General features: G+C 46.1%; 54 protein-coding genes and 1 other annotated feature (2 of these 55 only partly in view). Of the genes, 8 read left to right on the top strand and 46 right to left on the bottom strand.

From position 1 onward, the window contains the following. From ACUYLD_RS05510 to ACUYLD_RS05455, 12 genes are all read right to left on the bottom strand, one after another. Positions 1-74: the 5' portion of an aminotransferase class I/II-fold pyridoxal phosphate-dependent enzyme gene (locus tag ACUYLD_RS05510; RefSeq protein ID WP_254349530.1), read on the bottom strand. The gene continues 1,111 nt to the left of window position 1, outside the view; the window shows 74 of its 1,185 coding nt (coding positions 1-74); the start codon lies at positions 72-74; its stop codon lies beyond the left edge, outside the window. Position 75: 1 nt separating this feature from the next. Next, a complete protein-coding gene (locus ACUYLD_RS05505; RefSeq protein ID WP_446674586.1) occupies positions 76-1,005 on the bottom strand; it encodes a D-alanine--D-alanine ligase in 930 nt (309 codons plus the stop codon). Positions 1,006-1,113: 108 nt separating this feature from the next. Further along, positions 1,114-2,598 (bottom strand): aminotransferase-like domain-containing protein, encoded by a 1,485-nt coding sequence (locus ACUYLD_RS05500; protein ID WP_446674549.1) that lies wholly within the window; start codon positions 2,596-2,598, stop codon positions 1,114-1,116. Positions 2,599-2,861: 263 nt separating this feature from the next. Continuing rightward, on the bottom strand, positions 2,862-3,671 hold the full coding sequence (locus ACUYLD_RS05495; protein ID WP_061829403.1) for an SDR family oxidoreductase: 810 nt from the start codon (positions 3,669-3,671) through the stop codon (positions 2,862-2,864). 262 nt (positions 3,672-3,933) lie between these two features. Continuing rightward, the gene (locus ACUYLD_RS05490) at positions 3,934-4,770 is read right to left on the bottom strand and encodes a hypothetical protein (RefSeq protein WP_254349528.1); all 837 of its coding nucleotides are present in this window, start codon (positions 4,768-4,770) and stop codon (positions 3,934-3,936) included. Positions 4,771-4,782: 12 nt separating this feature from the next. Then, positions 4,783-5,535 carry a vWA domain-containing protein gene (locus ACUYLD_RS05485; protein WP_013309992.1) on the bottom strand — a complete coding sequence of 251 codons (753 nt, stop codon included), beginning with the start codon at positions 5,533-5,535 and terminating at the stop codon, positions 4,783-4,785. Positions 5,536-5,619: 84 nt separating this feature from the next. After that, positions 5,620-7,665 (bottom strand): hypothetical protein, encoded by a 2,046-nt coding sequence (locus tag ACUYLD_RS05480; RefSeq protein ID WP_446674548.1) that lies wholly within the window; start codon positions 7,663-7,665, stop codon positions 5,620-5,622. 201 nt (positions 7,666-7,866) lie between these two features. Beyond that, positions 7,867-8,142, bottom strand: a complete 276-nt coding sequence (locus tag ACUYLD_RS05475; RefSeq protein ID WP_013309990.1) for a WXG100 family type VII secretion target — start codon at positions 8,140-8,142, stop codon at positions 7,867-7,869. 249 nt (positions 8,143-8,391) lie between these two features. Further along, positions 8,392-8,928 (bottom strand): WXG100 family type VII secretion target, encoded by a 537-nt coding sequence (locus ACUYLD_RS05470; protein ID WP_061829458.1) that lies wholly within the window; start codon positions 8,926-8,928, stop codon positions 8,392-8,394. Between the two features lie 5 nt (positions 8,929-8,933). After that, positions 8,934-9,776, bottom strand: coding sequence for a hypothetical protein (locus tag ACUYLD_RS05465; protein ID WP_061829405.1), 843 nt, complete (start codon positions 9,774-9,776; stop codon positions 8,934-8,936). A 16-nt stretch (positions 9,777-9,792) separates the two neighbouring features. Then, positions 9,793-13,788, bottom strand: a complete 3,996-nt coding sequence (gene essC, locus ACUYLD_RS05460; protein WP_446674547.1) for a type VII secretion protein EssC — start codon at positions 13,786-13,788, stop codon at positions 9,793-9,795. A 67-nt stretch (positions 13,789-13,855) separates the two neighbouring features. After that, complete coding sequence (locus tag ACUYLD_RS05455) at positions 13,856-14,176, bottom strand: hypothetical protein (RefSeq protein ID WP_023988263.1); 321 nt, start codon at positions 14,174-14,176, stop codon at positions 13,856-13,858. Between the two features lie 389 nt (positions 14,177-14,565). Between ACUYLD_RS05455 and ACUYLD_RS05450 the strand changes: the two genes are divergently transcribed. Beyond that, a complete protein-coding gene (locus ACUYLD_RS05450; protein WP_013370782.1) occupies positions 14,566-14,805 on the top strand; it encodes a hypothetical protein in 240 nt (79 codons plus the stop codon). Positions 14,806-14,932: 127 nt separating this feature from the next. Here the strand turns inward: ACUYLD_RS05450 and ACUYLD_RS05445 are convergent, their stop codons facing one another. After that, a complete protein-coding gene (locus ACUYLD_RS05445; protein ID WP_023988262.1) occupies positions 14,933-15,082 on the bottom strand; it encodes a hypothetical protein in 150 nt (49 codons plus the stop codon). A 216-nt stretch (positions 15,083-15,298) separates the two neighbouring features. Here ACUYLD_RS05445 and ACUYLD_RS05440 point away from each other — a divergent pair, with 216 nt between their 5' ends. After that, positions 15,299-16,318, top strand: a complete 1,020-nt coding sequence (locus tag ACUYLD_RS05440; RefSeq protein ID WP_250261575.1) for a flagellar motor protein MotB — start codon at positions 15,299-15,301, stop codon at positions 16,316-16,318. Between the two features lie 118 nt (positions 16,319-16,436). Here ACUYLD_RS05440 and ACUYLD_RS05435 read toward each other — a convergent pair whose 3' ends face one another. The 3 genes from ACUYLD_RS05435 to ACUYLD_RS05425 form a co-directional block, all read right to left on the bottom strand. Then, entirely contained in the window at positions 16,437-16,775 is a 339-nt protein-coding gene (locus tag ACUYLD_RS05435) for a L,D-transpeptidase (RefSeq protein ID WP_023988260.1), read from the bottom strand. An 82-nt stretch (positions 16,776-16,857) separates the two neighbouring features. Continuing rightward, positions 16,858-17,955 (bottom strand): ribosome small subunit-dependent GTPase A, encoded by a 1,098-nt coding sequence (gene rsgA, locus ACUYLD_RS05430; protein WP_250261576.1) that lies wholly within the window; start codon positions 17,953-17,955, stop codon positions 16,858-16,860. A gap of 482 nt (positions 17,956-18,437) precedes the next feature. Continuing rightward, positions 18,438-19,034 carry a DUF2087 domain-containing protein gene (locus tag ACUYLD_RS05425; protein WP_061829408.1) on the bottom strand — a complete coding sequence of 199 codons (597 nt, stop codon included), beginning with the start codon at positions 19,032-19,034 and terminating at the stop codon, positions 18,438-18,440. Positions 19,035-19,328: 294 nt separating this feature from the next. On the opposite strand from ACUYLD_RS05425, the gene ACUYLD_RS05420 reads away from it, so the two are divergent. The 3 genes from ACUYLD_RS05420 (at position 19,329) to ACUYLD_RS05410 (ending at position 21,394) form a co-directional block, all read left to right on the top strand. After that, positions 19,329-20,300, top strand: coding sequence for a YpdA family putative bacillithiol disulfide reductase (locus ACUYLD_RS05420; RefSeq protein ID WP_446674546.1), 972 nt, complete (start codon positions 19,329-19,331; stop codon positions 20,298-20,300). Positions 20,301-20,322: 22 nt separating this feature from the next. Then, complete coding sequence (locus ACUYLD_RS05415; RefSeq protein WP_029517055.1) at positions 20,323-20,766, top strand: DUF441 domain-containing protein; 444 nt, start codon at positions 20,323-20,325, stop codon at positions 20,764-20,766. A 115-nt stretch (positions 20,767-20,881) separates the two neighbouring features. Continuing rightward, positions 20,882-21,394 (top strand): hypothetical protein, encoded by a 513-nt coding sequence (locus ACUYLD_RS05410; protein ID WP_023988256.1) that lies wholly within the window; start codon positions 20,882-20,884, stop codon positions 21,392-21,394. Positions 21,395-21,527: 133 nt separating this feature from the next. Here ACUYLD_RS05410 and ACUYLD_RS05405 read toward each other — a convergent pair whose 3' ends face one another. Next, on the bottom strand, positions 21,528-21,830 hold the full coding sequence (locus ACUYLD_RS05405) for a HesB/YadR/YfhF family protein (protein ID WP_446674545.1): 303 nt from the start codon (positions 21,828-21,830) through the stop codon (positions 21,528-21,530). A gap of 584 nt (positions 21,831-22,414) precedes the next feature. Between ACUYLD_RS05405 and ACUYLD_RS05400 the strand changes: the two genes are divergently transcribed. Together ACUYLD_RS05400 and ACUYLD_RS05395 are read left to right on the top strand one after the other, a co-directional pair. Continuing rightward, on the top strand, positions 22,415-24,172 hold the full coding sequence (locus tag ACUYLD_RS05400; protein WP_446674544.1) for an ABC transporter ATP-binding protein: 1,758 nt from the start codon (positions 22,415-22,417) through the stop codon (positions 24,170-24,172). Continuing rightward, a complete protein-coding gene (locus tag ACUYLD_RS05395; RefSeq protein ID WP_446674543.1) occupies positions 24,172-26,256 on the top strand; it encodes an ABC transporter ATP-binding protein in 2,085 nt (694 codons plus the stop codon). The genes ACUYLD_RS05400 and ACUYLD_RS05395 overlap by 1 nt, the downstream gene beginning before the upstream one ends. A gap of 123 nt (positions 26,257-26,379) precedes the next feature. On the opposite strand, the gene ACUYLD_RS05390 is transcribed toward ACUYLD_RS05395, so the two are convergent. The 3 genes from ACUYLD_RS05390 to ACUYLD_RS05380 form a co-directional block, all read right to left on the bottom strand. Next, positions 26,380-27,348 (bottom strand): S-layer homology domain-containing protein, encoded by a 969-nt coding sequence (locus ACUYLD_RS05390; protein ID WP_061829413.1) that lies wholly within the window; start codon positions 27,346-27,348, stop codon positions 26,380-26,382. 261 nt (positions 27,349-27,609) lie between these two features. Further along, the gene (argS, locus tag ACUYLD_RS05385) at positions 27,610-29,340 is read right to left on the bottom strand and encodes an arginine--tRNA ligase (protein WP_446674542.1); all 1,731 of its coding nucleotides are present in this window, start codon (positions 29,338-29,340) and stop codon (positions 27,610-27,612) included. Positions 29,341-29,399: 59 nt separating this feature from the next. Next, positions 29,400-29,658: a binding site (T-box leader), on the bottom strand. Between the two features lie 77 nt (positions 29,659-29,735). Next, a complete protein-coding gene (locus ACUYLD_RS05380; protein ID WP_023988251.1) occupies positions 29,736-30,065 on the bottom strand; it encodes a four-helix bundle copper-binding protein in 330 nt (109 codons plus the stop codon). A gap of 262 nt (positions 30,066-30,327) precedes the next feature. On the opposite strand from ACUYLD_RS05380, the gene ACUYLD_RS05375 reads away from it, so the two are divergent. Beyond that, positions 30,328-30,843 (top strand): MogA/MoaB family molybdenum cofactor biosynthesis protein, encoded by a 516-nt coding sequence (locus tag ACUYLD_RS05375; protein WP_250261581.1) that lies wholly within the window; start codon positions 30,328-30,330, stop codon positions 30,841-30,843. 66 nt (positions 30,844-30,909) lie between these two features. Here the strand turns inward: ACUYLD_RS05375 and ACUYLD_RS05370 are convergent, their stop codons facing one another. The 26 genes from ACUYLD_RS05370 to ACUYLD_RS05245 all read right to left on the bottom strand — a co-directional run. Continuing rightward, positions 30,910-32,373, bottom strand: coding sequence for a nicotinate phosphoribosyltransferase (locus tag ACUYLD_RS05370; RefSeq protein WP_023988249.1), 1,464 nt, complete (start codon positions 32,371-32,373; stop codon positions 30,910-30,912). A gap of 123 nt (positions 32,374-32,496) precedes the next feature. Further along, positions 32,497-33,063 (bottom strand): cysteine hydrolase family protein, encoded by a 567-nt coding sequence (locus ACUYLD_RS05365; protein ID WP_250261582.1) that lies wholly within the window; start codon positions 33,061-33,063, stop codon positions 32,497-32,499. Between the two features lie 67 nt (positions 33,064-33,130). Continuing rightward, the gene (locus ACUYLD_RS05360; protein WP_023988247.1) at positions 33,131-33,919 is read right to left on the bottom strand and encodes an NUDIX domain-containing protein; all 789 of its coding nucleotides are present in this window, start codon (positions 33,917-33,919) and stop codon (positions 33,131-33,133) included. 65 nt (positions 33,920-33,984) lie between these two features. Continuing rightward, positions 33,985-34,407, bottom strand: coding sequence for a PaaI family thioesterase (locus ACUYLD_RS05355; protein WP_023988246.1), 423 nt, complete (start codon positions 34,405-34,407; stop codon positions 33,985-33,987). Between the two features lie 122 nt (positions 34,408-34,529). Then, positions 34,530-34,982: a RicAFT regulatory complex protein RicA family protein gene (locus ACUYLD_RS05350; protein ID WP_250261583.1), complete on the bottom strand. Its 453-nt coding sequence runs from the start codon at positions 34,980-34,982 to the stop codon at positions 34,530-34,532. 81 nt (positions 34,983-35,063) lie between these two features. Continuing rightward, on the bottom strand, positions 35,064-36,617 hold the full coding sequence (miaB, locus tag ACUYLD_RS05345; protein WP_013309963.1) for a tRNA (N6-isopentenyl adenosine(37)-C2)-methylthiotransferase MiaB: 1,554 nt from the start codon (positions 36,615-36,617) through the stop codon (positions 35,064-35,066). Between the two features lie 299 nt (positions 36,618-36,916). Further along, positions 36,917-37,489, bottom strand: a complete 573-nt coding sequence (gene pduL / locus ACUYLD_RS05340) for a phosphate propanoyltransferase (RefSeq protein ID WP_013309962.1) — start codon at positions 37,487-37,489, stop codon at positions 36,917-36,919. Between the two features lie 143 nt (positions 37,490-37,632). Further along, positions 37,633-38,721 (bottom strand): low temperature requirement protein A, encoded by a 1,089-nt coding sequence (locus ACUYLD_RS05335; RefSeq protein WP_069291744.1) that lies wholly within the window; start codon positions 38,719-38,721, stop codon positions 37,633-37,635. 183 nt (positions 38,722-38,904) lie between these two features. Continuing rightward, positions 38,905-39,972, bottom strand: coding sequence for a dipeptidase (locus ACUYLD_RS05330; RefSeq protein ID WP_446674541.1), 1,068 nt, complete (start codon positions 39,970-39,972; stop codon positions 38,905-38,907). 123 nt (positions 39,973-40,095) lie between these two features. Further along, positions 40,096-40,356, bottom strand: a complete 261-nt coding sequence (locus ACUYLD_RS05325) for a stage V sporulation protein S (protein WP_007430104.1) — start codon at positions 40,354-40,356, stop codon at positions 40,096-40,098. A 129-nt stretch (positions 40,357-40,485) separates the two neighbouring features. After that, on the bottom strand, positions 40,486-41,280 hold the full coding sequence (locus ACUYLD_RS05320) for a TIGR00282 family metallophosphoesterase (protein WP_336076990.1): 795 nt from the start codon (positions 41,278-41,280) through the stop codon (positions 40,486-40,488). 76 nt (positions 41,281-41,356) lie between these two features. Continuing rightward, entirely contained in the window at positions 41,357-42,901 is a 1,545-nt protein-coding gene (gene rny / locus ACUYLD_RS05315; protein WP_013309958.1) for a ribonuclease Y, read from the bottom strand. Positions 42,902-43,275: 374 nt separating this feature from the next. Beyond that, a complete protein-coding gene (locus ACUYLD_RS05310; protein WP_446674540.1) occupies positions 43,276-44,025 on the bottom strand; it encodes a regulatory protein RecX in 750 nt (249 codons plus the stop codon). Positions 44,026-44,220: 195 nt separating this feature from the next. Continuing rightward, positions 44,221-45,282, bottom strand: coding sequence for a recombinase RecA (recA, locus tag ACUYLD_RS05305; protein ID WP_023988239.1), 1,062 nt, complete (start codon positions 45,280-45,282; stop codon positions 44,221-44,223). A gap of 242 nt (positions 45,283-45,524) precedes the next feature. Continuing rightward, on the bottom strand, positions 45,525-46,793 hold the full coding sequence (locus ACUYLD_RS05300) for a competence/damage-inducible protein A (RefSeq protein WP_446674539.1): 1,269 nt from the start codon (positions 46,791-46,793) through the stop codon (positions 45,525-45,527). A 95-nt stretch (positions 46,794-46,888) separates the two neighbouring features. After that, positions 46,889-47,476, bottom strand: coding sequence for a CDP-diacylglycerol--glycerol-3-phosphate 3-phosphatidyltransferase (gene pgsA / locus ACUYLD_RS05295; RefSeq protein ID WP_013309954.1), 588 nt, complete (start codon positions 47,474-47,476; stop codon positions 46,889-46,891). A gap of 210 nt (positions 47,477-47,686) precedes the next feature. Then, positions 47,687-48,178 (bottom strand): YajQ family cyclic di-GMP-binding protein, encoded by a 492-nt coding sequence (locus ACUYLD_RS05290; RefSeq protein ID WP_013309953.1) that lies wholly within the window; start codon positions 48,176-48,178, stop codon positions 47,687-47,689. Positions 48,179-48,322: 144 nt separating this feature from the next. Continuing rightward, the gene (locus ACUYLD_RS05285) at positions 48,323-48,487 is read right to left on the bottom strand and encodes a hypothetical protein (RefSeq protein WP_023988236.1); all 165 of its coding nucleotides are present in this window, start codon (positions 48,485-48,487) and stop codon (positions 48,323-48,325) included. 84 nt (positions 48,488-48,571) lie between these two features. Next, the gene (locus ACUYLD_RS05280) at positions 48,572-49,636 is read right to left on the bottom strand and encodes a helix-turn-helix domain-containing protein (protein WP_250261588.1); all 1,065 of its coding nucleotides are present in this window, start codon (positions 49,634-49,636) and stop codon (positions 48,572-48,574) included. A gap of 30 nt (positions 49,637-49,666) precedes the next feature. Beyond that, positions 49,667-50,440: a DUF3388 domain-containing protein gene (locus ACUYLD_RS05275; RefSeq protein WP_013370747.1), complete on the bottom strand. Its 774-nt coding sequence runs from the start codon at positions 50,438-50,440 to the stop codon at positions 49,667-49,669. A 227-nt stretch (positions 50,441-50,667) separates the two neighbouring features. Further along, a complete protein-coding gene (locus ACUYLD_RS05270) occupies positions 50,668-50,922 on the bottom strand; it encodes a DUF3243 domain-containing protein (RefSeq protein WP_013309950.1) in 255 nt (84 codons plus the stop codon). Between the two features lie 100 nt (positions 50,923-51,022). Then, entirely contained in the window at positions 51,023-51,790 is a 768-nt protein-coding gene (gene ymfI / locus ACUYLD_RS05265; RefSeq protein WP_061829423.1) for an elongation factor P 5-aminopentanone reductase, read from the bottom strand. A 20-nt stretch (positions 51,791-51,810) separates the two neighbouring features. Further along, a complete protein-coding gene (gene yfmH / locus ACUYLD_RS05260) occupies positions 51,811-53,091 on the bottom strand; it encodes an EF-P 5-aminopentanol modification-associated protein YfmH (RefSeq protein WP_250261589.1) in 1,281 nt (426 codons plus the stop codon). 2 nt (positions 53,092-53,093) lie between these two features. Continuing rightward, complete coding sequence (yfmF, locus tag ACUYLD_RS05255) at positions 53,094-54,374, bottom strand: EF-P 5-aminopentanol modification-associated protein YfmF (RefSeq protein ID WP_165175606.1); 1,281 nt, start codon at positions 54,372-54,374, stop codon at positions 53,094-53,096. 165 nt (positions 54,375-54,539) lie between these two features. After that, positions 54,540-55,391 (bottom strand): spore cortex-lytic enzyme, encoded by an 852-nt coding sequence (gene sleB / locus ACUYLD_RS05250; protein ID WP_061829426.1) that lies wholly within the window; start codon positions 55,389-55,391, stop codon positions 54,540-54,542. Positions 55,392-55,616: 225 nt separating this feature from the next. Beyond that, a protein-coding gene (locus tag ACUYLD_RS05245) for a DNA translocase FtsK 4TM domain-containing protein (protein ID WP_446674538.1) crosses the window boundary here: on the bottom strand, positions 55,617-57,671 show its 3' portion. 624 nt of this gene lie beyond the right edge of the window; the window shows 2,055 of its 2,679 coding nt (coding positions 625-2,679); its start codon lies beyond the right edge, outside the window; it ends in the stop codon at positions 55,617-55,619.

Genomic DNA, 57,671 nt, shown 5'->3' with positions numbered 1-57,671 from the left:
GCGCGAATTCCCGATGGGCGAATATCCCGTACGCGCGAGGATACAAACCGCCCTGTCCCCATTTCACTAAACATATTACGCCATCCTCCATTCCTGTTTCCGCTCATGGAGCGAGCTGGCAATAATTTGGTCGAGTAGCTGTGTAAAGGTTATACCCGCAGCTGCCGCACTCTTCGGAAGCAGGCTGTTGGCGGTCATTCCCGGTAATGTGTTCACTTCCAGCACGTAAGGTCTATCCTGACACAAAATCATATCGACCCTTGCATAGACCTTACATTGCAGCAGCCGGTAGCTGGCCAGTGCCGCCTCACGCACACGCTGCTCAATAACGGGGGGAAGCTCGACCACCTTCTCCTCAGCACCGCCGACCTCATATTTCGCTTGGTAGTCGAACCACTTCGAACGAACGGAGCTAATGCTAATAATCGGTAATACCTCGCCATCTACGATGGGGCAGGTAATCTCCGTCCCTTTATAATAGGGCTCAATCAAGATCGCTTGATCCAAGCTGCAAGCCCCCTGAACAGCCGGCAGCAGTTCCTTCTCATTTTGTACAAGCTGGATGCCGATGCTGGATCCCCCCGTATTCGGCTTCACAATAACCGGGTAGCCTAAACGCTCCACCAGCTGCGGATCATAATCGTCCATCCCCTGCCAGTAAAGGCCTGAAGGCGTATGCACACCCGCTGCCTTCAACAGCATCTTGGACAACTGCTTATTCATGCATAAGCTGCTTGCCAGGACACCGCTGCCTGTGTAGGGAATGCCCAGTGTCTCCAGCGCTCCCTGCACCGTGCCGTCCTCGCCATACTGACCATGCAGTGCCAACAGCGCGATATCAATGCCTGCCTGCTGGACCTGCGCGATTAAATCCGCTCGCTGCTCGATCACCATTGGAACCACTTCATAACGGCTGCGATCCAAATGATTGATCATCTCTTGACCTGTCTGCAGAGAAATCTCACGCTCAGAGGAAATACCGCCCATAATAACACCAATTTTCATCATGACACCTCATTTTTCTTCAAAATCTTTATGTGGTTACGGATGTTCATCCGATCGCTGGTGCTTCTCCAGAACAATATTCCGTCTCTATAGCTCTTTTCTTAATCCTTATGCCTTAAGAAAGTTACGCGTCTGTTTACCGATTATTTGAATACCCCGTTCGATATTTTCATCTGTTACTCGTGAAAACCCAAGCCGCAATGTATTCGTCCCTTCGCCTTCTTGAATAAAAAACTTGTCTCCCGGTGTGAAAATGACGCCCTGTTCTGTGCAAGCTTCTAGCAGCTGGCGTGTATTTACGCCTGTCGGGAAGGTAAGGAACAAATGCAAGCCCCCGTCACCAGACACCTGCGCCTCAGGAAGATGTGCTTCACAGCATGTCTTTGTCAGCTCATATTTGCGCTTATACTCTGTACGTGCTTTTTTTACATGTTTATCGAAATTTCCGTTAAGCATATATTGGTATAAAATCGATTGATCGATTGTTGAGGTATGAATGGTGCGCGCACGCTTAATGCTTTCCAGAGTGTCAATCAGTGCTCGGTCTCCAAGCACCCAGCCTACTCGCAAGCCAGGGAACAGCACCTTGGAGAAGCTGCCAATATAGATTACTCCGTTCCCTTGCCCTGCTGTCGCTATTAAGGGCGCAACATGCGCTCCCGAGTAGCGAAGCTCCTCATTGAATCCATCCTCGATCACCGGAATCTGATGGCGCATCATTAATTTCATAACAGCGCTGCGCTTTGCTGGCGACATGACGATGCCTGTCGGATTGTGATAGGAAGGAGTTAAATAAGCCAAATCGAAGTTATTGGTCTGCAGTACCTCCTCTAGCCGCTCCACATCAATACCGTCACACTCCATCGGAATGCCGGTAATCTCAAATCCTTGCAACTTCAAATTTTTGATCGCTGTGTGATGGGTCGGATTTTCACAAATTGCCGCTCCGCGGCGTGCAGAAGGGCGTAAAGCCGACAGCACAATGTCAAAGCCTTCTGTAAACCCACCTGTAATCAGCATATCCTTGCCAATTATATCCACGCCTTTGTTCTCCATATAATGCATCAGATAATCAATCAGCGGCTTGTAGCCCTTGGCATAGCCGTAGTTGAGCAGCACCTGCCCTTCGATTGCCATCCGATCCATAAAGGCTCGCCTTACATCCCCCAGATCAAACAGCTGCTCATCCGGAGCGATGCTTGTGAACGAGATAGTTCCCTTTTGGGCACGAATGCCCTGCTTCATCATATCCAGGTCAACAGCTGATATAGCATACTCGTTCATTCTTGCCTTCCAGTCGATCTCCCAGGTGGCAGAGCCGTCAGATCCTCCGTTATCTTTGGCCGACTGGCCCACCATGGCGGCCACATAACTACCCTTTCCGGGAATCGCATACGTAAATCCGTCATCCTCCAAGCCTTCATAGGCTGCAATGACTGTATTGCGGCTCACCTTAAGCAGAACGCTCATTTCTCGTGTGGAAGGCAGCTTCTGATCCGCCTGAAGCGCCCCTTTTATAATTAAACGATTGACGTATTCTTTTACTTGTATCGAGACCGGGCGGTCACTTACGAGCTTGAAATCCTGGAACATCCTTCATCGCCTCCCCCTATAATGATGGCATACAAGACGAGTGAAAAAAAAGAACCACCGCACTGGATTTTTCATCCTTCGGTGGTTCTTCCGTATTTTATCCCCGGTACGCCCTCGTATTCTTGCCTCATTCCCCCGCATCATTACCTCTCATCGCGTCCATTGCAAGCATTGTACATATCACCAAGCATCGTGAAGCTGATGAAAGTAATAGTCAACATATTTGTCATCCAGGCTGTCGATCAGCGTATGGACAGTATTTTCTAAAACAATAACGACTCTGCCCCATCAATGACAATTTGCGCGCCAGTAATGTGACGCGAGTGGTCTGAGGCCAAAAATGTCACCAAATCAGCTACCTGCTCGGGTTGACCCGGCCCATCAGCCAACGGTTGTCCTCCTTCGGGAAACTTGACGGGGATGGTAATTTGCTTTAACCCTTCCGATTTCTCCGTGGTTTCATCAATATTCGTCGAGATGGCACCCGGATAGATGACATTCACACGAATACGGAACTTAGCCAGCTCCAGCGCAGCCATTTTAGCAAAACCGGTTTGACCCGCCTTCGATGTGCTGTAGGCTGACATCCCAAAGCTGGTAAAGCGCTGATTACCATTAATGGAGCTGGTAATAATAATGCTGCCGCCACCGTTCTTTTTCAAATGTGGTATTGTATACTTCACCGTCAGGAAGGTACCATCCAGATTCGTGGACAATGTTTGCCGCCAATCCTCAATGCTCAGATCCTCAATCGGTCCGACGACCCCGTTTATCCCGGCATTGGCAAAAATGATATGCAGCCCGCCAAATAATTCAACCGCTTCCAGAACTGCTTTTTCCACACGCACCGGATCGGCAATGTCCACGTCAAAAGCCCGCGCTGACCCTTCACGTATAGCATTAATTTCTCTTTCCGTCTCCGAAATGCGCTCATTACTTACGTCAAAAAGAGCGACATTCGCTCCTTCTCTAGCCATCTGAATGGCCGTTGCCTTGCCAATTCCAGAACCAGCTCCCGTGATTAGAGCAGTTTTGCCTTCAAAGCGCGCGCCTCCTGCATATGTGTAGCTCATATGTATCGCTCCCTTTCTGTAATCTGTATAATCACAAGATTACCCAAAAGGATATACTTTATAATCACTATTTTTGCGCATTTTTTGCTATTCCTTTGCGATATTTAAGAAAAGTACGAATATTACGCGTATTAGCGCCTCTTTCCTTCTCTTCCTCGTTACATTCTACAAATATCTTAAAGAATCGTATGTTCTATGTATTCATCAAAAAAGGACGTATACATCCATATCCATGGTTGTATAACGTCCTTTTCTTATTTATTTACCACTGCAACTCAATAAATGCAGCATCATCATCAAGTCCCCCGGTATGGGATGCATCCAGCAATACCTGTATCTGCTCATCAGGGATAGGCTCGCGAATGGGGTCCAAATCGGATAAACCGTCCGTATATACCTGTAATCTCATCGGCATATCCGCGGGTATGCTTCTTTCATACCAATGAGGCTTCCCTCCAATCGGCCCCCGACTTGTAGACCAGCGCTCCGCTGTAGAGAAAGTATGATCGAACAGCTCGCTAATTTCTTCGGCACCGTTCCATAGTCGCAACCGTGAGTCTCCTTGCCAGGCAAGTCGGAGACGGCCACGACTACCACGCTTCGGCAGTTCGATTTTACCGCAAATATACATGGACTGGCTTCCCTGACGACGTTTATCTTCCAATACCGAACGCATTAAGCCTGATTCGTGATCCAAAGGCTGCCGACCCAGTTCCTCTGCCGCTGTACCTGCCAAACGTTCAAGGTACACTCTCAATTGATCAGCAGACAGATCTTGTCCCCGTTCCATCCAATCCAGTAAAGAAGAACCCAGATAGCGGGCTGCAAAATCTCCTCGGTAACTGAGCCCGACACCATCACACAAGACAAAACAACAGACGGATTTATGAATACGTACTGCGGCGAAATCCTGTCCGCTTTCCCCCATACTGGCAGATTCGGCAGATCTTCCATAGCCATAACGACACATAAAACGACTGTGATGAGATGATAAAGGCTGATCGCCTGTCTGAGAGCTTATGTAAGCAAATTGCTGAGTCAGCCTTGCATTCATTCCCTTTTTTTTGCTCGCCGGGAGCAGGGACAGCAGTGGATTCATGCTTTTACCTCCTTACCGTACAGGCGTTGCGGCCGACATTTGGAACCCAATGGACACCAGTTCCGCACAGGTTCCGGGCAGCATCATAATGGCTCCTTCACCTAACTGATAGTCTGCCTCAAACAGCATTTCTCGATAGCTTTCAGGCAGTACAGAAGACATATCACGCAATTTCACAGCATGTTCATCCTGCAACGGCGTATTATGCGTCAGACCTTTCCAGCGACGGGGGTCCTGAATAGGCGTTTCCAGCAACCTGTCAGATAAAAATATATTTTCCACCAGTACATTACCGTCCGGTACACTCATGCTCATAATACGCTTCGCAATCGGTTCCGGATCATCGCCTGTAGAAACCCCATCTGTCATATGACAGACCAATGGTGCAGGGCAATCCTGCATCCCTGGTAATTCCGCCTGCAAAATACGTTCAGCCTGCAAAAAGGCTTTTGCAGAATCTGAGAATCGTTTGGGTGTCAAATCGGGCAACGAGCCAATGGCCGCAATTTCATCTATCCCCTTAACACCATTCAGCAGGTCATACACGTCGTCACTATAAGCCAAAATCGCAATCCGATAGCGCGCTGTCAGCCGATTTCCTTTGGTTGACCGAAAAACCATCTGCCGGATCGCCAACGATATAGCTTCATATACAACGTCAATACGCCGCCGCCCCTCCATCAGCATGTTCATCGACGCGCTGATGTCAATCAGGTAAATGATTAGGGCGGGAGTACGTTGTGAAGCCTGTATTGTATAATTCATAGTTTGTACATGCTCCCCTCAGTTACCTTCTATCTCCATCTGTTTTGTATCTATCATTCCGCCCATATATAAACATATGAAATATTAAATTTTAGGCAGTCTAAAATTCGTATCACCTAAAAAGTTATAAATCGAGGAAGCCCGATATCCCACTTCACCTACCGAACGATAATAAGAAGGATTACTATCATATAGTGTTCTAAAACGCTTGGCAAAGCTCTTAGCCTTCGCAGCGCTTCCACCTTCCTGAGAGGCATACGCCTTGTTGTACAGGGAAATAAGCTGAAGAACGTTCTCCTTGTTTCGTGCATGCATGGACTCTTTTTGCTTTTGTTCCGCCTCGGCTGCTGCCTTACGAGCTGCCTCTTCTTGGGCGGCACGAGCTTCCTGCTCTTTTTTCAAAGCCAAGTATTTTTCATACTTTGCCTGTTGATCATACGCTTTTTGCTTCGCCAACTTGGCAGCCGCCTGCTTGTTTTGTTCCTTTTGGGCGAGATAAGCTTCATATTTAACCTGTTGAGCGATAAGGGCTTGCTGTTTCTTCTGCTCCTCCTGTTGCTTTTGAGCAGCAAGTGCCTGTTGTTTGGTCTGCTGTTCCGCTTCCTGTCGTTGTTTCTCCGTCAGCAATTTTTGAGACGCTTCCTGCTCGGCTGCCAGCTTTTCCTCGGCCGCCTTTGCAGCCTTCGCTGCCTCTTCCTGCTTGGCTGCCTCGATTTGCCGCTGATTGGACTGATCTGCAAGAATATTCACGGCTGGGATTCCAGCTGCCAATAGAACGACTGCGGCCGCAGTTGTCACGATAAATGCTTTGGAGCGATACCAGGCTTTTGATTTTTCAGGTTGCTCTGGCGTCTTGGGATTCAACTGCTCCTCTAGCCCTGTGATCGCAGCCGACACCTCCACATGCAGAGGACTACCGTCTTCTACAAAATGATACAACGACCGGTATACTTCTAGCGCTGCAGCAGGTTTGTTTTGCCGCTCCAAATCACGTGCCTGTCGGAACAGCTTGTCCGTTACCCCACGCTCTCCCTGCTCCAGAGCAGCCTGATTTAGCAATGCAGCCTGTTCAGCTTTGAGCGGTGCAGGCGCTGACAAAGAGGGTGCAGCTTCACTGGCAAGGCCGCCCACCGCTGCCGATTCTATTGTTTCTGTCGCAGTAGGCTCCGGTTCTATAGCCTCAACTGGAATTTCCTGCTCAGTAACCGCATTAAGTACAACCAGCCATTCGCCAAAAGTAGGGCAACTGCTTAAATCCTGACTATCCCAGGCACGGCTGAACAATTCTACCACCTTGCTGCCCCACCGGGATTCAAGTGATTTTCGTAAAATAAAATAACGTTCACAAGGCGTCTGCATTTCATGCTGATCAAAATAACTTTCGCCCCACGCTTTGTCCACTACTACACGGTCAGACCAGCCTAGCATTTCTCCTATAATAATTGCCCCTGCAAAACGGTCTGCATACGCACTCCATAACCCGCTGTGGACGGTACGATGGGCGGCATACCCTGGCGAACCTGCCAATAGAGCATCTGGACGATCCATTTTAGTGCTATACATTTGTTCCACGTCCACCAATTCCACAGCTGACGTGCCTTGAGGCAGTTCCACTTCAGAAAAAAACGGAAGCATTACATTCGGCGCCGATAAATCACAATGCGCCAATCCTTTTTGCTCCATAGCTGAACCGATCCCTGCCAATGCTCTGGCTAAAGCCAGACTATCGGAAGCCTCAAGCTGACGCTGATCTGTGAGACAATCGAACCATGTCATACCGTGAACCCATGGCATCAGCACCGCATACAGCAAATCAGGCTGCTCGGCGATCAGACTTCCGTTTCTTTCTGGAGTGAGCACATCACGCTTGCATACCTGCAAACCGGGAATATCCCCGTATGCTTCCATATGCTCCGATTGATAAACCATAGCCGGGATGCGGAACTTCGGAAAAAACACCTTAAGGGCTTTGGCCTCATGCGGCGCTCCGTTTTTGGCATTTAGCTGGTATACAATTCCCTGTCGCCCTGCTTGAGCATAGGCTAAACCGGGTGCAGCGGGATGTCGCCCAACCACATAAGCTGTGCCGTTTATGATCAATTCGTCTCCCGGATTCGGTTGAAAAGACATGAAACATCCCTCTCCTTACATCATTCAGTATGCTAGTATTCCTCACCTTATTATATACATCTATGGATGGCAAGAAAACCGGGTATCCGAAGATCGCCCGGTTTTTCCTGAACATCCTGTGCCAAACCATGAGGAATGGCTCACATATTGCTTCTTTTTAGAGTGGTGTATGATAAGTTGATCCCTATCAGGCAAGGCAACTTATTTCGTTTGGTCAACCGTACGGAATTTGTTAGCGATAGCTGTCAATTCTTGGCTGATGCTATTCAAAGTCGTTACGAAAGCTTGCATTTGTTTGCTAGCTTCCTGAAACTCTTGGAAGAAGCGTTGCTTAGTCATACCTTCCCATTGACCTTCCATACCTGAGATGGACTGTGTCAAACTGGAAACGATCTGCTGGCTTTGTTCACCACTTTGTTTAAATTGGTTAGCCACCTGATCAACCTGTTCTGGGGTAATTAAAATGCGTCCTGCCATTTTTTGCGTCCTCCTTGATGATAAATAATGTTTTTGTTTATCTGGTTCAAATTGTACTATGGCTATTTAATTCCCTACAAAAGGCAAAGGACCTAATTGTTATAATCCCACTTTTTAACTATAAAACAGCACCTAACAGTATAATATTAACAAAACAACCACCTAATAAGTCCCATAAAGCCGGGAATTGCGAAACGAATTCAAGTAAATTTTGCAGTCGATCCAGATTGTCCCGGAACGCGTTCCCAACTAAGCGACAGGCTGATCTCTTGCTGTAGAGGGATCAGTAAAATACCAATCCTGCGGACTGCTAGAAGACGCCTGCATCAGAATATCCTGATGCAACGTTTCTATATCCGAAGACTGTACACCAGCAATGGCATGTACGACAGACTGCGGGTTTGAAATCAGACTGCCTCCTTCCGAAGCTTGCCCAGGCAGAATAGACGGTGATTGCTGATTCGACCAATCGAGCATCGTGACGGGTCGTCCCAATGGTTGGCTGGCAAATGACAGAATCGTTTGATAGTTGTGATCAACAGACTGAAACTGCTCTGCCTTTCGGTTCAGTTGTGTACCTGATGTATGGAGGTAAGCATGGATCTGTTCTGACATCCGCTTGGCCTGCATCCAATGATTCAAGATCGCCTCGCGTGCAGATACATCCCAATCCAGCGATTGTAACGCCTGCTCCAAACCTGCTGTTAACTGTTGAATTTGCTCCGCCGCATGCTGTAGCTGCCCGCTAAGCCCCCGAAGCACATCCGGTTCAACTCGAATGCGCATATCCATCACCCTTCTTCTGTCACTTCTTCATTCACTGCCGACTGTTTCAACCAATTTAATAATAAATCCACAAACTGATCTCTTGAAGCCATAGCTGCAATCAGCCAGTCTCCGTTACCACTGGAGCTCATCCGAAATATCCAGTTCATTGCGGGACACAGGACAAAGGCTGCCCGTTGTGACTCCCACTCCCTACCGTTCCAGACCAGCAATTGCAATTCTCCCTCGGCTACACGGGAACTCAAAGACTGAGCCAGGCTTGCAGACCCCTCTGCATCTCCGCTAGCCTCGGTCAGTTTACTGCTGATCAGAGATACACTTTCTCCTGCCGACTGCTCGTAAATTTTATTAAATGCCTGCTTGGAGAACATAAGTGCGGGGGATTCAGGCATAAGTCGATCTACCCAACCCATTTTATCAACCAATGTTTCGCAAGCCTTTTCCACATTACCCAGATCGTACAGTCGATACTCATCGGGTTCATCAGCGGATTTCACGAGTTCCACTACACGTTCGTTCGTGCAATGGAGATAGCCTTCAAACTGCTTGCCTCCCCGCACATAGCGTATACGGCAAGCCCTGTTGGATAATCCCGCGATAGCGACTCTTGAAAAAACGGTAGGAGGCATTGCTAGCTCTTTGCCCTTATCTGCCCGCTTTAGATAACCCTTTTCCAAAAGAGTAGCTTTTACCTGCTCCCACTCTTCCGCCAACTCCTCTGCTAGATAGCCCTTAAACGGATCTTCCACCCCAAGCAGTCTGTCAGAACCCAATACGCCTGCTAGAAAAAACAGTTCCTTCGCCTTGAGGGTTATTAACTTCTGCTTGGAAGCTTGAAACGTTAACATTATGAGCCACCTCCCTTCAAACTACAACATGCCATCGGTCACGAATTTTCGTTATCCAATCCTCACAGCTCACTTGCTCTGAGAAGGGAATTGCCGCTTTTATCCTGGTAAATTTGCGCCGTACGTAGTATCCCTGCCCAGGTGGCAGGACTTTTAGGCCACCAGCAGCGGCGTTCGCCTCCGAATAAGGGATACGAAAGAACGATAGATCATTCGAATCTAGTGTTCCAAATAGCATACCGCTTTGGCTTGCCTTGACATCATTAAACCAGTCCACACCAAAGGTAGGAAAATCAGATGGCACACCCGATAGCACGACATGCACATTGCGATCACGTCCCAACCGTACAATGGCGGAGAGCTGATCCTTTATCATAAAATCGTTCAGTTGCTTACTTAACATATCCGCATCATCAATGACCAGGAGCAATTCGGGATCATTCCCCTCCTTGTTCCGCTGTTGAACGATATCATACACCTTCTGTACCAGAGGCCCCATTTCTTCTTCGCTTTCGGCAGCAGCCTTAACATGAGGAAGATGCCGTAATCTAGATAGTCCTCCGCCTCCATAGCGTGTATCGATTGTATAGACTTCCAATTGATTAGGTGATGTGTAATAAGCGAGCGATATAATCCAACTCATTAGAAAAGAGGTTTTTCCACCCTCCATTGGACTACCCACGATAAAATTGGGCCCTTCTTTTAGATTCAGGAGAAAAGGCTCAAGATCGTCACTCTGTAGACCTACAGGCACCTCATAAGGAAGTGCGCCCGAGGGTCCACTTGTCCGATCCCACTGCTGAAGCAGTTCCGACAGTGGAATCCGCTCAGGTAATGGAAGAATGGCTGGTGCGTGCTTGCCTTTCCATTCCTGCGCAATGCCAGCGATATTGCGACGTAACCGTGCTGATCGTTCCGCCTCATCTTCACCTGGTGAAGGCAAAGCCGTTTGGAACTCCAGCGGAGGAACATGTCCTTTAACCAGGGCGCGGCCTGGAATTAACGGTCCTGGCGTTTTGGCTGGTCGTCCTACCGCATAATAATAGTCACTCGGGTCGGACATTTCAAAAGAAACAGCATTCGGTATGTTACTGCGGAATTTCTCAAACACATCGGTAATCCGGTTCGCCGTAATGATAAACGTGATACCTAGACTACCTCCTTCTCGCAAAAGAGATTCCAGCAGTTCATTTTCATCTGGATAAGCATTACGGAAATTAAGATATCCATCAATGACTACGACAATTTGCGGAATATCCTCGACAGCAGAACGTCGATAAGAACTTATTGTTTTGACACCAGCCTCGGAAAGCATTTCCTTGCGTACGGCCACCATCTTGAACAGATAACGGAACAATCGCTTGATCCGGTCATCTTCCTCAGCCATCATAACAGCCCCGATTTGGGGAAGTTCCCCAAAGTCGCGCATCGTTCGACCCATGTCAATGATATAACCATTCCAATGATTCGCAGCAAAACGCTGAGCCGTGGACATCAGCAATGTATGCAAAAAGGTCGTTTTTCCCATGCCAGGCATGCCATACACAGCCCAATGACCATGATCCAACGATGCATAAATCGGCTCCTGTCGCTGATTCGGCAAATCATCGACCAGACCCATAAGAGCCTTCAGCTCCAAAGATGATGATGTACTATCTATTTCGGTGCATGCAGGCAGATTTGTTAAATCCAGCAATTCAGGCAGCGGTGGAAGCCACGGTCCCTGAAGTCGTTCGATCCCTGCTTTAGCAGCCTCATTCGCAATATAATCAATAAATACTTGAAGCTGTTTAGGAGCTTCTTCACCTTTTAATCCTGAGCTTGCCCGTTCTCCACCCGTCAGTAGCGCTTCACGTTTCCCGTTCAGTCTCACTTCATGGACAGGTAGTGCAGAAGAAATATCGCTGTTGCCTATATACGGCGCACCGCTCCAAGCAAACTGCATCTCTTCAAACACCTCGTCGCTACCCACTTGAAAATATCCTCGTCCCGGCTTCGTAATCCACGCAGCATTCGGTATTTTCAACATGTCACGGCTATCACCTTCGCTTTGCACCCGTAAGCAGATGCGGAACCTGGAGTTACTCCAGATCTTATCATCCACGACACCTGCGGGCTTTTGCGTCGCCAAAATCAAATGGACACCTAGTGTCCGCCCAATCGCAGCAATACTGATTAGCTCGTCCATGAACTCTGGCTGATCCCGCTTTAATTGTGCAAATTCATCAATAATAATAACCAGATGAGGCAGCGGTTGTTCCTGCCGCTGCCGGAGTAGTCTGTAATATTCATCAATATGCTGTAAATTGCCTGCATCGTTCAATATCTTCTGTCGACGAACCAGTTCTGCTTTAAGAGATATTTTGGCACGTTCAATCAAATTATTGTCCAAGTTCGTAATCGTACCCACCACATGCGGCAAGTTAACGAACGTGTTGGACATGCCTCCACCCTTGTAATCGATCAGCATAAAAGCCAGATCATGCGGATGAAACTCGGCAGCAAGCGAGGCTACGATGGATTGGATAACCTCACTCTTCCCTGAACCCGTTGTACCGGCGATCAAGCCATGGGGACCATGTCCTTGACGCTCTATCTTATCATGCAGGTTAATCATAATCTTCTTGCCGCCTGCTCGCACGCCCATCGGTACGGGTAAGGTATCAGGATGGCGGTTACGTCGCCACCGATCTGCCACGTCCAGTTCTTCTACACTCGCTACGCTCATCATATCAAACAGAGGCAGCACAGCGGGAATATCAGAAGCAGAGGAACGCTTCAAGCGAATAGGAGCCATGTACCGCGCCAATGCATCGGCTTCCTCTTTTGATAAACGATCCGGTTTAAAACTTTGCTGTTCAACCTCCGCCGATTCTGATTTGCGGGCATATACGCCCTGCTCTTTGGAAGCCTCCACAATCAGCTGACACTGCATCGGCAAAGCCTCTTTACGAGAAGCCAGCACAATCGTGCACGCATCAATGGCTCGGCCGTCCTCCAGTAACAACGGCAGCAACGGTTCTTCCTCAATCAGCTGAGTGTCAGATAAAACAACGACATAACACGGGACTTCCATCCCTCTGCCCTGACGATCATTGCGATTATTTTTACGGCGGTTCAGTCTGGCAAACAGAAAATCAGCTAGTTGATGTGCACTGCTACTGCGGTCTGACATCATTCTCTGAATTCGGTCATCATCCCACACATGTGGGAGCCAGCGCATCCATGTCCATTCACTTTCCTCTCGCTCGTCATAGAAGGAAGCAATTTTCACTTCATCTGGCGAGTGACGAACCGTCACTTGTGCCAAGATGACTCTTAACGCAGCAAGGGTATGCTCCCGTTCGCCGACCAATCCAACCACTTTGGATTGAAACAGCGGTAATGCAATGGAAGCGGCGTCTACCAGACGAAACTCTTCTTCCAGTTCATCCGCAGCTCCCAACAAAGGATCTCGATCATAACCGTCTGGGCGTGGAATTTGCAATTTAATATGGAAGGGAACTTGTCCAGTCCCAATACGCACCTGCAAAAAGTCCTCATCCTCAGGTGATCGTTCCCAGAGTGAACTGTTGCGGTTTTTGACAATTTGAGTGCATATTTGCGGGTCACCGTGAATTTCATATAGTGTGCGAATTTGCTCCTCGCGTTTCATTTCAAGTTCTTCACGATGCTTTTGGAGCTGTTCCCGGTACATGCGGTCCCGTTCCTCCAGCTTGCGCTTGTATTCCTTCTTATTATTTAGATAGACGAAAAAAGGAATCGTATAAGATGTAAGCATCATGACCACAGTGACCATCTGGAACATCAAATAGTTACTGTTGCCCATCTTACCTGTTTTGCTCATATATACGTAAAAGCCTATAGTCACCAACGTCATCATTAACGGAATAAGTATAGATATAATAGAAAAAGACGGCTTGCTCGGCTCAGCCGGAGGCCGTAAAATCTCCAGCTTCTCCTCTCGGAGCGCCGGCCGTAATCTCGGGGATCGCTGGTATAATGCATTCAAGACAAAAGTCCCCCTTTTCGCTTACTATTTCATTTTACCAAGGTTTCATATAATTTCATGTGTGTATTTACCCATTTTTTTCACTTTGAAACAGAGAACGCCTTCCATACACAGGCGCTTCGTCCTGAGTTGTCGAAAAAGCGCGCTGAATACGCACAGTACAGCCTTCCCGCAAGCCTGATCCTGTGAGTAGCTGGTTATCCCCCACCCTGAACCAAAGCCCTTCCGGGAACTTTGCTTCCATAATATATTGCATACCTTCCGCTGGAGGCTCGCCGAAAATGCGCACACCCAGCATCAACTTTAAATGTTCCACCGAGTATTCATCAGCTACCTCGATGTCAAACCACTCTGTTTCCTGTCGTCCTGAAAGCACGGTCAGGATCATCTGTCATCCCTCCCGATCCTTAATATATAGCAAAGTTCACGCAAAAAGCCTATTTCTACGGAAATATGGCTATCGTAACTGTAGCATCCGACTATTAGACTGTCAATTTGTTACAAAATACCCACTCCAAAAATAAAACAGCGACTTTAGTCATATTTTCTCACATTAGTAGAGTCATTAGCATCAATAATATGTATTTAATTGTTTTTAATATGGGAATATACGTCATTTTGTCGATTAGTTAGAACTAAATTCGATTGTTACCTAGATTGTTGTGAACACTTTGTAAATTTTTCAGACCTTTATGTTTTTATAAGGTGTTTTTAAGGTAATTTTAAGAAACGGGCACTACAATTAAGCCATGAAATAACTCAGGCGAGGTGATTTTTGTGAGAACATTAATTACATTTCAAAACAAACGTATTCCCGTATACTTCAATCAAGAAAATAAGCAACCGGTACAAAAAACATTAAAACTTCTAAGTAACACTTTGGAGAATAAAATCTCCAGCGGCAAGCGTGCCCTTCAAAAATGTCTTAACTCTTTGATCAGTATAGAGATTGTCGGTTGTGAAGCCATCCTGCATAGCGTTAGTGAAAATGATTCATTGGCATTGTCCCTCTATTAAGAGGGACTTTTTTTGTCCACATTAGACACAAAAAAGAGAGGGGCATTTCAGCACCCTCTCCATATCAGTAGCTTTGAAACATGATACATGTGACTTACCGCAGCTTATGCATTTGATTAGACTCTATTTAAAGTATTCTGCGATAACCTTTTTTACCGCCTCGTTCCTTATTCTGCGCCTTCTCAATCCGTATTCTAAACAGTTCTAGTAAATTAGCGCGTGTATGCTCTTCCCGGCAGTTGTCCAGCTTTTTTAAGATAAAACGGTCAATGGACATATGACTCAGGCTCCTTTACAGCAAGCTGCCCCTGCTTTTCAAGGGGATGATCAGGCTATCCATTTTTAACCATTCTGTCTGTTGTTTAAACAGGTACGTTACTTATAGGATAAAGCAGACAGGATTACATACCCTTTAATTAGGGTAAATACATAAAGTTTCGAAAATTTTATCACGTTAAGCCTGGAAGCTATGGACAAGGAGCGAGCAAAAACCATGAGTAAACACATGATTACCAAAATAAGCTGGAACCTTTTATGTGCATTCTTAATCCTAACGATGCTGGCTGCATGCAGCAGGGAAAAAGCTTCAACCCGGAGTATGGCCCAACATGAAGCTGAAGCACGTGCCTACACCGTAACGGGTAATCCCAACCAAGGCGCATCATCCCTTGATGAACGAGCTGCCAATCATACACCTGTCCATAAGCAAGGCAGCAGCTATGTCGAAATATCAGGTGGCGTTAGCATTGATAAAAATACCGTGAAGGTTACAGGACATTCCAACCTCCCGGCCGGAGCACGGATCAAAGGGAATCTTGCGGTCAAAAACTCCCTGTTAACTGGGTACACGGATGAGACAACCGTTCAAAAGGATGGAAGTTTTGTACTCCAGGTACAACGCCCCGGAATACAGGGCAGTATGGATCTGACTGTTCTGTTCCGTCCAGATGACCAAGACAATGAAATACGAAATCTGTATGGCAGCGGTGGCAACAAATTAGAAGGTCCTTATGTATATCAATACGAAGAAAACAAACAGCTTCTACATGAAGTTCGGATTGGGGCTGAATTTGATCCTGAACAAGAACGCAATACCCCTTTAGTTAAGCCCGTCTGGAACAAACCTAAGGACTACGGTAGCCCTCAAGTGTGGATTAAGCCTGATGTGAAGCAAGAAGGTAACTATTATCATGTATATGCGCGCAGCAATTTGCTGGAAGGGTCGGACGTCAAACTCACGATTGATTTTCCGGGACGATGGCAGTTTGGCTACGATGATCAAACCAAAGTTATGCCTGACGGCTCCTTCAGCATGAGGGTCAAAAAGCCGAGCCTTGCCAACCACTACACCATAGTCATAAGTTTCGAACCGAACGAAGATATGTGGACCAACGCCAAACAGGCGTACGGTACACAAGGGGAACGCCTTTCGGGACCGTTAGTCAAGTCCGCAGACGACAAAGAGGGCTCCAAACAGATTGAAGCCCGTATCCCTATCCAACCCAAATCGTAACTAAACGCAGCATCTAACCTAAAGTTACGGCCGTTCGCCATGAAATATGCTTCACAGATACAGCCTAGGACGCGGTTTCCACGTCTGAGTAGATACAGAATCTAGTGTCTTCTAGCCGCTACGGCTGTATCGTGACTGGCGTGCCTATACTTACCTTTTCCTGAAGCTCAAGCACATCCTTATTCTGCATTCGAATGCAGCCATGTGACACCATCTTGCCAATGGACCATGGCTCATTGGTGCCATGAATGCCATAATGCGGCTTGGACAGCCCCATCCAGAACGCTCCGAAAGGGCCGCCGGGATTGGGCTGTTTGTTAATAATCGTAAATTGCCCATGCGGTGTCTGTGTAGCCAGCTTGCCAATACCGACTGGATAACTAAGAACAATCTGATCTCCATCTTTCAAATATAAACGACGATCCGATAAATCCACCACAATGCTGTAGTTCGGCATATATTCACCCCTTTATACCATATGCCGACTACAACTTATATTTTCTTATATTTTTACATTTGATGCTTCACTGCAGCTCGGCTTACCACTCCACATCACGTCGCCAGCCGCTTCGCTGATCCCTACGACCCGGGGCTGTGCTTGAACGGCTATCTTTCCTGCGTCGATCTGCTTCCTTACGCGCCTGATATTCCAGTTCACGCTGCATTTTGCGATAATTGTTCACTCTGGATTCCGACAATTCCCCTCTCTCTATAGCTTCCTCCACTGCACATCCAGCTTCGCCCTTATGCTTGCAATCTGCAAAACGGCATTGCTGCGCCGTTTCCATAATATCTGTAAAGGTATGGGCGACCCCCATGGAATCATCCCACAGATTAAGCTCACGCATGCCGGGTGTATCCAGCAGAACAGCTTGCTTTGCGATGGGAAAAAGCTGTCGGTGAGTGGTTGTGTGCCTGCCCCGGCTGTCTTCCTCCCTCACATCCTGTGTCAGTTGAACTTCAGACCCGGAGAGCCAGTTTACTATCGTGGATTTGCCACTACCGGAAGAGCCTGTCAAAGCAACTGTACAGCCAGGTTGAAGAAACGCCTCCAGTTGCTCTCTGCCTTCGTTCTGCAAAGCAGAAATAACGATAACAGGTACACCAGGGGCAACTCCCTCCGCTTCAGCAACCCGCTGTTCGACATCTTCACAAAGATCACTCTTACTCAAAACGACAACCGGGTTTACCCCGCTGTTCCAAGCCATAATTAAATACCGTTCCAGTCTGCGCATATTAAAATCATGATTCAGCGCATTAACAAGGAACAGCGTATCCACATTGGTAGCGATCAGCTGCTCCTTCGTCTCAAAGCCCGCGGCCTGCCTAGATATTCGACTTTTACGTGGCAAGACGGCATGAATTACTGCATCCGACACTTCATCCGACGTGGTGATTGCCAGCCAGTCCCCTACAGCCGGCATTTCCGCCGGATCTACCATAGCATGTCGTAGCTTACCTGAAGCCGCTCCCCAGCGTTCTCCATCCATTGTGATAAGCTTCACCTTTTGTCCATAATCGGCAATCAAGCGGGCAGGACGTACCTGTGTATTTCCTGCTCTTTCCTCATAGCTTTGCTTCCATTGGTCCCAAAAACCGTTCCAGTAATCAGACCAACCGTATTCATGTATACTCATTGTTTTCCTCCTGAAATCATCGTTTATTTTTGATCGTAGTGTTATTCGATAGGTGTACATTTTCTCTCCCCGCATGCAAACAACGCAAAAAATCCGCAGGGGTTTCCCTGCGGAGGGTATACGATTCAGGCCGATGTGATCCGTTCGTTCACTTAAGCAAGCGGTCTCTCACGGACCACTCCCCAGAACCAACAAGTGGATAACAAGACGCCTAACCATAAAAAATCCGCAGGGAATCACTCCCTGCGGATTTCGTTGGTTCTACTGTCCAACCAACTGCTAAGCCAAGACTATAGATCTATACAGTCTTTAACCGTGCATCGTCCGTGCGGGAGACAAGTCATTCTGCTGCTGAACCCATCCATTCATGTTCGTACGCATATAACATCGCCTCCTCCTAAAATTTCCTTTATCATACAAGTCCATCAATTGTCTGTCAAGGCTGCTACGAAACTTTTTTTGAAATCTTTGTCAAGTTTCGTTTAGCGTACCTGATCCCAGCGTGTCCACATCTCACGCGGGTTCAATTCGTACATTTCCCGTTCCCTGTACATAAACTGATGCATAATCAGCTCACGCCGAATCGTTGCAAAATCCTCATGGTATTGCTTGATCCACTCGTTTAATTCACGTTCAGGATACATACGGCCTGGCTCCAACTTTTCTGCCAGCATCTGAAGTACAATCAATTTTTTCTTATACTGTGCAGGGATTTGGCGCAACTTGCCGTCCTTGGAAAAAAAATTGCGTAAGACCGACGCCTCCAGCGTTTCATTCAACTCTGACATCTCTTCCTCCCCCTCTCCTTTTTCGAAAATAAATTGTACCGTCGCCTCGGCATGCTGCCGGATCAGCTCTGGATTCAGTGTAAAATATACCGTGTTTTTATCACGTCGTTCCTTAATCAACCCAGCCTCACGGAGTTTGGAAGCATGATGTGTAACAGTCGGCTGGGATAAATTCAGCTTTTTCGCCAAAGCTTGGCCATGCATCTCCCCACGTGACAAAAGAAGTAATATGCGCATTCGCGTTGGATCAGCAAGTGCTTTATGATAATTGACCATTTTATCCAGTTGCATCGTTATTGCACCTCATTTCACTAGTACGTACTTGCTAGCAAGCGAATTCAATTACACGAAATAGATATATATCTAATTATATGTTTGCTAAAAGTGGCTGTCAATCTTCACTGTCCGTCATCTCTTTCTGAAAACGGCTGGATATTGTGTTTGCATTGCGGTAGGATTATTATTTGAAACCTTCTCACATACTGAGCTATTTGCTTCAATCCTGAGATCCGTTTTTAATCGTCCAAATAATGTTAACCCTACAAAACTGGCGTAATAAACCAATACAACTGGAGGTTCATCCAAATGCACGACGTAATCATTATCGGTGGCGGACCCTGCGGACTATCCGCTGCAATCGAATGCAGCCGCAGAGGTTTGCAAACTGTCATTATTGAAAAAAGCAACATCGTTCACTCCATTTTTCTGTATCCGACGAACATGCAGTTTTTTAGCACCGCCGAACTACTGGAAATCGGTGATGTTCCATTCAGCACCCCTAATGACAAACCTTATCGTCATGAAGCACTGGCGTACTATCGTAAGGTAGCCACTCATTATAACTTGAACATTCAGCATTATGAGGAGGCCCAGTCCATTCATCGCCAGGATGACGGTACATTTACCATACATACCCTGAGCAAAGGAGAAATAACCAAAACGTATTCGTCACGTTATGTCGTAGTGGCTACAGGATATTTTGATCATCCGAACTATTTGGGCATTCCCGGGGAACAATTGGATAAAGTCACGCACTATTTCAGCGAAGCCCATCCCTATACAGGAACCCGGGTCGCAGTCATCGGTGGCAGTAACTCCGCGGTAGATGCTGCGATGGAATTGGTGCGGGTCGGAGCTACGATTGATATGGTATATCGTCGAAGCGAGTTGTCCCAATACATCAAGCCGTGGGTTCGTCCACTGTTTGACAGTATGGTACAAAAAGGGAAAATCACGCTGCACTTAGGCGCACGCATTACCGAAATCCATCCAGACCATGTCATAGTCAATCCGCTGGACACTGAAGCATTCCGACTCGAGAATGATTTTGTACTGGCACTGACCGGATTTCACCCGGAACGAAAACTGCTGGAGTCTGTCGGCGTTCACATGGCTGAGGATCTGGACAAACCAGAATTTAATCCTGCCACGATGGAAACGAACATCCCAGGTGTATATGTCGCCGGGGTCATCGCTTCAGGCAGCAATGCCAATGAAGTGTTTATTGAAACAGGCCGCTGGCACGGGCGACAAATCGCCGAACATATCCAAAGCTAAATAAACGAAGGAGAACATCTGTATGGATTACAGCTCACTTATCTTACTCGTATTGGCTGGTCTAGGGATTGTTAGTGGCAACTCTACCGTGACTATTGCCATGGTTGTATTACTGCTACTGCGGGTAACCAGCTTTCACACTGCCTTCCCCTGGCTTGAAAAGTATGGCCTGACGATCGGAATTATTATTTTGACGATCGGGGTCATGACCCCGCTAGCCAGCGGTAAAATCAGTATCAATCAGGTGATGGAGTCTTTCCTGCACTGGAAATCACTGCTCGCGATTGGTATCGGAATTCTGGTAGCCTATCTTGGCGGCCGCGGAGTAACTTTAATGTCTGGACAGCCCATTATTGTGACAGGTCTACTGATCGGGACCGTCATTGGCGTTGCCTTCTTTAAAGGAGTTCCTGTTGGACCTCTAATTGCTGCCGGATTGCTTTCCTTGTTAATTGGCCGCAGCTAAATTCGTACAACAAATATAGGAATACATGATAGCAATCTGCATGTCGGGCTGAATTCAGTCCCGCTTTGTGGTATACTCATATCGCATAATTTGGTAAATGCAGGAGGCTTGACCGATGTCTCGACAATTTGTAACGGAAGCTGTAATGGTGGCTATATACGGCCAACTACTTACATCTCCCGCCCCTGTGGAATATATAGTGCCTTACACATCACTGCTAGAGCTATACGAATTTCAGGATAGCACAGAGCCGCTCATGGATAATCCTATGGACGATCAACATGTGAAGCGGAAGGTAAGCGAGTTGATCAGTTATTTTGAGGAACCGTTGAATCAGAAAAAAATTCGGCGTGCGCTTCAGATGCCTTGGGCCAAGAGCTTGCCTATTCTATTCGATGCCAATACATCACTCATCATCATTAATGCTGTTGATACAGCGCATTACGGAGAATATTTTGATCCAATTGAGACTGAACTGGTGTTGACAGCTCAGCGTGAATCTTTACCCATTCTGACGGATCAATTGGACTGGATCCACCGCATTATCGAAGCTTCCGTACCTGTACATGTGTACGACATTGATGATTTTGATTTTGCACTCGATGGCCCGATACTTAACAACCCTTGACATACGACATACCCGCCTTGACCACAAAAAAGCGGCGGAGCATCATGTACAGGCTTATCTCCTGTAACACGATACTCCGCCGCTTTTCATGTTCAAGAACAACTATTTGCACGCTATGATTGACAGTGGAACACTAAGCTTGTTCATCCTCAACATAGGTGTAAATAATGTCATCATATTCCTCCAAATACTTAACTTCCAGATGATGGCCCTTCAGATACCAGTAATCCTGGTCCTCCATATAAAACGTAATGCCAGCCGCTTCATGCTGTAATACGGGGTGCTGCGGCGGCTCTACGGCAATTCCCAGAGAAAAGCCTGGATGCAACCCACCGCCAGAGCTATAGCGAACAAAAAAACGGATCGAATCTCCACGATTCAAACTAAGCTCCTTAATGTACCACTGTGCCGCAGGTTCAGTTACCTGTATGCTCATACGTTATGCTCATCTCCTTGTACAATGACGTCTGCCAACTATATCATAGCATCTTTTAGAATGGCCACCAACCGTCCCAACCCAGCGAGCTTCTTGGACAAGTCATATACATTTTTTTGAAAAAGGTTTGACAATTCGCAAATAAGGGTGTTAAGATTCAACCATACGAGATCCATTTTGAAATTTATTACCAATTTGAACGATTACTCATGTTAGAATGAACCCATTTTGAGGAAGAAAGGAGTGTTACCGGTGCTAAAATTTCCTATTGCATTTTATCCACATCTACAAACACAACAACTTCATACCGGAGCATCTCCCCTGTCGCATCCTTCAAAATTGGGCCATTCGCGTTGTATGGTTTAATACGAGTGGCTACCTGCGTTTGAGCAGTTTTTCAGTGGTGAGTGTGCTGAAAATACCTGCGCGCCATATGATATTGAGATTTAAGGCATATCGTCTGCGGACGGTATGCCTTTTTTGCGCCTGTTGCCGGATCATATTTGTGGTAGCAAGCCGCTGTTGTTTCTTCAAAATGGTACACAACTCTCGAATGAACTTGTCATGAAAGGATGGGATTCCTCTTGTTTTCGGTACTTAAAAATTTAAGCTGGTTTTTTAAAAGAGAACGAAGCCGATACTCCATTGGATTGTTTTTGCTGATAGCCGTTGGTGTGCTAGAGCTCGCTCCACCTCGGCTGCTTGGTAGTGCCATTGATGAAATTGTGCGTGGTTCAATTTCCTGGTCCTCACTTTGGCGTTATATTTTGTACATCATAGGCATTCTAGCCGTCATCTACTACATTACGTACATATGGATGCACAAGCTGTTTGGTGGTGCCAATCTGGTGGAACGCCTACTGCGCACACGCTTTATGAATCATCTGCTGCGAATGACCCCTCCATTTTTTGAACGCAACCGCACTGGGGATCTGATGGCTCGTGCCACGAACGACCTTCGCTCCGTAGCAAGTACAGCGGGCTTCGGCATGCTGACACTGACAGACTCTACGGTCTATCTGAGCGTGGTATTAGTTGCCATGGGCACTCTAATCAGTTGGAAGTTGACACTGGCAGCTATCCTGCCCCTACCTTTTATCGCACTGGCTATGAGCATTTACGGTAAAGCCGTTCACGAGCGTTACACACTGGCACAAGATGCATTTGGTGATATGAACGATCAGGTGTTGGAATCCGTGGCAGGTATCCGAGTCATTCGCGCCTATGTGCAAGAACGAATGGACGAAAAGCGTTTCGCCGATATTACCGACGATGTATTTCGTAAAAATCTGGCTGTCGCTCGGATGGATGCCCTCTTTGAACCAACAATTCGTTTATGTGTAGGACTTAGCTACGTCATCGGACTCGGGTATGGTATTTATCTGGTATTTCATAACGATATCACGCTAGGCGAACTGGTCTCCTTTAATATGTATCTAGGAATGATGATTTGGCCGATGTTTGCCATTGGAGAGCTGATTAACATTATGCAGCGCGGTAGCGCTTCCTTGGACCGGGTTAATGAAACTCTCGATGTCCAGCCAGATGTTCAAGATGCAGCTCAACCTGTTCCAGTGGATCGCCTCGAATCCATCAGGATGAAAGACGTTACCTTCCGTTACCCTACCTCTACTATTGACAATCTGTCACATGTGAGTCTGGAGCTCAAACGCGGAGAAACGCTAGGCGTCGTCGGTAGAACAGGCAGTGGGAAATCCACGCTGCTCAAACTGCTACTACATGAATATCCGACGGGTAGTGGTGATATTTTAATCTCCGGCATACGTCTAGAGGACATTGCAGTAGAACAACTACACAGCTGGATCGGCTACGTGCCGCAAGAGCAAATTTTGTTTTCCAAATCGGTGCGCGAGAACATTCAATTCGGAAAACCTCATGCAGATGACGACGACATTATGGAAGCTATCCGTACTGCTGCCTTCGACCAGGATTTAGGTACCCTGTCTGATGGGCTGGATACACTGGTCGGAGAAAAAGGTATCGCCCTGTCCGGCGGCCAGAAGCAGCGTGTTTCGCTGGCGCGCGCCTTTATCGGTGATCCGGATATTCTATTGCTCGACGATGCACTATCTGCAGTAGATGCCCGGACGGAAGCAAGGATTATTGACAATATCCGACGTAAGCGCTCGGGTAAAACAACCTTGATCTCCACCCACCGCCTTTCCGCTGTAGAACATGCAGACCGGATCGTCGTGCTGGAGCAAGGACGCATTATTGAGGAAGGGACCCACAGCGAGCTACTTCAGGCTGACGGATGGTACCGACAACAGTATGAACGGCAACAAGTGGAATCTGATCTGACCTCAGGGGAGGTATCCTAATGAAACCCAATATCGGCAAAAGGCTATTTCAGTACGCGCTGACGAGCAAAGCAGGCTTTATCGCCGCTCTCATCGCTTTGGCTATCGGAGTAGCCGCCGAGCTGGCTGGTCCCTTCATCGCTAAAACGATGATCGACGACCATATGCTCGCTATTGAAAAACCATTTTATGAAACGACTCGTGTGGACGGAACTGTAAGCTATGCTGGAACCCACTTTAAGCGTGAAGATCGCTTTGAGTCCGGGGAGACTAAAGGTCGCGAAGCGAGGATTTTACAAGTTGGGAAATCTTTCGTATTTGTCGATGGCTCGGTTCAAGTGGCTGACGGTAACCGCTCCTTTACGAACGGAACGCTGACTGTGACACGCGGCTCCGACACCTTTCGCTATGAAGCTAAGGCTCTGACAGCTGATGAACTGTATAGCTTTTACAAACCGGAAATGCCCGGTATCTTTCAGCTGATTGGCTGGTATTGCTTCTTCCTGGTTATTTCCATTTTTGCTGAATTCGGCAAAACATACTGGCTGCAATCCTCGGCGAACAAGGTCATACAAAAGCTTCGGCTTGATCTCTACGCTCACATCCAGCGGCTGCCAGTTTACTTTTTTGATAACTTGCCTGCAGGCAAAGTCGTATCCCGTGTTACGAATGACACTGAGGCAGTCAAAGATTTGTTTGTGGCTGTGCTCTCCAATTTCACTTCAGGGATTGTAACGATGGCAGGAGTATATGTTGCACTCTTTTTGCTGGACTTCAGACTGGGTCTTATCTCTCTGTTTATTGTACCGTTACTGATCTTGTGGATTGTATTGTATCGCAAGGTCGCCACCCGCTATAATACGATCATTCGGTCCAGACTCAGTGAAATTAATGCGATTATCAATGAATCGATTCAAGGGATGTCCATTATTCGCGTGTTCCGCCACCAGAAACAAACGCAGCAAGAGTTTGAAGAACTGAATGATGACTATATGAAGCATCAGAATAAAATGCTGAATTTGAACGCTTTCACTTCGCACAATTTAGTCAACGTGTTGAGAAATCTCGCCTTTGCCGTCGTGTTGTGGTATTTCGGATCTGAGGCGCTCGGAACTACAGGTAGTGCTGTTTCACTAGGCGTATTGTATGCCTTCGTCGATGTGCTGGGTCGACTGTTCCAACCTATGACGGGTATGGTCAACCAACTCGCCGTACTGGATACTTCCATCGTATCCTCAGGACGCGTATTTGAGTTGATGGACGAAACTGGAGAGCCGGTGACGGACGGCACGATGCCGCGCTACAAAGGCCAGGTAGAGTTTAACGACGTTTCCTTTGCCTACAAAAAGGATGATGTACTTAAACATATTTCCTTTACAGCACAGCCCGGGCAAACAGTTGCCCTTGTCGGACATACCGGATCAGGCAAAAGTTCGATTATCAACCTGCTATTCCGGTTCTATGATCCGCAAAAAGGAACGATCACCATTGACGGAACGTCTGTCAAAGACATCCCTAAGCAATGGCTTCGCCATCATATGGGTATTGTTCTTCAAGATCCATATTTGTTTACAGGTACGGTAGCCTCTAATGTCAGTCTCGAAGACAGCCGAATCACGAGAGAACAGGTGAATAAAGCGCTGCATGACGTTGGAGCCGACAAATTGCTGGCCCATTTGCCGCAAGGATTCGATGAGCCTGTTATTGAAAAAGGCAGCACCTTATCAGCCGGGCAACGCCAGCTTATTTCCTTCGCTCGTGCACTAGCCTTTAATCCCGCAATTTTAATTCTGGATGAAGCTACTGCCAATATTGACACCGAAACGGAAGCGCTCATCCAATCCGCTCTTGAGGTGCTCAAGAAGGGACGTACGACCTTTATCATTGCTCACCGTTTGTCCACCATTCGCAGTGCGGACCAAATTTTGGTGCTGCATCGGGGTGAAATTGTTGAACGGGGTAGCCATGATGAACTTATGGCCCAAGGCGGGCGTTACTTCCAAATGTATCAGCTCCAGTCGGGAACAGTTGCAACAGAATCAGATTCAATCTCTGCTACGCCTCCTGCGCAAGATGACTTGCTTACTGGCAAAGTCAGCATTTAAAGCTTGAATAGCCCAATTGCTTAGGGCTAACGATGAACATTTGGCATGAAAAAACCAGCGAGCCTCTCCTACACATTGGAGGCTCGCTGGTTTATTTTTATATAGGACATATGGCTTGTAATTTTATTTAGCTACAGACGTGCCTGTTCCTGTGGGTGGAAACACTGTTCCATCTACTGCTTTGAGCGTAACCTTATACTTGCTGTCTACCAACGTACTTGTGTGGGTATCCGTAATGACCTGAATATTCATTTCCCCTGGCTTTGGACTAGTCAGCTTGTAGTAAATTACTGCATTCGTATCATCTACGTAGTCGATGTGATCCACTTCAATGCCGTAACCTGGATTAGGTGCCTGCAGACGGGTGATTGTCACTTTGTTCTGCTGGTCATTTGTCTTCTCTATGCTCATACTAATATTATTTTGTTGAACCGGATCTACAGGCTCAGCCGGATTTTCAGGAGTAGCTTCAACCGTTTTATGACTTTGTACAAATTCGGATGCGTTATAGACCATTTCTGCTGCCTCCATCCGCGTTACTTTACGATCCGGGTTAAAGTTGCTCTGTTCGTCCAATTTTGCAATTTTGGTCAACAGCAGGAATTGAACTGCTGCGTTTGATTCCTGATCTAATTTTTTGCCATCCGCTACATTAACTAACATACGGACAGTTGGATATTCACCCGTTGCACTCACTGCTTTATACAGAATATTCGCAAATTGTTCTCTTGTCATACGGGTGCTTGGATCAATATCTGGTGACAAAGGAATTTGGTGTTGGGCCGCAATCCGATAGGACTGAGCATACCATGCGGAAGCCGGAATGTTTGCAAAGGAACCCGTTGTGAAATCAGGCATTACCTGAAGATCCATCGCACGAACAACCAAATGTACTCCTTGTGCATAGGTGAGCGTTTGATCCGGTGCAAATTTATCCTTGGTTATTCCTTGGATAATTCCTTTATCCTGAAGTGACTTTACGATCTTCTCCTGTTCAGCTCCCTTTATATCACGAAAAGCAGAAGCCGACGTAGCCACAGCCAATGAGCAGACGACAAGCAGGGCAACTGCCACGCTTTTATTTTTTTTCATGAGATACACCTCCATGTTTACTTTGCTTCTATACTTACCGACGCAATAAAAGCATCAAATGTTTCAAATATGCACAAATTGGTTGCAAAACAGTGGAATACCTGCGATTAGTGTAACCCGTCTAACTCTTTTCTGCTCACAATCTTTATACATACCCAAAAGTGCCTGTAACAGATTACCTTTTACAGTATCCCCTTGGAAGAACCGGATCTGGGTAGCAGTATCCCGCCGGCAAACCTCGCTCCCCTTTGTTCTCTTTGCTTACATCCGATTCGGTGCTTTCAGACCAAGAAGTTGCAGCGCGCATGCCAGAATATCCGCAGTTTGTTCCGCCAATTGAATACGCCAGCGTCCACCATCGACAATCCTTTCCTTGGCGTAAAAACGGTTGAACGCCTGGGCCGTATCCAGTGCAAATCTCGCAATAACCGAAGGCTCCAGTTGGCGAGCCGCACGTATCAGTTGTCCGTGATAACGATCCAACTGCTTAAGCAGCGCCCAACCTGCGTCACCAAACATTTCATCCGATATGTCATTCAAATCACGAGAATGGCTATCTTGGACAAGGGCGTTGTCGGTAGAATTAGTAATAACATCAACATCGGCGCGAGCATGAGCTTTCTCCAGAAGGCTGCGTATGCGCGCATGAGTATACTGCACATAAGGCCCGGTCTCACCTTCAAAGGTCAGCGCCTCCTCCAACGAAAAATCCACTTCATTCAGCCGGTTGTTTTTTAAGTCACCAAAAATAATCGCCCCAATACCAACGTCCTCTGCTACTGCCTGTTGTTCCTGCAAATCGGGATTCTTCTGAGTAATGATGGCTTGAGCACGGGCTATAGCTTCATCCAGCACCTCTTCCAGTTTGACAACTTTTCCACGTCTTGTAGACATTTTCTTACCCGCAAACCGCATTAATCCAAACGGCACATGCTCACACTGCTCCGCCCATGCCTCTCCTGCATATTTCAGCACCGCAAACACCTGCTGGAAATGCAGCTTCTGTTCCCCACCAACGACGTACAGAAGCCGATCAGCCTTCATCACTTCATGACGATAAATCGCTGTTGCCAGATCACGTGTCGGATAAATGGTAGTCCCATCCTTTTTTAGAATAAGACATGGCGGCAGTTCCTCGTCTTCCAGACGAACTACGAGCGCGCCATTACTTTCCTCCAGCAATCCCTTTGCTCTTAATTGAGCAACAACTGCCTGCATCTTATCATTGTAAAAACTTTCTCCCAGCACATGGTCAAATGTAATGTTCAGGCGCTGGTACATACGATCAAATTCACCCAGACTGACTTCAACAAAAAACTCCCATAGTTGTTGAGCCTCAGCATCCCCATGCTCCAAACGTCGGAACCACTCGCGGCCTTCATCTTCCAAAGTTGGATCATGCTCGGCCTCCTGATGAAAACGCACATACAGTTTCAGCGATTCACCAATCGGATCATGTTGTAGCTGCTCCTCATTTCCCCATCTTTTATAGGCCGCAATTTGCTTGCCAAACTGTGTTCCCCAATCTCCAAGATGATTCACACTAATTGGGACATATCCGGTTTCACCAAGTATGCGATACAAGGCAGCACCAATAACAGTAGAGCGAAGATGACCAATACCAAACGGTTTGGCAATATTGGGCGAAGACATATCAATGACCACCCGCTGTCCGTGTCCGATATTGGGCCTGAGGAAATCAGCTTTGCTCAACTCAGCAAGCATAAGCGGAATATGAACCGATCGATCCAATGTTATATTTACGTAGGCACCCGATGCTGAAGCAGTTAAACCTTCTTCATGGCTCACTAGCTCCGCTAATTCCATTGCAATGTGCTGCGGAGACTTTCGAAACTTCTTAGCCAGCACAAAACAGGGAAACGCTACATCTCCCCATTCAGGCTGCGGAGGCACCTCGAATAAAGATAAAATTTCTTTTTCCTCCAAGCCCGTATGGGCCAATATCGCTTGAGCAGCAATCCTCACTAACATGATCTCTCTCCTTCTTTTTATAGAATCTAACAAAAAAAGCTCCCGCCTCTTGAAATAATTCAAGAGACGAGAACTTCAATATCCCCGCGGTACCACTCTTCGTAAATCGGTTGTGCAGCTAAAGATAACTTACACAAATCGCGATTTCACTCCAATGACTAATAACGGTGTCTGCCGGGCTGATCTACTAGAAATTCTGCTCGTTGGATCAACCGTCTCCCGGGTGCGCTTCACATCGGACCTCATACCGGCTTCCACCTCTTCCGGCTCGCTGTAATGATACGGCTCCGCTGCTACTCTCCCGTTCCATGACGTTAATTCCAATTATTATACAAACCTATTCAGTAGAAAGCAACCTTTTATTTCCTCTTCAGGCACTAGTTCCATATATGTAATTACACTGCCACCAATTGGCGGCATGCCTGAACGCAACGACGGCAGGCTTCTGCACAATGTTTGCAATGATCATGGGAATGCTTGCTGCATTCAGCAGCACATACCTCACAGGCCTTGGCGCACAGCTCACAGATTTGCTCGGCAAAATCCGTTCCGCGCTGCAGCATTTGAGCAGCAAATCCGCATATTTCTGCACATTCCCTACTCACTCGAATACATTCACGCAGCATAGCTAAATCATATTCCTTCAAACTCGCTACGTAACATACATTGCAAGCGTTCATACATTCCAGGCAAGCATCCACGCATTGTTGGTATGAATGATTCATATTACATTACCTCCCAGTTGTTGACCCTGCTGTACTATTACCCGCTGATCCTTGAGTTTAATCATTTGATGTGCGCGCTTACAATAAAATAAAAACAAAACAATCCCGACTTATGTAAGGAAGTGTACTATATTCCAGTATGTAAGTGCAAGGATATTAATCACATGGATTTTCAGCGCCTGTTTCTCACTTGCATACACTCAGTCATTGCTCTATTGTAAAAAGTGTATGTCTAACCATCGATCAAGGAGTGAACATTTTAATGAATATGTCTTCCGTAGAGGAGCATCGACAGGAATCCCCGCAACAGGTTAATTGCATGGTCGTGACTGTCTCGGACACACGTACCGTGGAAACAGATACCGGGGGACAATTGCTCATGGATCTACTAGAAACCAATGGATATAAGGTTGTTCGATATGTCATCGTCAAGGATGACTACGAAGGTATTCAGCAGTTAGTATCCGAAGCAGCGGCACAGAATGACATCGAGGCTGTACTTTTGACAGGCGGTACCGGTATTTCTCCACGTGATACTACATATGAAGCCGTCTCCTCTCTACTGGATAAGGAACTACCTGGCTTTGGGGAAATCTTCCGTTATTTAAGCTTTGCTGAGGACATTGGTTCAGCAGCTATATTAAGCCGGGCTGTAGCTGGTACTGTGGGTCGGATAGCTGTATTTTCTATGCCTGGCTCACGCGGAGCCGTTCGTTTGGCAATGGAACGCATTATTGTCCCTGAGCTACGACATGTGATGAGAGAAATTTATAAATAAGCTCCTATTTCCTATATGCCGCGACACAAAAAGGCACCCCATACATTCATGAGGTGCCTCTTCCAACTATTCTTTTTCTTCAACTTCGGGCTGCATATAGCTGTCGATCAGCTTTTGCTTCAGCTCCCATACCTTCTCGCTCAGATTTACACGATAAATTTCAGGGTTCAGCTTCCGCAAATATTCTGGCCAAAACAGTTTCAACTGTGAAGTATGGTAGGCACGAATTTCATCCAGCTCAGGAAGCTCATATACCTTCTGTCCATTTATAAAAATAGGCTCAAGCATTGGCACGGCTTCATAATTTTCTACATACTTCTTCATATACGGATGCAAAGGGTTAAACAGCTTCAGGCGCTTACCATTACGCGGACGCTCTTCATCCGGGAAAGAAATATAATCGGCTACAGCTCTCCCTTTCTTCTTATCCACAATACGATATACATCCTTCTTGCCTGGTGTGGATACTTTTTCTGGGTTACCCGAGATCTTAATCGTCGGCAACATTTCGCCATCCACTTCACGCTCAACCAGCTTGTACACCCCGCCAAGCGAAGGTTGATCTGAAGCCGTAATAAGCTGTGTTCCTACACCCCATACATCAATACGTGCCCCTTGGGCTTTCAGGTTAAAAATCGTATTTTCATCCAAATCATTGGAAGCTACAATTTGTACGTAATCTAAGCCTTCAGCATCGAGCATTTCCCGCGCCTGAATGGATAGATAAGCCAAGTCACCGCTATCCAGACGGATTGCATTCATACGCTTGCCCTGACTCTCCAGCATTTTTGCTGTCCGAATCGCATGAGGAACACCGCTTTCCAGCGTGTCAAAGGTGTCTACCAACAGTGTAACCTGGTCCGGTAAAACCTTCGCATACACGTCAAACGCCTCCTGCTCCGTCATAAAGGTCTGCACCCATGAATGGGCATGTGTCCCCTTCGTCGGGATTCCAAAATGCTCGCCTGCCAGCATATTAGAAGTCGCGTCAAAACCTGCCACATAAGCTGCCCGTGCTCCCCAAATCGCCGCATCTGCTTCCTGCGCACGCCGTGTCCCAAATTCGAGCAGTGTATCGTCACTTGCCACCTGCTTGATGCGCGACGCCTTTGTCGCAATGAGCGTCTGATAGTTCATAAAATTAAGCAATGCCGTCTCGACAAGCTGCGTTTCCATAATCGTTCCTTCAACACGTACCAAAGGCTCGTTTGGAAAAACAAGTGCTCCTTCTTTCATCGAATGGACCGTTCCACCAAACTTAAACTGGCGAAGCGCCTCCATGAACATGGGATCGTATTTCTCCTCCTGTTCAGACAGGTAGCGAATGTCCTCTTCTGTAAACCGCAAATTTGCAATATAATTCACAATGCGTTCCAGACCAGCGAACACGGCGTATCCATTACCAAAAGGGAGTTTACGGAAATACGCCTCGAACACAGCTTTACGCTGATGACTTCCGTTCACCCAATGGGCGTACATCATATTGATCTGATATTTATCTGTATGTAATGCGAGGCTCGTTGACTGCATCGTAATCATCCTCTCTGACTGTCCCCATGTTTGTGGTGGCAGCGTACCGCCTCATCTGCCCAGATTCAGCAATATCCGGCTCCATTTTGTTATCGGACATTGGTGCACACTCGTTAAGTTATTTTACTTCTTCTGGCGTAAAACCGTATCCTTAGCCGACCGTACCGCAGCTCCAAGACTTCCTTTAAAATGACCCAAAGCCCAATCATGTCCAGCTTGATTAAAGCTCGCCACAGCGTCCTTGTATACGGTAATAGCAAAACCTTTGTTATAAGCATCTACAGCCGTATGCAGTACACATATATCTGTACACACACCAATCAGATGAACTTCCAGAATGCCACGTTCACGCAGCTTGAGCTCCAGATCTGTGCCCGCAAAAGCACTGTACCGTGTTTTATCCAACCAGTAGATAAGATCACTTTGTTGCTCATAGAGGCTACGAAGCTTGCCATACAAATGTCGTCCGTTGGTTCCACGTATATTATGTGGAGGAAACAGCTTGCTCTCCGGGTGATAAAGGTCGTTCTCCTCATGCAAATCCACAGCCATGACAATAAAGTCCCCTTGATCCACGTATGCCTGCGTAATTGCTGCGATCCGTTCATCCAACTCAATCGCAGGTTGTCCTACAGGCAAACTACCGTCCACAAAATCTTTCGTGTAATCAATAACAATTAGTGCCTGCATCGTACGGTCAGCTCCTTATCCTCAAAGTGAAATTGTACATTCTATGCGTAACCTATTACATTAGACGTTACGTGTAGATAGATAAACGCGGTACTCTGTCACTAAAACGGTACAACTGTGCAGGTCTTTGTGAATACTGGTTGGAACTGAGCGGTTTGCCGTTCTCATCACGCACCTCTTCCAGTATTCCCTGCCTGCTACGAGTCGATGTTATTTTGCGAATAAAGTTTGGCTCTTCGAAATCCGGTACGACACTCTGAATCACCTGATATAATTCACCCAGTGTAAAATGTAGCGGTAAAAACTGCTTGGCGATCGTCGTCTGAAGCATCTGTAACTGAATTTTGCGATAAGCATCTACTATGATATCCCGGTGATCGAATGCCAGCTCCAATTCCTCCAACGCTTCGCGGATCGTGAATAACCCGACCTCGGAAGCATCATCGGCCGCCTGACGCTGTTCCAACATCCATTCTTCTACCAGCGCAAAAAATGCATGTGATATAATCCACCCGCGCGGATCACGTCCCGGTCCACTATATACACCCAAATACTCCAGATGCCCGCCGTCCACACCCGTTTCCTCTAACAGCTCCCTCTTGGCAGCTCCATACATAGATTCATCTTCCTGACAAAACCCTCCAGGCAACGCCCAGCGTCCTGCAAACGGCCAACTGCGGCGCTTGATGAGCATCACTTTCAGCTCTCGAATAGGCAATGTCTTTGTTACCGTCTTGCGCTCCCGCTTCGTTAAGGTAAACATAACGATATCCGCTGGAGCTCCATCCGGGGTACGGTATTTCTTAATGTTGTACGACGCCTTTTGCGCCTCTTCGTTTATACGATTGCTATCCATTGGCATCACCATATTATATCGTTTTGATAAATTCATTATGACATAATAAAAATTTTTGTCAAGTGTCAGGCCTTGCCTGAATCACTTGCTTGTGTACGTAATACTCGGAAGGTTGCTGTAGATGTAGAACCGAGTGTGCCTTCACTATCTCTTACTTCCGCCTCAGTGGTTATAGTGCGACCTCCTTGATGAAGAATTCGCGCCCTAACCTCCAGTCGTCCTTGCCTCATGGGTGACAAGAAATGAACATTCAGGTTCGTCGTTACACATGGATCCATATTTCGTGAAGCCATACTGACCATCCCCATCGCCTGATCCATCAATGAAGTAAGTACACCCCCATGGACAATACCCATCACATTGGTATGCTCTTGTTTGGCCTCCAAAGCGATCTGTACCTCGTTTGCATCAGCTGCAATCAGTTCACACCCTAAATACTCCCAAAAAGTATTATTTTCTCCCTCTAGCATCTTACCCAACTTATCCATTCCCTTGCTTCCATCCCTTCGATGTTGTCCCATTTCTCTTGATGTCTTATAGACACATACGATAGTAAATTGCTTTCGAAAAAAAGGCGTGGAAGCTACGCCTCCACACCATAGATTTCATTCTAATCACTGCAATTCGACGAAGAAGTGCTTTTCCCCTCTTCTACGCTCACCTTCTCAGCAACGGTATCACGGATCGCCATGATCACCATTTGCAGTAGCTCATTAATTTCCACCTGACTCTGCTGAAACTCCGTGACAATTGGAATACCGTCAAGCTCTTCCTGTAGCTCCTGTAGCTCGGCCTCTATTTTGGCAATCATTTTTTGATTCTTCAAGGATTCAAATGCTACAATTTCCTTTTGCTTCTTTTTCATCGTTGCAATCAGTTGCTGGATGCGCGCATGATCCTGAATCTTTTCTTCTGCTTTCCGGAATACCTGCACTTCCTCACTGCTACTCAAAATACCTGCCAATTCTTTGGCTTTTGCCAATATCATTTCGCGATTGACCAAATGATCATGCTGGCGCGCCGCCGATTGAAGTTCTGTTTGTTGCAACCGCTCCTCTGTCATTGCCCATCGCTCCTTTTCTCACTTAGACGGCCTTGCACACAGCCCTTTACTCAGACCGCATGCAACCCGTTAGAAATTCTTTTATCCGTTAACCGCTACGGCCGTTTCAACCAGATCACCTTTGATGTAAAAGGTCATAGGTTCCGTAATTTTCACTTGAACAAAGGAACCAATCAGGTCCTTAGAACCCTCAAAATGTACAAGCTTATTGGAACGGGTCCGACCGGCAAGCACTTTGCTGTCATTTTTGCTCTCGCCTTCCACCAGCACTTCAACCACTTCGCCACGCAATCGACTATTAAAGCGAAGGCTGTTTTGGTTCACAGCAATGTTCAGACGCCGGAGACGCTCTTTTTTGACCGACATAGGCACATTATCTTCCATCGAAGCAGCTGGCGTACCTTCACGTGGTGAATAAATAAATGTGTAGGCAAAATCATATCCTACCTCGCGCACCAGAGATAGAGTATCTTCAAACTGCTCGTCTGTTTCGCCAGGGAAACCTACGATGATATCTGTTGTCAGAGAAACATGCGGAACAGCTGCTTTTATCTTCGCGGCCAGTTCCAGAACACGCTCACGGGTATATTTTCGGTTCATTTTCTTCAATATATCCGTATTACCGGATTGAACAGGCAGATGGATATGCTCCACCAAATTGCCACCCTTACCAAGCACTTCAACCAAATGGTCATCAAAATCACGTGGATGTGATGTCGTAAAACGTACACGCGGGATATTGATTTTGCGCATATCATCCATCAGATCCCCGAATCTGTAATTCAAATCTTTCAAATCCTTGCCATAAGCGTTAACATTCTGCCCCAGTAAGGTAATTTCTTTAAAGCCTTGACGTGCCAAATCCCGTACCTCAGCGATTACATCCTCTGGACGACGGCTTCTTTCCTTACCACGTGTAAAGGGAACAATGCAATAGGTGCAAAATTTATCACAACCGTACATAATGTTCACCCAAGCCCGCATACCCTCACGCTTCTTCGGCAAGTTTTCGATAATGTCGCCTTCCTTAGACCACACTTCGACCACCATTTCTTTGCTAAAGAGTGCTTCCTTGACGAGCTGAGGCAGACGATGAATATTATGGGTACCAAAAATCATATCGACAAAACCGTGTTTTTGCATAATCCGGTTAACGACATTCTCTTCTTGTGACATGCAGCCACACACGCCAAGCAGCAGTCCTGGCTTTTCTGTTTTGAGATGCTTGAGGTGACCCAGCTCGCCAAACACTTTATCCTCCGCATTTTCACGGATAGCACAAGTGTTCAGTAAAATGATGTCTGCTTCCTTCCGATCCTCAGTTGCCTGGTAACCCATTTGCTCCAGCAAGCCCTTTATGGTTTCGGAATCATGCTCGTTCATTTGGCAACCAAATGTGTATACGATATAATGCTTTCCCTCACCGATATGCTTGAGCTCATCCGGGACTGCGTTATCATACAATACTTGTACGTCCTCTTTACCGCGTTGCTTTTCTTTTCTATGGTTCGGCTCCGCCATAATGTTGATTTCACGTCCGCGAATGCGGATCTTTTTGCTATGCTCATCTTCAGAAATAATCTTCGCATCCGAGAAATCAAAATATTTGGAGTAATCTTTTGTTTTCTTTTCCATTCCTTAGTCACTCCTTACACCATCTATTTCACGAGCTAATTTGTAATTTTACTGTATTTTTAGGCATGGGTAAATTTATCTTAAGTTCTAAAAAACCTTTAAAAAAGGCATTACACTAAATTATAGCATGATTTATAGGCCATCGCCATAGATCAGCCGCAGATACCATGAAGTCAATGTGAACTCATGTTCTTTTTTTACATAAGTGAAGTATTTATGAATTATATAGTATGTAAAAAGCCCGATTCTTTTGCAAGAATCGGACTCTTTAAGCCTTCCGGCATTTAAATACGTGTATATTAGTCTACGATTTCAGCGTTGTCACCGTTTTTCACACCGGCTCCGTTCGCTTCATCTGTATCAATGTGCATATCCAAAGCAAAAGAATCGGACACACGTGCAAGAACATTTTCAAATACAAGGCCACGTTCGCCGCCGACACGTACTTTCAGCAACTGCTTGTCCTTAATGTCCCATTTAGCTGCATCAGATGTATGGAAATGAATATGGCGGGCTGCTACAATCACGCCTTCTTGCAGTTCCACTTCACCAGCTGGTCCTTTTACCGTGATTCCTGGTGTACCATCAATGCTACCAGATTCGCGTACAGGTGCTTTTACACCAATAGCAAAGGAATCAGTGCGAGAGATTTCCAATTGGGAAGCGGGACGAGCAGGTCCCAAAATACGAACCTTATCAAATTGGCCCTTAGAACCAATTACAGCTACCGTTTCATTTGCGGCAAATTGTCCTGGTTGGGACAAAGGTTTAAATTCAGTTAATTGATAGCCTGCTCCGAACAAAATTTCAATATGCTCTTGAGTCAGGTGAATATGACGGGCGGAAACGCCGACAGGTACGATTTTACTCATCGTGTGGTCACTCCTTTTTCTCTATACAATACTTTACACATCCATGCTATTATACTCCTATTTTGCCAAGAAAGAAAAGGAGAGCGCATAAAGTTCCCTTTTTCGCCCCAATCAGCGTTAAATATCCTCCCTATAAAGTCGGATCAAACCGTCGTTTTAGCGAACAGGAGAAAGAAAAGCATGATTTCAGCTACGATGAGATGAGGGGGAACGACAATAAATATATTAAGGATAAACAGGACACAGAGTATTCCAGTCAAGAAAAAAACGACTCTGAGACGAGGTTTAAGATGACTTAATCTGTACTGATGAAATACCAGCAAAGCCGACAAAAAGTAAATAAAAACAGAAGCAAAGGTAAAGCAAAGCACAAAGATATAGTCTACTTGTCCCAAAAACAAGAGCTGAATCGAAGCAGCTAGCATGCTAAGGGAAAGATAAATAAACAAATGACCATAAATAATAGTCTGGCCTGCTGATTGTTTTGATTTATCTACGCGCTTCTCCATATTCTCAAAATATTGCCACCAGATTGCGATGACTAATACAAAAGCCAAAGCAGCAAATACAACAGAAGAAACCGTAAAATGATCAGATTGTAAAACAGAAAGCATACTTATCACAGATTCGCCAAGCAGAATTAAGGTGAACTGTGCAAAGCGTTCTAAAAGATGCTCCGTATGGATTGGTGTGATCACCAACTTTTTACGGCCAATCAAAGGAACGAGGATATCAATAGCTATACCGGTATATAAAATCAAATATCGAACCCAAGAATCAAAGAAGAGGGAGAAACTAGAGATGACTATTCCAATCCAAAAATAGGTACCAAAAAAACGAGCTGTTTCCTGTTTATGAGCCGTTTCTTTGGATGCCGAAAGTAAATATTGAACGACAGTTAAACCTCTTAACCCAATATAGCCAACAAAAAAAGATACATAATACGCATCAAAATCTATATTAAGGCTGGCGGTCATGATCAACACGAAAAACAATTGCAGGATCATAAAAATTCGATGCGTTATACTGTCTTGCCCAAAACGATTGTTGTAGACCGTTTGCCCCACCCAAGCCCACCATATTGGGATAAAAATCATAATAAACTTTTCCATATGTTCCCACGAAATACTACCATGCTCAACATGTAGTAAAACATGAGTGGCCTTAGAGACAGCAGCTACGAACAATAAGTCATAAAAGAGCTCAAGCCAAGTAACCTTCTTTATTAACATTGTGTAATGGAGCCCCCTCTGATATGGCGGTGCAGCATGGTGTCCCGTCAGTCTTGCTCCAACGTCTGCCGTATTTATGCTTATTTTAGCACCATGAAATTCTAAGTTGCTCCAATTATTTCGTAATCCTTCTCACTTTGTCAAGGTATTCGCAGCCAATAATAACTCCTAGTAAATAGCTATTTAAGAAGACATTTTGGAAGGCAAATTCGTTTGCAGATATTCCAGCGCATGTCCTCCCAGCCATCCCTTGACTAGCTCCTCAGGGTAATGCTTCAGCAGCAGTTCTGCAAAAACCGGATATTTACCCGAGTGCTCCAGCCCTTGCACATGGTGCTCGATACCGTCAAAATCAGACCCAAACATCAAATGCCTTCCCCCGCCTAATGAACAAATATGCTCAATGTGCGGTAGCAGATCCTCAGCGGTTACCGTACCCTGCTCTTTGAGAAACATCGTGACGAAGGTCAAACCAATCCGTCCGTTACGAGCGATCAGTGCACGAATCTGTTCATCCCGTAGATTACGAGGATGAGCACATCTCGCAAAGGCATTCGAATGCGAGGCGATGGGTGGTAGAGCAGCCTCCTCCAACACCTCCCAGAAGCCCTGTACGGACAAATGCGACACATCTAGCAGCAGTCCCAGGTCATTACAGCGATTGACCAAATCACGCCCCTTGCTAGTCAGCCCGCCTCCTCTATGTTCCATAATGCCGTCAGCCGCCCAGTTCGCATAATTCCATGTCAGCCCAATCAATCGTATTCCCATGGCATAGCACAATTCTGCATAAAACGGGTTCCCTTCCAGCGCATCTACCCCCTCCAGTGAGAGCAAAGCCCAAGGTGCCCATGTATGATCCGTCCCATTACCATCCACATACGTTATCTTTTCCGTGCGTTTCTCTTCTCCTACCTGCTTTACTTGCTCCTCCTGATGCACTGCAGACGTATTTTTACACATTGCCAAGTCTTCCTTCCACAGCAATGGTCTCAACCCACCTGAGATAGAGGTAACATGCTGCCTGAACAGCTCAATTTGACGAACCACATGCTCAAATCTTGGCATGCCCAATACCTGTGAAATATATATAGCAAACGTTTGCAACCGCACGTTACCTTCTAGCAAACGTTCTTTTGTGACATCAAGCGATGGATGACTGAAATCGATCTGCGCATCGAGCTGCATTTTACATAACACATCACAATGAAAGTCAACAACAGGCCAATTCACTTTTAGCTTATCATTCATGCATCTTACCTCCATTTATAGATTGAAGCACTACAAATTTATTTTAAAAAATCATAGTAACAGACTCACAATGCAAAAAAGCCCGTTTACAAATCGTAAACAGGCTCAGGCAACTTACATTTATTATCTTGGTTCTACAATCAATTTGATCGCAGTCCGATCTTCTCCATCAATAACAATGTCTGTAAAAGCAGGAATACAAATCAAATCCACTCCGCTTGGTGCGACAAATCCCCGGGCAATGGCTACCGCTTTAATGGCTTGGTTTAGTGCACCCGCTCCAATCGCCTGTAATTCTGCATTTCCGCGTTCACGCAGTACTCCTGCGAGTGCTCCTGCAACTGAATTGGGATTGGATTTTGCTGATACTTTTAATACATCCATAGTAAGTACCTCCCCTGGGAATGATGATGGTTTGATTCCACTATTAGATGTTATTCGAGGGTCAGCAAATAATTCCTGCTTTTTGGTGACAGTTTTCCTTATTCTTTCCTTAAGTAGCTCACAAAAAAGTTAATCCATCCGCCATTCATCTTCTTTAAGTCTGATTTTCTGAATTTTGCGGGCTTTTCCATCACTGTCATTCAGTTCTACGCTGATGGCATGAAAGTGCCATTTGCCCATGTCCACTTGAAAACGTACCGGAAGCTGGGTCTGGAATTTCTGTAACACAGCCTCTTTCTGCATCCCAAGCACTCCCTCATAAGGACCTACCATTCCCGCATCTGTCTGATACGCAGTTCCTTGTGGCAAAATCGTATCGTCGTTACTCTGTACATGTGTGTGCGTACCTACCACGATTGAAGCACGTCCATCCAAATGCCAACCCATAGCGATTTTTTCCGAGGTTGCTTCGGCGTGAAAATCAACTAGGATATGCTTATGTTTTTTCCGTAGTTCATCGACAATTTCATCTGCTGCACGGAATGGATCGTCAATAGCTGGCAAAAAGGTTCTACCTTGCAGATTAACAATAGCCAGCTCCTTACCTCCACCCTTTACAACGGTATAACCCCGGCCCGGTGTTCCTGGTGGAAAGTTAGCCGGGCGGATGATCCGTGGCTCATCATCTATAAAATCAAATATTTCCTTATTGTCCCAAGTATGATTTCCCATCGTAATCCCATGAACGCCCCAATCAAAAAATTCTCTGGCGATGGCTGGGGTAATTCCTCTTCCCGAAGCTGCATTTTCTCCGTTCACGATAATAACATGCGGGTTGTATTTTGATTTTAGCGAAGGGAGATTCTCCCTCAATGCCTTTCTGCCTACACTGCCGACGATGTCTCCAATAAATAATACGTTGATAGAAAGCCCTCCCTAGTCTGCCTTACATAATGAAAAGTGGCCCTACAAGCAGCGGCCACTTTTCATTGAAATGCTTTTATTTTGCGTATTCTACCGCACGGGTCTCGCGTATGACGGTAACCTTGATATGTCCCGGATAGTCCAGTTCATTCTCAATCGTTTTCGTAATATCGCGGGCCAGTCGGAATGCTTCCGCATCATCAATTTTCTCTGGCTGTACCATGACACGAACTTCGCGTCCGGCTTGAATCGCGTATGATTTTTCAACGCCTTCAAAAGATTCGGAGATGCGTTCCAGCTTCTCAAGACGACGGATGTACGTCTCTAGCGTTTCACGCCGCGCTCCCGGTCTTGCTGCTGACAGGGCATCTGCCGCCCCAACCAGCATGGCGATCACTGAAGTCGCTTCGCAGTCGCCGTGATGTGAAGCAATGCTGTTGATGACGACCGGGTGTTCCTTGTACTTCTTCGCCAGTTCCACGCCAATTTCAACGTGCGATCCTTCCACTTCGTGATCCAGCGCCTTCCCGATGTCATGCAGCAATCCTGCCCGTCTTGCCAGTACAACGTCTTCGCCCAGTTCCCCGGCCATCAGACCTGTCAAGTATGCAACTTCCATCGAGTGCTTCAATACGTTCTGTCCGTAACTCGTACGGAACTTGAGACGTCCCAAGATCTTGATCAAATCCGGATGCAAGCTATGCACGCCCACCTCAAAGGTGGCCTGCTCACCATACTCACGGATTCGTTCGTCCACCTCTTTACGGGATTTTTCCACCATCTCTTCAATACGAGCCGGATGTATCCGTCCGTCCGCTACGAGCTTTTCAAGCGCAGTACGCGCAATCTCTCTACGAATCGGATCAAATCCGGACAAAATAACAGCTTCCGGCGTATCATCAATAATGAGGTCGATTCCTGTAAGGGTTTCAAGTGCACGGATATTACGGCCTTCGCGCCCGATAATCCGGCCTTTCATTTCTTCGTTCGGCAATGTGACAACAGAAACCGTCGTTTCTGCTACATGATCTGCCGCACAGCGTTGGATGGCCAGTGTGATGATTTCACGAGACTTTTTGTCCGCTTCTTCTTTGGCCTGCTGTTCAATTTCTTTAATCATCTGAGCTGTTTCATGACGAACTTCCTGCTCTACGTTGGTCAGAATAATACTTCTTGCATCCTCCATCGTCAGATTGGAAATACGTTCCAACTCAGTTACCTGACTCTTGTAAATCAAATCAATTTGCTGCTGGGTTTCATCGATTCGTTTCTCTTTGTTGGCCACTTGTTCTTCTTTGCGTTCCAGCGATTCCAATTTTTTATCCAGCGATTCTTCTTTTTGCAGCAATCTTCGTTCCTGTCGTTGAATTTCATTGCGACGTTCACGAGTTTCTTTTTCAGCTTCGGCACGAATGCGGTGGATTTCATCTTTCGCTTCCAATACCGTTTCCTTCTTCAGCGCTTCTGCCTCTTTTTTCGCGTTCTCCACGATTTGCGCGGCAGCTTCTTCCGCACTGGAGATCTTAGCTTCTGCAATAGATTTGCGAATAAAATAACCAATCCCGAACCCAAAGAATAACGCGGCTACAGCAACGAGAACGAACCAGATCGCAGTCATCATACTGTTCACCTCCCCGTTGGTTCCTCCAAGGCATTCCTTGGGACTTTTTGCAATTGTCACATTTACTTTGATCGTCAAACTAAGACAACGACACAAGGTCGTTTCATTTCATATGCACATGCTTTCACATGTACAATTCCGCCTGGCATAGCGGCATCACTTGTTATTTGGCGATGAGAACTCACCCGTGGATTCCGCTTTTTTGGAAGGAAAAAGGGCGTTCCACAAGTATCGTTTCATATATATTTTATTATTTGACAAATGGCATTGTCAAGGGAATGCAAACATTAGTAGACTACCATGCAGCTTTCCCTGTAATAACTAGCTCATCCTATCCGTTCATACTAGCCAAAGGTTCAGCAGCCGTTTGGCAACTATTCCTCCCACTGCAACAATTCCTCGTCATCTGAAGCAACGTCATGCTCGGCCGCAGTGAGATGATTGACCACTCGGCGTGTCATATCCCCCGAATATCCGCGTCTCATGAGAAAAGGGTAGGTTTTCCTTTTTTTCTCCATTATATCACCACGTATCTGATTCCATTTCTTACGTCCGACCGTCAAAGCGCTCTCCCACTCCTCATTATCGGTGATCTCACCTAACGCTTCGCCAATAGAGGCTTTAGAGATGCCCTTCTGACGAAGTTCTTGCCTAACCCACATCTTACCCTTACGTTGGCTAGTTATGCGCTGCCTTGCCCATTGGCGGGCGTATAAATCATCATCTACGAGTTGTTCCCTTTGCAGTCGAACCATTACTTCGTCAATAACAGACTGATCCAGTTCTTTTTGTAACAAACGTTGGGCAATTTCCTGACGTGTGCGAGGCTTTCGCCCCAAATAGCGAAGCGCAAGTACATAAGCCTGTTGCTTTTCATCTGCCAGAACGATATCTTTCAGTTCTTTTTTATCAAATGACGTTCCTTTGAACATATTGTACTTGATCATTACATCTTCTAATACAGACAGCGAATACGGACCAAAATGAATGATATACCTTCCACGTTTGCGTCCCTGTCCCTGCTCTACCCTAGTAATCATCAATTCCTCATGATCCGGAAAAAGAGAAATCCCTTGTTGCTTATTTGCTTCCGAAGTGTATTCATCTTCATCGTCCAACTGCAATATATTTCCCTCACTTTGAAATTCACGAAAGCAGCCTTTGAACACCTGCTACGCAAAGTTAGATTCCGCTGACAAAGCAGATTTTAGTTGATGCAAAAATGCCCTGCACAACTGTGCAGGGCATCAGAATCATGCTATTCAAACGGACGGTGCCATAACCCTGGCCCCAGTTCACAAACCAGGATTCACCAAGCTTTATTCAAGCTCCAACAATTCCTGTTCTTCCTTCGCTTGCTGTGCCAACTCTTCTTCTGTAGGCGGAGCAACCGTCGTAATCAAATTGCTGGCCACCCGAATTTTTTGTTCGATCGTACTAGCAATATTCGGATTTTCCTTCAAAAATTGTTTAGCATTCTCACGTCCCTGACCAAGGCGCTCACCTTCGTAGGAATACCAGGCTCCGCTCTTGTCGACAATGTCATGCTCCGTACCGATATCGATCAAGCTACCTTCTTTGGAAATACCCTCACCGTACATAATATCCACCTCAGCCTGACGGAAAGGAGGGGCAACTTTGTTCTTCACGACTTTAATACGTGTGCGGTTACCCACAATGTCGTTACCCATTTTCAAACTTTCAATACGACGAACATCCAAACGTACCGTAGAGTAAAACTTCAAGGCACGTCCACCTGGTGTTGTTTCAGGGTTACCGAACATAACACCTACTTTTTCACGTAGCTGGTTAATAAAAATAGCAATGGTTTTCGACTTATTAATAGCTCCAGAAAGCTTACGCAATGCCTGAGACATCAAACGTGCTTGAAGACCAACGTGGGAATCTCCCATTTCGCCTTCAATCTCTGCCTTGGGCACAAGTGCCGCTACGGAGTCAACAACTACAATGTCTACTGCTCCACTACGTACAAGGGCTTCGGCAATCTCAAGCGCCTGCTCTCCTGTATCTGGTTGCGATAGTAACAACTCATCAATATTGACACCCAGCTTGCTTGCATACGACGGATCAAGCGCATGCTCGGCGTCGATAAAGGCGGCTTGTCCGCCTGTTTTTTGCACCTCTGCGATAGCGTGAAGAGCTACTGTCGTTTTACCGGATGATTCCGGTCCGTATATTTCAATAACCCGGCCTCTTGGAAAGCCGCCCGTTCCTAACGCAATATCCAAAGCAATCGAACCACTGGGGATCGTTTCCACTTGCATATGGGTAGACTCACCCAACTTCATAATGGAACCTTTACCAAATTGCTTTTCTATTTGACGGAGCGCCATATCCAGCGCAGCACGACGATCTGACAATAAACTCACATCCTTCATTGTTTGTACTTTAATAATACCTTGTTTTGACACGCTTGCCAAGCATTTTTTCGAACATACATTCGTTTTTTTTATTCGTACAACTCTCTTCTATAATTACACCTGTCTCTTAAAACAAAAAAAGAACCGCTGGCAAAAGGCTTTGCAACGGTTCTTCCGATAAGATGATTATACCATGAATATCTATCTAAAACAACTCTACGAGTCACACTGTACATAGATGTTTAAGAGAGTTTCTCGTTCTCTACCAGCCTGCGCCACAATCTGTACAGGATTGCTTTAACTGATCGCAGTCGGATTGTTTCACGGTTGCCACTCAGTCTCAGTTCATGTACTTCCGTTTCCTTGTCGCGTTCAGCAATGCCAATATACACTAGACCGACTGGCTTCCGTTCGGAATACCCAGGCCCAGCTACACCAGTAACTGAAAGTCCAAAATCGCTATCCATGATCATTCTCGCCTGCTCTGCAAGCACAAGGGCTACTTCCTTACTCACTGCGCCTGGCGCATGGTCCCCTTCCAAATAATCATAAGGCACGTTGAGTAACTTCATCTTCATTTCATTGGAATAGCACACGATGCCACCTTGAAACATAGCAGCACTGCCAGGTATAGAAGTAATTTGTTCCATCAGCATTCCACCTGTACAGCTTTCTGCCGCACTCACAGTGAGTTCGCGTTTGGCCATTAGATCTACGATAACCTTCTCCAGCGCAACATCCTCGCTTGCATACATATACTCCGGAAGACGCTGCTGAATTTCTACTTCCGTAGCTGTCAGCTTAATTAATGCTTCACTTTCCCTGGCCGCCTTGGTGGATATACGGATCGTGACTTCCCCTTCCTTGGCATAAGGAGCAATCGTAGGATCTGTCTGGGATTGGATCAGATCTAACAAATGGGTTTCAAGAGCTGACTCACCGATCCCTGCAAATTTTAGCATTTTCGAATAAATTGGCATTTCCTCACCGCTCAATGCCTGCTGAAGCAACCAAGGTTTCGCATGGTTTGCAAACATGGGTTTGAGTTCCTTAGGCGGTCCAGGCAAAACTACATAAAATTTACCGTCCTGTGCAATCGCGTCGCCCACAGCTAGCCCTGTCTCATTTTCAAGCGGAGTAGCACCTTCAATAGAAAGCGCCTGCCGGCGGTTATTCTCGGTCATTTCTACCCCACGGTTACGGAAAAATTGATCTAGCTTGTCCATTGCAAGACGATCTATGTGCAATTTCCGCCCCAATACAGCCGCTATCGCCTCTTTCGTCAAATCATCCTGAGTCGGCCCCAGACCGCCGGAAAACAAAATAATATCCGCACGCTTCTGAGCAATTCTTATCGCTTCCTGAAGCCGATTTATGTTATCGCCAACCACAGTCTGAAAATATACATCGATTCCAATTGTAGCCAGCTCTTGTGACAAATATTGAGCATTTGTATTCACTATTTGTCCGAGCAATAACTCTGTTCCTACTGCAATTATTTCAGCTTTCATCAATTCTTCCTCCTGTACTGCGAATATTATGGGAATTATATAAAGAAACAGCAATAAGTTTAGTCCCTATTGCTGTTTCCATAAAATTTATCCTGTTAAACTTTGGAGGAGCTCAGCAAATGGATATTTTTCACGAAATAATCAATACCCGAATAAATGGTGATCAACACTGCTGCCCATATCGCTATTAAATCAAACGGTATACCAAGAAAAACAAACGGGAAATTATTAATGAGCAGCGCTACAATAGCAACGATCTGGATGATCGTCTTTAATTTGCCCCAATTGCTTGCAGCAACCACAGACCCATCCAGTAAGGCAATCTGACGCAGCCCCGTAACCGCAAACTCACGGCTAACAATCACAACGACAATCCATGAATCAATTTTCCCCATTTCTACCAAGGAAACCAAAATAGCGGTTACCAAAAGCTTATCAGCAAGGGGGTCCAACAGCTTGCCCAAATTGGTGACCATATTATTTTTACGTGCCAAATATCCGTCAAGACCATCCGTGCTGGCTGCTACAAGGAAAATGATAGCCGCAATCAGCTGATTATACGGCAGCTTGAAAGCTCCGATCTCAATCGGCGGCGGATAAAAATCAAAGTCCACCAGCAAAGCCAGCATCATCACCGGGATAAGGCAAATCCGCGTTATTGTAATTCTGTTGGGTAAATTCACAACACACTCTCCCCTGATTATCGTACTTGATTACAAATGGCAGTTTTCGGATTAAATTCAATCCTATGTAAATCGCTTTCGACGAGCGCTATACACCTGAATTGTCTGCATTTTCGTTACAAGTATAATATGGCGCAAAACGCATGTCAAAATAACCTGCCGCACATCAAGCAACGTTTTTTCCTACAAAATATATGAGGGAAAACGGCTTTATTTCATGTTTGTAAATTGAAGCTCCAATGGCAAATCAGCTTTACGTAGCAATTGAATAATCGCCTGTAAATCATCCCTGTTTTTTCCGGTCACTCGGATTTGATCACCTTGAATCTGACTTTTGACTTTTAGCTTGGAGTCCCGAATAAGAATATTAATTTTCTTGGCATTATCCTGATCAATTCCCTGCTTAAGCGAAAGACGCTGACGCACTGAACCTAGAGAAGCGGGTTCCAATTTGCCATACTCCACATTTTTAAGGGACAGACCTCGTTTGGCCATTTTAGATTGCAAAATATCAATCACCGCATTCAGCTTGTACTCGTCTTCCGATGCAATCGTAAGAGCTTCTTTCTCAAGCTTGAGGCTACTTTTGCTATCCTTGAAATCAAATCGAGTTTCAATTTCACGCTCCGTCTGATGAACCGCATTTGTTAACTCCTGCATATCCATTTTGGAGACGATATCAAATGAATTTTCTGAAGCCATCGTTTCACTTTCCTTTCCACAACAAAGTTCAATATCTAATTATAGGCTAGTCATTTACAAAAATCCAATAATCCGTTGACTAAAAAGGCGTTCTTGCCAGTTTTCCTGACAAAAACGCCTTTATTTCAATTACGGTCAAAATATCTAATTATGGCTTCGTGTTGGAGTTCGGAACATATCCAAAAGTCCAAGCACAATGTGAGCAAGACCAAAGCCCAGTATGCCATAGCCCCATGCATTCGGTGTCAGATAATAGCCCAGTAAACTGACAATGATACCGAGCCCAGTCACAATCCAGCTGACGGTCATAACGTATACACCTCACTTTGCGGAAAATGAAATGACTGCCTTTCCAGGAATTACAGTCATTAGTATTTCCTCACACCAAGGCGTTTATTCACCATCAGTAGTTGTAGAATCTGTACCACTTTGTGCTGAATCCGTACTGCTACCTGTCGTAGAATCTGCAGGTGAACCCGTCACTCCTGCACTCGTTCCGGTCGAAGAAGCTTCTCCTTGCTGGATCAGTACACGTGTAGTCGACTTATTATCTGTTATCGGTTGACCTGCTACGGAAATATCTGTGGCAGAAGACCGTCCTGATTTGATATATAAACCTTCCGGACCAATATCGAAAGACATGGCATCTCCACTTTTAGTCATACCGTAGCTCAGCTTTTCTCCACGGGAATTTTGTCCCTTGTACACTTCAAGCCAGCTTTCACCCGTAGCTTTAATATCAACCTTGGCTGTGGCTCCCGTTGCACTGGAAACTTTGAAAATCGTCGTCTTGCCTTGCTTGCCGTCCTGTGCCACAGTTACACCTTGTTGTGGTGTAGTCGTATCCGGCTGCTGTCCAGTATCTGGAGTAGTAGCATCCGTATTCCCCGTACCATCTGGCTGAGTTTGTCCGGTTTGCCCCGCATCAGGAGTCTTCCCACCAGCACCATTTGGAGCCGTCGTTTGACCATTGTTCGGCTGTGTCGTAGTGGTATCAGGAGTAGACGTGCTTGGCGTTGTACTTGGTGTTGTAATCGGCGTTGTGTTTTCTGCTGTTTTTGGAGTTGAATGGTTGTTGCTCACCCAATAAGCATAAATAACCCCAACAATGAGAACTAGAAAAAGCCACATTAACGCTGTAGGCAACCATTTAAGATTACCAATCGTGGCGGGACGGCTGGAGCGTTTCTGTGTAACAGGCTCCATGACTGCTTCCGGCTCAGGTTCAGGCACATTGCTTTGATGCCCTTCCAGAATCTCATCAGGGTTCAACCCGACCGTTTCAGCGTATGTTTTAATAAAAGCTCTGACATAAAAGCTTCCCGGCAGCACTTTGTAATCGCCCGTCTCAATGGCTTCCAGATAACGTTTGCGTATCTTCGTCATTTCCTGAACATCGTCAAGGCTCAATCCTTTTTGCAGCCGGGCCTCCTTTAATTGCTGACCCAGTTCTGACATGTCATCATCTCCTTGTATAATTACGCTTATTTAAAGATCTTCTGTATAACTGGCTGTAAAGGTATCATAAATAATTTCCTCAGCCGGATTATTGCGAAGTTCAATAATGATATTGAAATCGTCAAAGCTGTATCCTGATTCACGTACAAATACATCAGGATGCTCAATCACTTTAGTACTTGGCATGCTCATGATTTCCTGAAGCAGGTGATAATGTCTTTCATTTGACCGAATTGTACTCACAATACCATCAATAATAAACACATTGTTTGGGTTCATTTCTTCTTCAGAGAGCTGACTGCGCACCGTCTGTCGTAGTAACGTTGAAGACACAAAAGTCCAACGCTTCATTGCGCATACACTACTGGCAATAATGGATTCCGTTTTGCCCACACGCGGCATCCCGCGAAGACCGATCACCTGATTGCCGTCCCTCTTTAATACTTCACCCAAAAAATCGACCAGCAACCCAAGCTCATCGCGTGTAAAGCGAAATGTTTTACGATCATCTGAATCCCGATCGATGTAACGGCCGTGTCTTACTGCCAATATATCAACCAGTCTCGGAGCACGTAAGGCCGTGACTGTAATGTTGCTCGCTTTTTTTAACGTGTCTCCGAGAATGCGTATTTTCTCGTCATCGTCCGTTTCAAGCAACATCCCCCGTCTTTCGCCTTCAACACCGTTGATTGTCAGTATATTAACCCCCAGAATACCAAGCATGGAAGCAATGTCTCCCAGCAGTCCGGGTCGATTTTTATGTATCTTGTACTCCATGTACCACTGTTTCGTTTCTTCCGTCACGTTAGCACCTCATTCACATTCAAACCGTCAACAACTCCAAATCAAAGCATTATTGTATCATAAAATAACATCTTTCGACAAAACCAATTATTGAAATTCGATAGGCTACATTGTGTTGTAAGCCTCAATCACGTTTATGATATATAAATTACAATGGAATTACAAGAACAGCTCTGTAACCATTACAGAAAAGCCCCCATAAGGGAGCTTTTCATGTTGGTTCCTACTTATGCGTTGCTCTTAGCCAATTTAACCATTAGCCGGGCGATGGTGTGACGCTCGTCCTCATCGGCAACTCCCCACAGTTCTTTCAGTGCGCGGTTGGAGTGGTTGGCTGGATCGACCTTCTCATCCAGAAAATCACCGATTTCATAAGCAAGCTCTGAAATGGTATCTTGGCTGATTCCCAGCTTCTCCGCTTGCTCTACACGCTGACCAAGGAACTTTTTCCAAACATCAAAATTCTGAACAACTGTTGACATACTTAAATCCTCCTTAGATGATTCAGATTTAAAATCAACAGTTATAATATGCTCTTCTCGGACGCTTACTATACTGGTGGATTCCTCCAAGCGCTATCCCTTAAGTCACCCATCCTCCATTAGGACTTATGACCTGGCCATTAATATAACCTGACTCAGGAAGCGCAAGAAAATAAACCAGGGACGATATTTCATCAGGTCGAGCCAAACGTCCGGCAGGAATTTCTTCTTCCAAACTGGTAATTTCGCCTTTATCCAAATGATCCAGCATCGACGTATCCACTGCACCTGGAGCTACAGCATTCACTGTCACCCCGGAAGGTGCTACCTCTTGAGCCAGCGCTTTAGTGAAAGCGTTAATGCCTCCCTTGGTGGTGGAATACAACACCTCGCACGATGCGCCACATATCCCCCACACGGAGGAAACATTCACAATGCGGCCATAGCGTTGGGAAATCATATGTGGCATAAAAACCTGCGTGCACAGAAAGGTTCCCTTAACATTGACGGCCATCACTTCGTCCCATTCCTCTTCCGAAACATCTGTCAACAGCCCATAATGAGATAATCCGGCGTTGTTCACAAGAATATCCGGCTTCATCCCGTGATTATCCAGCTTTTCCCGCATGCGTTCGATCTGCTCCTTGCTCCGCAGATCCGCTGACACGGTCATTACCTTGCCTGAATAAGCCATGCAACGACGGGCAACTTCATTTGCTTTTTCATGGGACTTCATGTAGTGAATGACAACATTCATCCCTACAGCTGCAAAACGCTCAGCAATAGCCGCACCAATTCCGCCACTGGCTCCTGTAATCAGCACGGTTGTATCGCCAATTGCTTTTAATTCTCCGCCCTCGGTGGTCATTGTTTCCCTCTCCCTGGACATTACGGACTCACCACTAGTGATATTGCGAGTTGATCCCACTGGATATGGTCTTTTAGACGGCGATTTACATCCTCAAGCGTGATACTTTCATAAATAGGGAGCAGTTGGAAAAAATCGCTGCCCCGGAAGCGATGTCTTGTAAATTCATGTGCAATATTTTCTGGTGAATTGAGTGTACGCAGATAACCACCGATTTTCTTTTTGCGTGCCCGTTCAAAATGTTCTGCCGCAAAGCCCTGCTTCTGAATGGACTCCACCTCTTCACGTATTCTCGTCAACAGCCGATCCGGGTCTTTGGTATCCCCGCCGATTGCAGAGAATGCATATTGCTGCGTACTATTGTACTCATGACCAAAACTGTCCGAAATCAGATCCTCATCGTAGAGCTTTTGATATAGTTGTGTACTGGAACCAAACAGGAGATCAAGCATCAGCTTGGTTTCCAGATCATGACGAAGTAATTCTTCACCCGTTAGGCCTACTTCAGCCTCCTTGAATCCAAACAATAGCTTTGGCAGAGAAACGGCCAGCTTCACCTCACGACGTGGTTCTGCAACTGTAGTGGGTTCATCGTCGAAAATCCGCTCAATCTCTCCCTGCGGCTTATAGTCCTTTTTGGCCTGATTGTTACGTACCAGCTCTATTACTTCAGCTGGATCCACTCCGCCCACTACAAAAAGAATCATATTGCTTGGGTGGTAGAAAGCTTCATAGCAACTGTACAGCGTTTCTTTTGTAATCGTACTGATGGATTGAACAGTACCTGCGATATCTATATGCACCGGATGGACCTTGTACAACGCCTCGATCAGACCAAAGTAACTCCGCCAATCGGGGTTATCTTCATACATATTAATTTCCTGGCCAATAATGCCTTTTTCCTTTTCTACATTTTCATCTGTAAAGTAAGGATGCTGCACAAAATTGACCAGCGTGGTCAAATTTTCTTGAATACGCTCGGTTGCCGAAAACAGATATACTGTTTGATCAAAGCTCGTAAATGCGTTCGCCGATGCCCCATTAGAGGAGAAGGTAGCAAAAATATCGCCTTCAGGCTCTTCAAACATTTTATGCTCCAAAAAATGGGCTATGCCATCCGGCACCTTTACGGGCTGTTGACCTTCGACGCGGAAATGATTATCAACTGAGCCGTATTTAGTTGCAAATGTGGCGTATGTCTTCTGAAAACCCGGTTTGGGCAACACATAAACGTGTAAACCGTTATCCATTACTTCATAGTACAGCGTTTCCTGCAAATGCTCATAAGGTATATGCTCCACCGCTATTCCCCCTTCTGGTCTCTCAAGAAATAAATAGTGTCCAGTCGGAACGTCCGGGCGGCATCCTGAACATCCTGCACCTTGACTGCCTCCACCTGACTCAGCAGCTCATCTACTGTCCGTTCTTTACCGGAAAGCTGTCTGTTAAAATCATAGGCGATCATTTCAAAAGCGGAATCCTGCATCTCCTTTAGCAAGTTGCGAATCATCGCCTGCGTTTGGGTCATTTCCAGCTCAGTAATCGCTCCGTTTTGCGTATCTTCCAGTTGCTTGCGGATAATAGTAACCGCTTTTTCATAATTAGGAATTTCAATACCAGATTGAATCGTACCAATACCTTTATGCCCGTCATACCGTGATGAAGCGTAATACGCCAAACTTTCCTTCTCCCTCACATTAACGAACAACTTTGAATGCGGATACCCGCCCAAAATGCCATTGTACATCAGAGCGGAAGCATAGCGATCGTCTCCATACGTAATAGGGGTGCGCAACCCCATGTTGAGCTTGCCCTGGTTCACATCAAGACGCTCTACAACGGTTTGAACATCACGCTCTACCGACTTGGGCTGTTCAGGAACATACCCTGTTTCCGCTGAACGATTCAATTGAAAATAGCGATCAACAAACTTCTCAACTTCTTCTAGCGTCGTATCTCCCACAACGTATAAATCCATGCTGGCATGATTCAGCCATTCTCCATAAGCCTTATACAAGCTCTGTGCATCTATACTGTCCAGATCAGATCGTTGACCAAGAGGGTGCAGACGATAAGGCTCATCCTTGCACATTTCCTCCATACAGCGCTCACCAGCATAACGTATTTTATCGTTAACTATAGATTCCAGCTTCTTACGCACATTTTCTCGTTCCTGCTGGACGTATCCCGTTTGAAATGCACCATTTTCCAATGCAGGCTTCGTTAGCACTTCTCCGAGAAAAGAAAACGAACGATCCAGTAAACTATCTGGACTATTTACAAAGCTGTCATTAATCGTATCCATGCGAAATTGCACGATCTGATAATCTCCACGTTTATACACATCGAAACCGAAACCCGCGCCATACAATTGCTCTAACTGTTCTCTGAATTGTGTAGTCTGCGGATACGATTCTGTACCCCGTCGCAGAACGAAAGGTACCAGCCCCACTCGAGTTACGGTGTCCTCCCGTAGCGGAGTGCCTACATACAATGATATAGCAAACGTCTTAAAGCGCTTGGTCGGCAGTACATGAATCCTCAGTTGTCTGCGTGTGCCACGCTCGAAACCTGTTTTGTTCAAGTCCAAAACTCCTTTGTGACGTCAATTTGCGTCTAGCCTTTGATTAGCAAAGCATTAGCTGCTGTGAATCTTCCTCCTGTAAAGAGGTAAAGTGTACCAATCTTTATTCTAACCATGCAAAAGCCAAGAAGCAACCGGAGACAAGCTCCCGGCTGCTTCGGCGTTTTACATGCAAAAAATATGTTCCCCGATGGTTTTCACCTGCGGACGGGACCAAATCCATTTAGAGGTGGCTGTTTTTGGGTTAAAATAATAGAGACATCCTCCGCTTGGATCCCAGCCGTTCAGGGCTTGGCGTACCGCCTTTTGTGCATTCTCATTCGGTGTGAGCCAGATTTGACCGTCTGCTACTGCTGTGAAAGCTCCTGGTTGAAAAATCACTCCAGATGGTGAGTTGGGAAAGCTAGGTGACTTGACCCTGTTCAAAATAACAGCCGCGACGGCAACTTGTCCTTCAAACGGCTCGCCGCGGGATTCACCGTAGACCGCGTTGGCCATAATTTTAAGATCGTTTTCAGATAGTCCCATGGTGTTGGCCGATCCCATCGTTTCATCATTTTGATCCGCTTTATCGTTATTGTCTGCTGTCTGTCCCTGAGCGGAACCTTGATTGTTACGATGCATAGGAGTTTCCGTTGGCTTCCAGTTAGGAGTAGCATTCACCAGCTTTAATTTCGTCTTTGCTCCGACCACTCCATCGGGACGGATGCCAAATTCCTTTTGAAAACCCTTAACAGCTTTTAGTGTACTGCTGCCAAAATGGCTGTCCACTTTCCCGCCAAAAAAGCCCAGCAACTTCAAACGTGATTGCAACTCATATACATCCTGACCGTAAGATCCAAAATCAACCGCTCCCGAGCTGAATGTCGGCTGGGAAGGTTGCGCCGCTTGTACTTTCTGCTGTGTGCTCAGCGGCTCTGCCTGCTGCTGTGCAGAGTCACTTTTAAAAAGTCCTGTGTACGTAATAGCCGAGGCTGCGAGGATACCCGTGCAAATCCAGACCATTGTCTTTTTCATATGCTGCGCTCTACCTTTCTTTTGTGGGATTAACAGGATGGCTACGTTTATTATGACAAGCTCCGCTTAAAGCTATTCACCCTTTTAATCTTCTTTCAGCAGGTAGTCGCCACACCTCAAAAAACATCACAAAAAAACGCTGTTTGTGCACTTGGAGTTGTCATATTAGAACAACCACCATGCGAACAAACAGCGTTTTAATGTAGTGCTGGATAGAGATTATGCTTAGGAACTTACTTTATTTTGCTGATATTGCTCCATTGAGATAAGGACCTCACGGGGCTTGCTGCCCTCGTAAGGGCCGATGACTCCGCGAGCTTCCATGGAGTCAATCAGTCGAGCAGCACGTGTATAACCGATCCGCATACGGCGCTGAAGGAGCGAAACGGAAGCTTGTTTAGCCTCTAAAATGATGTTGACAGCCTGATCGTACAGCTCATCCAGCATTTCATCTGCATCAGCCGATACATCTTCCACCTCCGGCACTAGCGTTTCATCATACTGCGCTTCACCCTGTTCACGTACGTAGCTAACAATATTTTCGACTTCTTGATCGCTCATGAATGCTCCCTGAACGCGGACTGGTTTGGAAGCACCCATTGGCATGAACAGCATATCACCACGTCCGAGTAGCTTCTCGGCTCCACCCATGTCTAATATGGTACGGGAGTCTACCTGCGAGGAAACGCCGAAGGCAATACGTGAAGGAATATTGGCTTTAATCACCCCGGTAATTACGTCAACCGAAGGTCTTTGCGTTGCAATGATAAGGTGGATGCCTGCTGCACGCGCCATTTGGGCAAGTCGTGCAATCGCATCCTCCACATCTCCCGCAGCTACCATCATTAAATCTGCCAACTCGTCCACAATAACGACGATGTAAGGGAGAAATGCATCCGGGTTATCTTTCATCAGGTTATTATAGCCCTCAATATTACGGGTTCCTGATTTGGAAAATAACTCATATCTTTTTTCCATTTCAACTACAATTTTCTTTAATGCAAGTGAGGCTCGCTTTGGATCAGTCACGACCGGAGCCAACAAATGCGGGATTCCGTTGTACACGTTCAACTCCACCATTTTAGGATCGACCATCAAAAATTTGACCTCATCCGGCTTTGCTTTGTACAAAATACTCGTAATGATCCCATTGATACACACTGATTTACCCGAACCTGTTGCCCCAGCTACAAGCAGATGGGGCATCTTGGCCAAATTACCGACAATCGTCTGTCCTGCGATATCACGTCCGAATGCAATAGATAAATTGGAAGCTGACTCCTGGAAAACGGTTGTCTCCATTACCTCACGCATCGTTACAATGGAAACTTCATTATTCGGAACCTCAATTCCGATAGCAGATTTCCCAGGAATCGGAGCCTCCATACGGATATCTTTGGCAGCAAGCGCAAGCGCAATGTCATCCGTCAGACTCACAATGCGGCTGACCTTTACTCCAATGTCCGGCTGAATTTCATAACGCGTTACGGCAGGGCCACGGACAACCTCCAGCACCTTCGCCCGGACACCGAAGCTTTCCAGCGTTGCCTCCAGCTTGCGTGCCGTTTGCATGTAATCCTTTTGTCCCATACCTTTGCCTGCGTTTTGTGGTTTAGCAAGTAAACGAAATGATGGGAGCTTGTACGGTTTAGGCGGCGGCGGAGCCGGAATAGCTGTATGGTTACCTTCAGCCTCTTCGCCTGCCACCCCAGTTGCAATCGTCTGAGCTTGTCCCTGAGCACCTTCTAATGTCCCCTGGATCGCTGTCGAATCATCCATATCCGTATTTGCATTGGCATCCACAAAGTCATCATCCAGGGATTCGTCAATAATGGAAGTTGTCTGCTCTGCTCCTGTCAGGGACTCTCCAAATTCAGCTTCCGGTCTTCTTTCCTCATGCTTTACTTGTTCGAAGAAATCCCTAATAATCGGCGACCTTTTTACCGGAGTTGCAGCTTCCTGCTCAACATGTTCGACTACGTCAGACATCTCTTCACTCTGGTTGCCGTTTCTCCACTGGGCCTGCGCGTCCTCAGCTTCATATGGAAGATCATGATCATCCTCATCCGTATCGACGGAATGCTCATCCTTGTCCGCTTTATCTGAATTTTTGAGACCAAACAACTGAAAGAAAATCGGCTGTTTGCGTGCAGGAGGCTGCATTTCGTCAAAGTCATCATCCATGTCTTCCTCATAGGCAGGAATGGGCTCAGACTTGATTTTTCTATTTCCACTACCTTTGCTAGATGCTGAAAGCGGAGTAGCTTTACCAGTCCATTT

The organism is Paenibacillus sp. SER-28, from assembly GCF_052906305.1.
The sequence above is the reverse complement of the archived record's forward strand: the minus strand, read 5'-3'. Positions and strand labels throughout refer to the sequence as shown.

Excerpts from the sequence above, each read along its gene's own strand:
- ACUYLD_RS05395 (WP_446674543.1), top strand. The coding sequence starts at position 24,172 with ATGAAACCCAATATCGGCAAAAGGCTATTTCAGTACGCGCTGACGAGC.
- rsgA (WP_250261576.1), bottom strand. The coding sequence starts at position 17,955 with ATGAGTATACATGAATACGGTTGGTCTGATTACTGGAACGGTTTTTGG.
- ACUYLD_RS05360 (WP_023988247.1), bottom strand. The coding sequence starts at position 33,919 with ATGGATAGCAATCGTATAAACGAAGAGGCGCAAAAGGCGTCGTACAAC.
- argS (WP_446674542.1), bottom strand. The coding sequence starts at position 29,340 with ATGTTAGTGAGGATTGCTGCTCAAGCGATATTGGCCCATACGGGCTTG.
- ACUYLD_RS05500 (WP_446674549.1), bottom strand. The coding sequence starts at position 2,598 with ATGTTCCAGGATTTCAAGCTCGTAAGTGACCGCCCGGTCTCGATACAA.
- ACUYLD_RS05480 (WP_446674548.1), bottom strand. The coding sequence starts at position 7,665 with ATGTCTTTTCAACCGAATCCGGGAGACGAATTGATCATAAACGGCACA.
- ACUYLD_RS05280 (WP_250261588.1), bottom strand. The coding sequence starts at position 49,636 with ATGTCAGAACTGGGTCAGCAATTAAAGGAGGCCCGGCTGCAAAAAGGA.
- ACUYLD_RS05380 (WP_023988251.1), bottom strand. The coding sequence starts at position 30,065 with ATGAATCATTCATACCAACAATGCGTGGATGCTTGCCTGGAATGTATG.
- ymfI (WP_061829423.1), bottom strand. The coding sequence starts at position 51,790 with ATGACCACCGAGGGCGGAGAATTAAAAGCAATTGGCGATACAACCGTG.
- miaB (WP_013309963.1), bottom strand. The coding sequence starts at position 36,617 with ATGGAAAAGAAAACAAAAGATTACTCCAAATATTTTGATTTCTCGGAT.
- ACUYLD_RS05370 (WP_023988249.1), bottom strand. The coding sequence starts at position 32,373 with ATGCAGTCAACGAGCCTCGCATTACATACAGATAAATATCAGATCAAT.
- sleB (WP_061829426.1), bottom strand. The coding sequence starts at position 55,391 with ATGAAAAAGACAATGGTCTGGATTTGCACGGGTATCCTCGCAGCCTCG.
- ACUYLD_RS05410 (WP_023988256.1), top strand. The coding sequence starts at position 20,882 with ATGTCTCGACAATTTGTAACGGAAGCTGTAATGGTGGCTATATACGGC.
- ACUYLD_RS05465 (WP_061829405.1), bottom strand. The coding sequence starts at position 9,776 with ATGTTAACGTTTCAAGCTTCCAAGCAGAAGTTAATAACCCTCAAGGCG.
- ACUYLD_RS05325 (WP_007430104.1), bottom strand. The coding sequence starts at position 40,356 with ATGGATGTATTAAAAGTATCAGCAAAATCCAATCCCAATTCAGTTGCA.
- ACUYLD_RS05425 (WP_061829408.1), bottom strand. The coding sequence starts at position 19,034 with ATGCAACTGGATAAAATGGTCAATTATCATAAAGCACTTGCTGATCCA.
- ACUYLD_RS05505 (WP_446674586.1), bottom strand. The coding sequence starts at position 1,005 with ATGAAAATTGGTGTTATTATGGGCGGTATTTCCTCTGAGCGTGAGATT.
- ACUYLD_RS05300 (WP_446674539.1), bottom strand. The coding sequence starts at position 46,793 with ATGAAAGCTGAAATAATTGCAGTAGGAACAGAGTTATTGCTCGGACAA.
- ACUYLD_RS05415 (WP_029517055.1), top strand. The coding sequence starts at position 20,323 with ATGGATTACAGCTCACTTATCTTACTCGTATTGGCTGGTCTAGGGATT.
- ACUYLD_RS05440 (WP_250261575.1), top strand. The coding sequence starts at position 15,299 with ATGAGTAAACACATGATTACCAAAATAAGCTGGAACCTTTTATGTGCA.
- ACUYLD_RS05435 (WP_023988260.1), bottom strand. The coding sequence starts at position 16,775 with ATGCCGAACTACAGCATTGTGGTGGATTTATCGGATCGTCGTTTATAT.
- rny (WP_013309958.1), bottom strand. The coding sequence starts at position 42,901 with ATGATGACTGCGATCTGGTTCGTTCTCGTTGCTGTAGCCGCGTTATTC.
- ACUYLD_RS05290 (WP_013309953.1), bottom strand. The coding sequence starts at position 48,178 with ATGGCTTCAGAAAATTCATTTGATATCGTCTCCAAAATGGATATGCAG.
- ACUYLD_RS05470 (WP_061829458.1), bottom strand. The coding sequence starts at position 8,928 with ATGCGCATTCGAGTTGAACCGGATGTGCTTCGGGGGCTTAGCGGGCAG.
- ACUYLD_RS05405 (WP_446674545.1), bottom strand. The coding sequence starts at position 21,830 with ATGAGCATACAGGTAACTGAACCTGCGGCACAGTGGTACATTAAGGAG.
- ACUYLD_RS05350 (WP_250261583.1), bottom strand. The coding sequence starts at position 34,982 with ATGACAGAGGAGCGGTTGCAACAAACAGAACTTCAATCGGCGGCGCGC.
- ACUYLD_RS05335 (WP_069291744.1), bottom strand. The coding sequence starts at position 38,721 with ATGTTAATAAAGAAGGTTACTTGGCTTGAGCTCTTTTATGACTTATTG.
- ACUYLD_RS05475 (WP_013309990.1), bottom strand. The coding sequence starts at position 8,142 with ATGGCAGGACGCATTTTAATTACCCCAGAACAGGTTGATCAGGTGGCT.
- ACUYLD_RS05285 (WP_023988236.1), bottom strand. The coding sequence starts at position 48,487 with ATGACCGTCAGCTGGATTGTGACTGGGCTCGGTATCATTGTCAGTTTA.
- ACUYLD_RS05490 (WP_254349528.1), bottom strand. The coding sequence starts at position 4,770 with ATGAATCCACTGCTGTCCCTGCTCCCGGCGAGCAAAAAAAAGGGAATG.
- ACUYLD_RS05270 (WP_013309950.1), bottom strand. The coding sequence starts at position 50,922 with ATGTCAACAGTTGTTCAGAATTTTGATGTTTGGAAAAAGTTCCTTGGT.
- ACUYLD_RS05390 (WP_061829413.1), bottom strand. The coding sequence starts at position 27,348 with ATGAAAAAAAATAAAAGCGTGGCAGTTGCCCTGCTTGTCGTCTGCTCA.
- ACUYLD_RS05445 (WP_023988262.1), bottom strand. The coding sequence starts at position 15,082 with ATGTCCATTGACCGTTTTATCTTAAAAAAGCTGGACAACTGCCGGGAA.
- ACUYLD_RS05330 (WP_446674541.1), bottom strand. The coding sequence starts at position 39,972 with ATGAATGATAAGCTAAAAGTGAATTGGCCTGTTGTTGACTTTCATTGT.
- ACUYLD_RS05375 (WP_250261581.1), top strand. The coding sequence starts at position 30,328 with ATGAATATGTCTTCCGTAGAGGAGCATCGACAGGAATCCCCGCAACAG.
- ACUYLD_RS05455 (WP_023988263.1), bottom strand. The coding sequence starts at position 14,176 with ATGATCCTGACCGTGCTTTCAGGACGACAGGAAACAGAGTGGTTTGAC.
- ACUYLD_RS05355 (WP_023988246.1), bottom strand. The coding sequence starts at position 34,407 with ATGGATAAGTTGGGTAAGATGCTAGAGGGAGAAAATAATACTTTTTGG.
- ACUYLD_RS05495 (WP_061829403.1), bottom strand. The coding sequence starts at position 3,671 with ATGAGCTACACATATGCAGGAGGCGCGCGCTTTGAAGGCAAAACTGCT.
- ACUYLD_RS05420 (WP_446674546.1), top strand. The coding sequence starts at position 19,329 with ATGCACGACGTAATCATTATCGGTGGCGGACCCTGCGGACTATCCGCT.
- pduL (WP_013309962.1), bottom strand. The coding sequence starts at position 37,489 with ATGAGTAAAATCGTACCTGTCGGCGTTTCCGCCCGTCATATTCACCTG.
- ACUYLD_RS05485 (WP_013309992.1), bottom strand. The coding sequence starts at position 5,535 with ATGAATTATACAATACAGGCTTCACAACGTACTCCCGCCCTAATCATT.
- ACUYLD_RS05365 (WP_250261582.1), bottom strand. The coding sequence starts at position 33,063 with ATGCAGGCACTAATTGTTATTGATTACACGAAAGATTTTGTGGACGGT.